The 57,671-nt window shown below is 68.2% G+C and carries 43 protein-coding genes (2 of these 43 only partly in view); 10 read left to right on the top strand and 33 right to left on the bottom strand.

What is annotated here, in order from left to right; translation table 11 throughout:
• The 19 genes from ACLJQ7_RS37640 to ACLJQ7_RS37550 all read right to left on the bottom strand — a co-directional run.
• Nucleotides 1–197 carry the beginning of a sigma-70 family RNA polymerase sigma factor gene (locus ACLJQ7_RS37640; protein WP_410652952.1) on the bottom strand. It extends 667 nt beyond the left edge of the window, so the window shows 197 of its 864 coding nt (coding positions 1–197); its start codon is at nucleotides 195–197; its stop codon lies beyond the left edge, outside the window.
• A gap of 74 nt (nucleotides 198–271) precedes the next feature.
• Nucleotides 272–2,155, bottom strand: a complete 1,884-nt coding sequence (locus ACLJQ7_RS37635; protein ID WP_410652950.1) for an OmpL47-type beta-barrel domain-containing protein — start codon at nucleotides 2,153–2,155, stop codon at nucleotides 272–274.
• A 70-nt stretch (nucleotides 2,156–2,225) separates the two neighbouring features.
• Complete coding sequence (locus ACLJQ7_RS37630; protein ID WP_410652949.1) at nucleotides 2,226–6,191, bottom strand: ThuA domain-containing protein; 3,966 nt, start codon at nucleotides 6,189–6,191, stop codon at nucleotides 2,226–2,228.
• A 20-nt stretch (nucleotides 6,192–6,211) separates the two neighbouring features.
• Nucleotides 6,212–7,225 (bottom strand): multicopper oxidase domain-containing protein, encoded by a 1,014-nt coding sequence (locus tag ACLJQ7_RS37625; RefSeq protein WP_410652948.1) that lies wholly within the window; start codon nucleotides 7,223–7,225, stop codon nucleotides 6,212–6,214.
• Between the two features lie 14 nt (nucleotides 7,226–7,239).
• Nucleotides 7,240–8,127, bottom strand: a complete 888-nt coding sequence (locus ACLJQ7_RS37620; RefSeq protein WP_410652947.1) for a sugar phosphate isomerase/epimerase family protein — start codon at nucleotides 8,125–8,127, stop codon at nucleotides 7,240–7,242.
• Nucleotides 8,128–8,137: 10 nt separating this feature from the next.
• Nucleotides 8,138–9,142 (bottom strand): sugar phosphate isomerase/epimerase family protein, encoded by a 1,005-nt coding sequence (locus tag ACLJQ7_RS37615; protein WP_410652946.1) that lies wholly within the window; start codon nucleotides 9,140–9,142, stop codon nucleotides 8,138–8,140.
• Nucleotides 9,143–9,287: 145 nt separating this feature from the next.
• A complete protein-coding gene (locus ACLJQ7_RS37610; RefSeq protein WP_410653029.1) occupies nucleotides 9,288–12,407 on the bottom strand; it encodes a ThuA domain-containing protein in 3,120 nt (1,039 codons plus the stop codon).
• Nucleotides 12,408–12,755: 348 nt separating this feature from the next.
• A complete protein-coding gene (locus ACLJQ7_RS37605; RefSeq protein ID WP_410652945.1) occupies nucleotides 12,756–14,129 on the bottom strand; it encodes an alkaline phosphatase family protein in 1,374 nt (457 codons plus the stop codon).
• Nucleotides 14,126–15,196, bottom strand: a complete 1,071-nt coding sequence (gene eboE, locus ACLJQ7_RS37600; RefSeq protein WP_410652944.1) for a metabolite traffic protein EboE — start codon at nucleotides 15,194–15,196, stop codon at nucleotides 14,126–14,128. The genes ACLJQ7_RS37605 and eboE overlap by 4 nt, the downstream gene beginning before the upstream one ends.
• Nucleotides 15,193–16,056 (bottom strand): TatD family hydrolase, encoded by an 864-nt coding sequence (locus tag ACLJQ7_RS37595; protein ID WP_410652943.1) that lies wholly within the window; start codon nucleotides 16,054–16,056, stop codon nucleotides 15,193–15,195. Before ACLJQ7_RS37595 ends, eboE begins: the two co-directional genes overlap by 4 nt.
• Nucleotides 16,057–16,058: 2 nt before the next feature.
• The gene (locus ACLJQ7_RS37590) at nucleotides 16,059–17,486 is read right to left on the bottom strand and encodes an EboA domain-containing protein (protein WP_410652942.1); all 1,428 of its coding nucleotides are present in this window, start codon (nucleotides 17,484–17,486) and stop codon (nucleotides 16,059–16,061) included.
• Complete coding sequence (locus ACLJQ7_RS37585; protein WP_410652941.1) at nucleotides 17,483–18,331, bottom strand: SCO3242 family prenyltransferase; 849 nt, start codon at nucleotides 18,329–18,331, stop codon at nucleotides 17,483–17,485. The genes ACLJQ7_RS37590 and ACLJQ7_RS37585 overlap by 4 nt, the downstream gene beginning before the upstream one ends.
• Nucleotides 18,328–19,485 (bottom strand): inositol-3-phosphate synthase, encoded by a 1,158-nt coding sequence (locus ACLJQ7_RS37580; protein ID WP_410652940.1) that lies wholly within the window; start codon nucleotides 19,483–19,485, stop codon nucleotides 18,328–18,330. The genes ACLJQ7_RS37585 and ACLJQ7_RS37580 overlap by 4 nt, the downstream gene beginning before the upstream one ends.
• Before the next feature lie 109 nt (nucleotides 19,486–19,594).
• The gene (locus tag ACLJQ7_RS37575) at nucleotides 19,595–20,764 is read right to left on the bottom strand and encodes a Gfo/Idh/MocA family protein (protein ID WP_410652939.1); all 1,170 of its coding nucleotides are present in this window, start codon (nucleotides 20,762–20,764) and stop codon (nucleotides 19,595–19,597) included.
• Nucleotides 20,765–20,807: 43 nt separating this feature from the next.
• The gene (locus ACLJQ7_RS37570; protein ID WP_410652938.1) at nucleotides 20,808–21,875 is read right to left on the bottom strand and encodes a substrate-binding domain-containing protein; all 1,068 of its coding nucleotides are present in this window, start codon (nucleotides 21,873–21,875) and stop codon (nucleotides 20,808–20,810) included.
• A 93-nt stretch (nucleotides 21,876–21,968) separates the two neighbouring features.
• Nucleotides 21,969–22,946 (bottom strand): ABC transporter permease, encoded by a 978-nt coding sequence (locus tag ACLJQ7_RS37565; RefSeq protein WP_410653028.1) that lies wholly within the window; start codon nucleotides 22,944–22,946, stop codon nucleotides 21,969–21,971.
• A 35-nt stretch (nucleotides 22,947–22,981) separates the two neighbouring features.
• The gene (locus ACLJQ7_RS37560) at nucleotides 22,982–24,484 is read right to left on the bottom strand and encodes a sugar ABC transporter ATP-binding protein (RefSeq protein WP_410652937.1); all 1,503 of its coding nucleotides are present in this window, start codon (nucleotides 24,482–24,484) and stop codon (nucleotides 22,982–22,984) included.
• Nucleotides 24,481–25,704: an ROK family protein gene (locus ACLJQ7_RS37555; RefSeq protein WP_410652936.1), complete on the bottom strand. Its 1,224-nt coding sequence runs from the start codon at nucleotides 25,702–25,704 to the stop codon at nucleotides 24,481–24,483. The genes ACLJQ7_RS37560 and ACLJQ7_RS37555 overlap by 4 nt, the downstream gene beginning before the upstream one ends.
• 372 nt (nucleotides 25,705–26,076) lie before the next feature.
• Entirely contained in the window at nucleotides 26,077–27,279 is a 1,203-nt protein-coding gene (locus ACLJQ7_RS37550) for an ROK family protein (RefSeq protein ID WP_410652934.1), read from the bottom strand.
• Between the two features lie 255 nt (nucleotides 27,280–27,534).
• Here ACLJQ7_RS37550 and ACLJQ7_RS37545 point away from each other — a divergent pair, with 255 nt between their 5' ends.
• Together ACLJQ7_RS37545 and ACLJQ7_RS37540 are read left to right on the top strand one after the other, a co-directional pair.
• Nucleotides 27,535–28,101 (top strand): TetR/AcrR family transcriptional regulator C-terminal domain-containing protein, encoded by a 567-nt coding sequence (locus ACLJQ7_RS37545; protein WP_410652933.1) that lies wholly within the window; start codon nucleotides 27,535–27,537, stop codon nucleotides 28,099–28,101.
• A gap of 16 nt (nucleotides 28,102–28,117) precedes the next feature.
• The gene (locus ACLJQ7_RS37540) at nucleotides 28,118–28,903 is read left to right on the top strand and encodes an isocitrate lyase/phosphoenolpyruvate mutase family protein (RefSeq protein ID WP_410652932.1); all 786 of its coding nucleotides are present in this window, start codon (nucleotides 28,118–28,120) and stop codon (nucleotides 28,901–28,903) included.
• A gap of 186 nt (nucleotides 28,904–29,089) precedes the next feature.
• On the opposite strand, the gene ACLJQ7_RS37535 is transcribed toward ACLJQ7_RS37540, so the two are convergent.
• Nucleotides 29,090–29,752: a response regulator gene (locus ACLJQ7_RS37535; protein ID WP_410652931.1), complete on the bottom strand. Its 663-nt coding sequence runs from the start codon at nucleotides 29,750–29,752 to the stop codon at nucleotides 29,090–29,092.
• Nucleotides 29,749–31,281, bottom strand: coding sequence for an ATP-binding protein (locus ACLJQ7_RS37530; protein ID WP_410652929.1), 1,533 nt, complete (start codon nucleotides 31,279–31,281; stop codon nucleotides 29,749–29,751). The genes ACLJQ7_RS37535 and ACLJQ7_RS37530 overlap by 4 nt, the downstream gene beginning before the upstream one ends.
• Nucleotides 31,282–31,413: 132 nt before the next feature.
• Here ACLJQ7_RS37530 and ACLJQ7_RS37525 point away from each other — a divergent pair, with 132 nt between their 5' ends.
• From ACLJQ7_RS37525 to ACLJQ7_RS37510, 4 genes are all read left to right on the top strand, one after another.
• A complete protein-coding gene (locus tag ACLJQ7_RS37525; RefSeq protein ID WP_410653027.1) occupies nucleotides 31,414–32,382 on the top strand; it encodes a Bug family tripartite tricarboxylate transporter substrate binding protein in 969 nt (322 codons plus the stop codon).
• Nucleotides 32,379–32,876, top strand: a complete 498-nt coding sequence (locus ACLJQ7_RS37520) for a tripartite tricarboxylate transporter TctB family protein (protein WP_410652928.1) — start codon at nucleotides 32,379–32,381, stop codon at nucleotides 32,874–32,876. The genes ACLJQ7_RS37525 and ACLJQ7_RS37520 overlap by 4 nt, the downstream gene beginning before the upstream one ends.
• The gene (locus tag ACLJQ7_RS37515; RefSeq protein ID WP_410652927.1) at nucleotides 32,876–34,393 is read left to right on the top strand and encodes a tripartite tricarboxylate transporter permease; all 1,518 of its coding nucleotides are present in this window, start codon (nucleotides 32,876–32,878) and stop codon (nucleotides 34,391–34,393) included. Before ACLJQ7_RS37520 ends, ACLJQ7_RS37515 begins: the two co-directional genes overlap by 1 nt.
• A gap of 206 nt (nucleotides 34,394–34,599) precedes the next feature.
• The gene (locus ACLJQ7_RS37510; RefSeq protein WP_410652926.1) at nucleotides 34,600–36,081 is read left to right on the top strand and encodes a DUF1996 domain-containing protein; all 1,482 of its coding nucleotides are present in this window, start codon (nucleotides 34,600–34,602) and stop codon (nucleotides 36,079–36,081) included.
• Nucleotides 36,082–36,300: 219 nt separating this feature from the next.
• Here ACLJQ7_RS37510 and ACLJQ7_RS37505 read toward each other — a convergent pair whose 3' ends face one another.
• The 6 genes from ACLJQ7_RS37505 to ACLJQ7_RS37480 all read right to left on the bottom strand — a co-directional run bounded on the left by ACLJQ7_RS37505 (nucleotide 36,301) and on the right by ACLJQ7_RS37480 (nucleotide 43,185).
• Complete coding sequence (locus tag ACLJQ7_RS37505; RefSeq protein WP_410652925.1) at nucleotides 36,301–36,990, bottom strand: hypothetical protein; 690 nt, start codon at nucleotides 36,988–36,990, stop codon at nucleotides 36,301–36,303.
• Nucleotides 36,991–37,111: 121 nt separating this feature from the next.
• Nucleotides 37,112–37,813: a Crp/Fnr family transcriptional regulator gene (locus ACLJQ7_RS37500; protein WP_125680634.1), complete on the bottom strand. Its 702-nt coding sequence runs from the start codon at nucleotides 37,811–37,813 to the stop codon at nucleotides 37,112–37,114.
• A 29-nt stretch (nucleotides 37,814–37,842) separates the two neighbouring features.
• Nucleotides 37,843–38,208: a hypothetical protein gene (locus ACLJQ7_RS37495; RefSeq protein WP_410652923.1), complete on the bottom strand. Its 366-nt coding sequence runs from the start codon at nucleotides 38,206–38,208 to the stop codon at nucleotides 37,843–37,845.
• A gap of 50 nt (nucleotides 38,209–38,258) precedes the next feature.
• Nucleotides 38,259–38,768, bottom strand: a complete 510-nt coding sequence (locus ACLJQ7_RS37490; RefSeq protein WP_410652922.1) for a hypothetical protein — start codon at nucleotides 38,766–38,768, stop codon at nucleotides 38,259–38,261.
• Between the two features lies 1 nt (nucleotide 38,769).
• A complete protein-coding gene (locus tag ACLJQ7_RS37485) occupies nucleotides 38,770–40,524 on the bottom strand; it encodes a substrate-binding domain-containing protein (protein WP_410652920.1) in 1,755 nt (584 codons plus the stop codon).
• A gap of 54 nt (nucleotides 40,525–40,578) precedes the next feature.
• Nucleotides 40,579–43,185, bottom strand: coding sequence for a P-loop NTPase fold protein (locus ACLJQ7_RS37480; protein ID WP_410652919.1), 2,607 nt, complete (start codon nucleotides 43,183–43,185; stop codon nucleotides 40,579–40,581).
• Nucleotides 43,186–43,322: 137 nt separating this feature from the next.
• On the opposite strand from ACLJQ7_RS37480, the gene ACLJQ7_RS37475 reads away from it, so the two are divergent.
• Nucleotides 43,323–43,874, top strand: coding sequence for a snapalysin family zinc-dependent metalloprotease (locus ACLJQ7_RS37475; protein ID WP_410652918.1), 552 nt, complete (start codon nucleotides 43,323–43,325; stop codon nucleotides 43,872–43,874).
• A gap of 49 nt (nucleotides 43,875–43,923) precedes the next feature.
• Here the strand turns inward: ACLJQ7_RS37475 and ACLJQ7_RS37470 are convergent, their stop codons facing one another.
• Both ACLJQ7_RS37470 and ACLJQ7_RS37465 read right to left on the bottom strand, forming a co-directional pair.
• Nucleotides 43,924–44,103 (bottom strand): ferredoxin, encoded by a 180-nt coding sequence (locus ACLJQ7_RS37470; RefSeq protein ID WP_410652917.1) that lies wholly within the window; start codon nucleotides 44,101–44,103, stop codon nucleotides 43,924–43,926.
• 5 nt (nucleotides 44,104–44,108) lie between these two features.
• Nucleotides 44,109–45,311 (bottom strand): cytochrome P450, encoded by a 1,203-nt coding sequence (locus ACLJQ7_RS37465; protein WP_410652916.1) that lies wholly within the window; start codon nucleotides 45,309–45,311, stop codon nucleotides 44,109–44,111.
• A 182-nt stretch (nucleotides 45,312–45,493) separates the two neighbouring features.
• Between ACLJQ7_RS37465 and ACLJQ7_RS37460 the strand changes: the two genes are divergently transcribed.
• Nucleotides 45,494–46,414, top strand: coding sequence for a helix-turn-helix domain-containing protein (locus ACLJQ7_RS37460; RefSeq protein WP_410652915.1), 921 nt, complete (start codon nucleotides 45,494–45,496; stop codon nucleotides 46,412–46,414).
• Nucleotides 46,415–47,084: 670 nt separating this feature from the next.
• Here the strand turns inward: ACLJQ7_RS37460 and ACLJQ7_RS37455 are convergent.
• From ACLJQ7_RS37455 to ACLJQ7_RS37440, 4 genes are all read right to left on the bottom strand, one after another.
• Nucleotides 47,085–48,317, bottom strand: a complete 1,233-nt coding sequence (locus ACLJQ7_RS37455) for a DUF222 domain-containing protein (RefSeq protein WP_410653026.1) — start codon at nucleotides 48,315–48,317, stop codon at nucleotides 47,085–47,087.
• Between the two features lie 474 nt (nucleotides 48,318–48,791).
• Nucleotides 48,792–53,666, bottom strand: coding sequence for a DNA repair ATPase (locus ACLJQ7_RS37450; RefSeq protein WP_410652913.1), 4,875 nt, complete (start codon nucleotides 53,664–53,666; stop codon nucleotides 48,792–48,794).
• Between the two features lie 14 nt (nucleotides 53,667–53,680).
• On the bottom strand, nucleotides 53,681–55,690 hold the full coding sequence (locus ACLJQ7_RS37445; protein ID WP_410652912.1) for a flotillin family protein: 2,010 nt from the start codon (nucleotides 55,688–55,690) through the stop codon (nucleotides 53,681–53,683).
• A 17-nt stretch (nucleotides 55,691–55,707) separates the two neighbouring features.
• On the bottom strand, nucleotides 55,708–56,313 hold the full coding sequence (locus ACLJQ7_RS37440; protein ID WP_410652911.1) for a hypothetical protein: 606 nt from the start codon (nucleotides 56,311–56,313) through the stop codon (nucleotides 55,708–55,710).
• Nucleotides 56,314–56,691: 378 nt separating this feature from the next.
• Between ACLJQ7_RS37440 and ACLJQ7_RS37435 the strand changes: the two genes are divergently transcribed.
• Together ACLJQ7_RS37435 and ACLJQ7_RS37430 are read left to right on the top strand one after the other, a co-directional pair.
• Nucleotides 56,692–57,129 (top strand): hypothetical protein, encoded by a 438-nt coding sequence (locus ACLJQ7_RS37435; RefSeq protein WP_410652910.1) that lies wholly within the window; start codon nucleotides 56,692–56,694, stop codon nucleotides 57,127–57,129.
• Between the two features lie 23 nt (nucleotides 57,130–57,152).
• Nucleotides 57,153–57,671 carry the 5' portion of a (Fe-S)-binding protein gene (locus ACLJQ7_RS37430; protein WP_410652909.1) on the top strand. 1,581 nt of this gene lie beyond the right edge of the window, so only the first 519 of its 2,100 coding nucleotides appear in the window; the start codon lies at nucleotides 57,153–57,155; its stop codon lies off the right edge, out of view.

Raw genomic sequence — 57,671 nt, 5'->3', positions numbered from 1 at the left:
ATGCAGACGCGGCCGACGACCGTGGTCAGCCAGCCGGAGAGGTTGTCGATCGCGTCGGCGTCCTGGCGGGCCAGCCGCAGCCAGGCCTCCTGGACGGCGTCCTCGGCGTCCGCGCGCGAGCCGAGCATCCGCTGGGCCACGGCCACCAGACGCCCGCGCTGCTCCTCGAACGCGCTGGCCAGGGCTTCGCCGGTCATGTCGATACCTTTCTCGCGCCGAACCCGTCATGGACATGACGAGCGCGACGCGAGAAAGGTAACCGACAGCCGGCTCAGACGTCCCGGATCGGCGTCTTCACGGTCTTCTTCATGCCGGGGTTCTTCGTCTCCGGCTTCTTCTGCGGTTCCGGCTCCGCGGTCGAGCCGCCGATACCGGAGTCGATCGCCGCCGTGACGATCAGGTTCCGCTCGTCGGACGAGATGACCTCGCCGTCGAGAAGCTCCTGCGTCACCGCCCGCACGTAGGTCACGAACTGCTCGTTCGACGCGTAGTCCGACTCGTCGTCGATCACGTCGTTGATCGTGCAGCCGTTGCCAGTGTCGCGGTTCTCGACCTGGCTGTCCGCCGTGCCGAGGATCACGGTGTCCCGGACGTCGGAGTCCGGGCACGCGTCCGGGCCCGGCGGCGCGGCGACGATGGTGAACGCGCCGCCCTGTTCCGCCGAGACGTTGCCCGCCTTGTCCGACGCGCGGTAGGTCAGCGTGTGCGTGCCGAGCTCGGTCACCTTCACCGGCGCGGTGTAGACCGTCCAGGCCCCACCGTCCAGTTTGTACTCGATCTTGTCCACACCGGACCCGGTGTCCGTCGCGGTCAGGTTGATCGTGGCGTCCTCGATGTAGGACCAGCTTCCGTCCAGATCACCGCTGACCACCACCGAAACGGCGGGGGCGGTGCTGTCGTCGCCTTCGACGATGGTGAACGCCGCCGTGCCTTCCGCCGAGACGTTGCCCGCCTTGTCGGTGGCGCGGTACTTCACCGTGTGCGCGCCGACGACGGTGAGCGCGAGCGGCGCCGAGTACGTCAGCCACGGGCCACCGTTCAGCTGGTACTCGACCTTGCCGACACCTGAACCGGCGTCGGTCGCCGTGAGGGTCACCGTCGCCTTGCCGACGTAGTTCCCGGCCGTGTCCTTGGTCCCGGTCACCTCGGAAGTCACCGTCGGCGCGGTGGTGTCACTGCTGACGATGGTGAAGTGCGCCATGCCCTCCGGCGAGACGTTGCCCGCCTTGTCCGAAGCGCGGTACGAGACCATGTGCATCCCCGGCGCGGAGACCGCGACCGGAGCGGTGTACGCCGTCCACGCGCCTTCGTCCACTTTGTACTCGACCTTGTCGACGCCGGTGCCCGCGTCGGTCGCGGTGAGCTTCACGGTGGCGGTGTCGAGGTAGTTGCCCGCGGTGTCCTTGGTCCCCGTCACCTCGGCCGTCACCGTCGGCGGTGTTTTGTCTCCTGGGTCGCCCGTGACGACGGTGAACGACGACATCCCTTCCGGCGAAACGTTCCCGGCCTTGTCGGAAGCGCGGTAGTGGACCATGTGCGACCCGGCCGTCGAGACCGCCACGGGTGCCGTGTACGCGGTCCACGCGCCGCCGTCGAGCTGGTACTCGACCTTGTCCACACCGGACTGGCTGTCCGACGCGGACAGGTTCACCGTCGCGGAACCGACGTAGTTCCCGGCGGTGTCCTTGGTGCCGGTCACGTTCGCGGTCACGGTCGGCGGCGTGGTGTCGGGGGTCGGCTCGCCGGTGACGACGAACTCGCCCATCATCTTGGTGTGGCCCTGGATCGTGCAGTAGTACCGGTACTTGCCCGGGGTCAGCGTGACCGTGGCCTCGTGCACGCCGTTCTTGTCGTCGTAGGGGTTGGCGACGATGTTCAGGGTGACGTCGTGGTTGTAGCCCGGCGTCGACGTGTCGAACGTCAGCGTGTGCGACATCGTCGAACCGAGCTCTTCGGTGTTCTTGAAGACGATCGTGGTCTCACCCGCCACCGCGGTGGACGGTGCGCTGAGGTAGTGGTCGGTGCTGTCGCCCGCGGTCCATTCCAGGGTCTGGACGGGGGCGGCGGAGGCGGGAGCGGACGAGCCCGGAAGCACCAGGCCCGCCAGTGCGAGCGTCGCGGCCACCAGGGCCACGACGAGGGTTCTTGGGGACATCGCAGGGAAACCTTCCGTACAAGGGAGACCGGCCGGGCACGCGAAGCCGCGCGCCCGGCCGGCTTTCGCGCTACAGCTGCCGCACCCGGATGTTGCGGAACTCCATCAGGTCGTTGTCACCGTGGTTCTGCAGACCGATGAACCCGCTGACGAACTGCCGGAAGTCGGTCGACGGGTCGCCCGCCCGCGACGAGTTGATCCCCGGCGCGTTCTCGAACTCGTTGATCACGACACCGTTGCGGATGATCGTGTACTTCTGCCCGACGACCTTGACCTCGTACTCGTTCCAGGTCCCCTTCGGCTTCACACCCGCCTGGTCCAGCGGCCGCGGGTCGAAGTTGTAGATCGACCCGGTCTTCTGCGGCTCACCGGTGGCCCCGTCGTACAACTGGACCTCGTGACCGCAGTAGATCGCGACCCAGGCCTGCGACGTCCTCGCCGAGCCGACGGTGCCGCAGCTGCCCGGCGGACGCTGCTCCAGCGGGGTGCGCGGATCCGGGAACCGGACGAACACACCGCTGTTGGCACTGCCGGTCGGGGCGATGTCCTTGAACTGCAGCTTCACCGAGAAGTTGCCGAACTGCCGTGCCGAGTACCACAGCATCCCCAGCCCGCCCGACGGTCGCAGTGACCCGTCCGGCTGGATGGCGAACTGCCCGGACGGCGCCTGCGACCAGTTGCGGAACGATTCGGGCGTGCCGTCGTAGATCGCGTCGTAGCCGGTGACGCCCTTGTTGCCGATGGGCGACGCGGCGGCCGCGGCGTTGATCTTGTCCGACTCGGCCGCGTTCAGCACGCCGAGGTCGCCAAGCCGGTCCACGGCCTGGGTGACGTGGTTGACGAAACCGGCGTGGGAGGTCCACGTGCTGTCGTCGTCGATCATGTCGTCGACCGTGCAGCCGCCACCGGCGTTGCGGTTGGTCACCCCGGTGTCGGTGTCGCCGATCGTCACCGTGGCGCTGGAATCCGCCACGAGACAGCCGACGCTCACCGAGTTCCGCGTGGTCACCGTCTCACCGTTCGCGTAGGTCACGGTCAGCTTGGCGGTGTACAGACCCGTGCGCGGGTAGGTGTGGCGCGGGTCGGGCTGCGTCGAGATCGTGCCGTCGCCGAACTCCCACTTGTAGGAGACGCCGCCGGACTTCGACCCGGTGAAGGCCGCGGTGAGCGGCTTGTTCTGCACCATGGTCGACGACGCCGCCGCGGACGGGGTGGCCTCACCGCCGGTGTAGCTGATCTTCAGCAGCTTCTGGTTGTTGGTCAGGGTGAAGAAGCCGCCGCCGTAGTCGAGCGCGTACAGCGCGCCGTCCGGCCCGAACTTGGCGTCCATCCACTGGTTCAGCTTGGTGTCGCCACCGCCGGTCGGGATGATCTGCCGCACGGTCTCGGCGAACACCGGCGGATCCTGCTTCGCGACACCGCTCGGGTCGAGGGTGACCGCGATCCGGTTCTGCCCGTTGCTCTGGTCACCGATGAACCACTTGTCGTTCCAGTACGACGGCCACGCCACCCCGCTGTTGGTGTTGACCAGCTCGCGGTGATACGTCGGCCCGGTCATGACCGCCTGGCCGCCGCCCTTGAGGTAGGGCTGCGTGTAGGTGGCCTCGGCCGCGTTGTACGTCGGGACGGAGCTGTTGGGCCGGTTGGGGAACACCGGGCCACCGCCGTCCGGCGCGTACCAGATCATGTTCTTCTTGATCGGCGGCAGGTTCACCAGGCCGGTGTTGCGCGGCGAGGTGTTGACCGGGTTGTCGCAGTCGTACCAGCCGGTGAGGACCGCGGCGTCGGTGCTGCTGCGGTCGCGGTACGGCTGCTTGTTGCCCATGCAGTACGGCCAGCCGTGGTTGCCCGCCTCGGTGATGACCGTGGCGGTCTCGTACTTGGCCGGGCCGAGTTCCGGGCTCGGCGAGGACGCGTCCGGGCCGACCCACGCGGCGGTCAGCCAGTTGGTCTTCTTGTCGACTTGCAGACGCGAGATGTTCCGCACGCCCATCACGTAGATCTCGGGCCTGGTCTTGTTCCCTGGGTCGTTGGCTTCGGGGAACAGGTTGCCCGCCGGGTTGGTGTACGTACCGTCGGCCTCGGGGTGGATCCGCAGGATCTTGCCGTTGAGGTCGTTGGTGTTACCGGCGGTGCGGCGCGCGTCCTGGAACGAGACGCCCTTGTAGTCCTGGGTCCAGTTGTTGCCGGAGTACCCGTTGGAGCCCTGCGACGAGTTGCTGTCACCGGAACCGATGTAGAGGTTCCCGTCCTTGTCGAAGTCCATCCCACCGCCGGCGTGGCAGCAGCTGTGGACCTGGACGTCCCACGACAGCAAGTCCTTGCGGGTCGCCTGGTCCAGCGTCTGGTTCTTCAGGTCGTAGGTGAACCGCGAGACCGTGCGCTTGCCGATCCGCTTGTCGATATCGACCGACGCGTGCGGCATCCAGTAGGCGTACATGAAGCCGTTCTCGCTGAACTTCGGGTCCAGCACGAGACCGAGGAGGCCTTCCTCGTTCTTGACCAGTTCGTCACCGCTGCCGCGGTTGCCCATCACCTTCAGCGTGGTGAGCAGCTTCGGCTTCTTGGTGACCGGATCCCACTGGTGGATCGTGCCGCAACCGGCGCCGATCTCGGGGTTGGTCCAGTCGTTCGGCGCGGGCACGACGTTGCCGGCACAGGCCGCGCGGCCGATGTAGAAGACCCGGCCGTTCGGCGCGATGGTGAGCCCGTGCGGCTCGCCCATCTGGTCCAGCTGGCCGGGCTGGTTGATCCCGGTCAGGCGTTCGACCTTGTAGTTGGCCGCGATGCCCGCCTTGCAGTCACCGCGCACCATGCCGGTGGTCCACTTCAGCGCGCCGAGGATGTGGCTGCGGAACTGGGCTTCACCGTAGCTCGCCTCGGTCCGGCCCATGCCGCTGTAGAAGGAGCGGCCGCCGTCGTAGTCACGGCACCACGAGATCGGGTGGAAGGCGCCGTTCGCGCCGACCCCCGGCTTGTAGGTCGATTCCTCGACCTGCGCGACCGTGTGCACGGTGCCGACCGGGTTGACCTCCCAGTTGAGCCACCGGTCGGTGCGGACCCACTTCTGCGGCAGTCCCGCGGTGGCGGGGTTCGCCTTGTCGAGGACGTCGACCGTGGCCTCGGCCGGCGGGCTCTCCGGCGGCGGCGGGGTGGTCGAGTTGTCCTTGTACAGCTTGAAATCGGCCAGCTGGATGAGCGGGTCACCCGCGTTGGCGGTGATGTTCAGCCGGTAGTTCGCGTACGCCGTGGTGTTGGCGAAGGTGAACTTGCGGCTCACGAACCGGTCGGCGAACGTCTCGTTGGTACGGGTGTCCAGATCCGTCCACGTGGTCCCGTCGTTGGAACCCTGCAGGGTCCAGCTCTTGGGGTCACGCCCGGGGAAGTCGTTCGCCGACACGAGGTCGTAGCTGCTGACCGCGACCGGGGCGGCCATCTTGTAGGCGACCCAGCCGGTCGGGGAGAAGGCCAGCCACTTGGTGTTCTCGTTGTTGTCGGCGAGCTTTTCCTTGCTCTCGTTGGGCGCGTTCTCCGCGCTCGCGGTGACCGAGGCGACCGCCTCCGGCGTGGGACGTGCCCCCACCGGACGGGCGCCGATCAGCCCGGAGAACCACTGCGAGCCGTCCTGCGCCCGTGCGGCGTCGGACAGGCCGAGGAAGCCGCCGCCCGCCTTCATGTAGTTCTGCAGCGAGGTTTCCTGGTCGCGGTTGAGCGTGATGCCCTGTGCGGAAAGGAAGACGACGCCGCGGTACTTGGCGAGGTTGGCCTGCGTGAACACCGCGGGGTCCGAAGAGGACGAAACGGAGATGCCGTTCGCCTGGCCGAGGCTCGCGATCGCGTCCGTGGCGCGCAGGACGGGGTCCTTCTGGTCCGCGGCGGTGCCGTGGAAGACCAGGACGTTGATCGGGACGTTCGTCGCGGCTTCGGCGGTCACCGGTGCGATGGCCAGCGGAAGCCCGGAGGTGACGACGGCGCCGACCGCGAGTGCGGCCAAGGACCGTCTGCGGAGCCGACGTTGCGAAAAGATTCGTCTCAAGTTCTCGCTCCTTTCGAAGACTAGTGGTGGTGGGCCGAAGCGCCGGTGGCGTCCGGAGTGGACGTCGGGTGGTGGTGGCCCTTGAAGCGGTCGATCGCCTCCTGGGCGCCCGCGGGCATCCCGCCGTCGGCGTTGCGGACCAGGAACACCCCGGACATGCCGTCGTCCGAGTGCTGCTGGACGTGGCAGTGGTACATCCACGCGCCCGGCCCGACGCCGTCACCGGCGATCACCTGGAACCCGAAGGAGTTGCCGGGGTCCAGGGTCTTGTTGTCGAGGATCGGGGCGTTGTCGGTCGCGCTGGTGAGCATGCCGGTGCGGGTGTCCGCCCAGCGGTGCGCGTGCAGGTGGAAGGTGTGCATCAGGTTGCCGTGCCCGATGCAGATGAACTCGACGCGTTCGCCGAGGTTCGCCTCGAAGATCGGCGTGTTCGGAGCGACCTGGTGGTTGACCCACATTTCGGTGAACACCACGGTGAACTGCTTGCTGGGCAGCAGATCCCCGCGTTTACGCACGATCAGGCCGCCGTAGAGGCCCTTCATCAGGCCCACGGTGCCGTGGTCGCCGCCGAACGCGTGGTCGTGGTAGTGCCAGTACCCCGCGCTGCCGGGCATCCAGAAACCGTTGGCCGCCTGGTACGCCGTCCGGGTCCGCCAGGTGTAGGTCTTGGTCTCGTACGGTTTGTTGAAGGAATCGTTGAACGGCGAACCGTCCGACTTGGTGTCGTAGTTGACGCCGTGCGGGTGGATCGAGAGCCGCTGGTCGGTGTTGTTGACCAGCTCGATCACCAGCGTGTCACCCTCGTAGCACTCCAGGAGCGGCCCGGGGATCGTCGGTTTCCCGGGCTCCAGCCCGTAACCGACCCGGGTCGAACCGGGAACGTAGTCGGCGTAGATGGTGATGTGGCGGGTCATCCCGGCCGCGGCGGCCGGTGCCGAACCCGCGCTCGCCGACACCACGACCGGGGCGATGACCCCGGCCGCGGTGCCCGCGAGCATCGATCTGCGGGACAGCCCGCGTTTCTGCTTGTCCATTGTGGATTCCCCAGCTAGAAGCGGACGTTGCGGAGATAGGTGAATCCGGTCTGGGCGGTGCTCAGGGGATCCGTGGGGTTGTCGTGCTCGACGATGTACTCGGCGAGGTGGGGACGGGTGTGGGAGAAGATGCGGGCGAAGTCGATGACGCCCTTGCCGGGGTCGACCATCTCGCCCGCCGCGGTCCGGTCCTTGACGTGGTACTGCACCACCCGCGGGCAGTGCCGCCGGTACAGCGAAACCGGGTCCATCCCGCCTTCCACCGCCCAGAACAGGTCGATCTCCAGGTGCACGTAACGCGGGTTCGTGTTCCTGGTGAGCACGTCGTACGGGCGCACGCCGCCGATGGGCGCGAACTCGTGCGCGTGGTTGTGGTAGCCCAGCGGGATACCGGCCTGGCGGAACTTGCGTGCCGCCGTGTCCATCCGGCCGGCGAACTGCTTCCAGCCGTCGATGGTGTCGAAGTTCGCCCACGGCACGTTGGCGCGGGTGTTCCCGAGGATCTTCGCGTCCGCGATGGTCTTGTCGAGGTCACCGTCGATGCCGACGTGCGTGGACGTCGCCTTGATGTGGTTCTTGTCCAGCAGCCCGCGGAACTCCTGCGCCGTACGGCCGTAGGTGCCCGCCAGTTCGACCTTCCGGTAGCCGATGTCCGCCAGCGCGGACAGGGTTCCCGGGAGATCGGCCTGCAGCGCGGTGCGCAGGGAGTAGAGCTGGATGCTGATCTTCTCCACCGGGACCCGGCCTCGACCGTGATGGCCGTGTCCCTGGGTCTCCGCCTCGGTTGCCGCACTGGCCACGCTCGGCAGGGCTACCGCCGCGCCCACCGCGGCCGCCGCCGTCGCCGCGCCGCGCAGCAGCGTCCGTCGAGAGTGGAACCGCTCAGCTTCTTCACCGCACATGAAACCGCCCTCACTTCTGGTTGCTGAAAGCCGCGTCGAAGGCCGCCGACGGCTTGTCGAACAGGAGCCCCCGCAGAAAGGTCACGGCCTCCGCCGCGCCCCGGAGCCGGTCCATGCCGGCGTCCTCCCACTCCACCGAGATCGGACCGGCGTAGCCGATCGAATTCAGTGCGCGGAAGCAGTCCTCCCAGGGCACGTCGCCGTGCCCGGTCGAAACGAAGTCCCAGCCGCGTCGGGGATCTCCCCAGGGGAGATGCGAGCCGAGCCGTCCGTTCCGTCCGTCGAACCGCTTCCTGGTGTCCTTGCAGTCCACGTGGTAGATCCGGTCGGCGAAGTCGAGGATGAAGCCGACCGGGTCGAGGTCCTGCCAGATGAAATGCGAAGGATCCCAATTCAGCCCGAATGCCGGACGGTCGCCGACAGCTTCGAGCGCTCGTTTCGTCGTCCAGTAGTCGTAAGCGATCTCCGATGGGTGGACCTCGTGGGCGAACCGCACGCCCACCTCGTCGAAGACGTCGAGGATCGGGTTCCACCGGTCGGCGAAGTCCTGGTAGCCCTCGTCGATGACCGCCTGCGAAACCGGCGGGAACATCGCGACGTACTTCCAGGTCTTCGAACCGGTGAACCCGACTACCGTGTCCACGCCGAGTTTCGCCGCCGCGCGGGCGGTGTCGGCCATCTCGTTCGCCGCCCGCTGACGGACGCCTTCAGGCTCACCGTCGCCCCACACCCTGGACGGGATGATGGCCTGGTGACGTTCGTCGATGGGGTCGTCACAGATGGCCTGCCCGACGAGGTGGTTGGAGATGGCCCACACCTTGAGGCCGTGCTCGGCGAGCAGCTTGAGACGGCCGGGGATGTAGTCCTCTTCGGACAGTGCGCGATCGACCTCGAAGTGGTCGCCGGAACACGCGATCTCGAGGCCGTCGTAGCCCCATTCGCTCGCGAGCCTGCACACCTCGGTGAACGGGAGATCCGCCCACTGGCCGGTGAACAAAGTGATCGGACGGCTCATCAAGACTCCTTTTTTGCCTTGTGTGAACCCGCGGCCGCGATAGACGTCGGCAGGGCGCAACTGGGAAATCACGTCGCCACAGGTGAACAGGGCGCCCTGCCACCGCGATCGCGGAGCCTTCGGCAGGGCGGGTTCACGCCTCTGGTCACTTCTTCGTGTTCATCTCAACTCCGCTCCCGGGTTGCTCGAAGGTGATCGCGTCTACGTCGAACAAGCCGCCGGAACCGCCCTTGAACACGAGGAACAACGGGCCGGTGCCGCCGGGGTCGGTGATGGCGGAGGCCGGGATGTCGGCATAGGTGTCCCAGCCGCCGGTGTTGGCGACGGTGACCGTCTGGACCAGCGGGCCGTCCACCGCGCCCGAACGGACCTCGATCGTGCCGCCCGCGCCGCCGGAGGAGACCCGGTAGCCGATGCCGCTGACCCCGACGAGGTTCACCGGGTCGAATTTGATCCAGTCGCCGGATTCGATGTGGCCGACGCGTTTGCCGCCGCTGGCGCCGGCGTGCACGACGACCTCGATCCCGCTGGACTGGGTGTAGAACTCGGCCTGCTTCAGCTTCGGCTGCAGGATCGACTCCGCCTCGCCGGTGAGCGCGGGCACGCCGTTGCCGCCGTTGTCGGTGTAGCTGGCGTTGATGACGCCGAAGACGTTGGCGTCCGCGCCGTGTCCTTCGTCGGCGGGGGTGGCGATGGTGCCCTCACAGCCGGTCGCGCGGCTGAGCGGATGCCCGTGGCCCTCGTGGCCGAGGATGTATTCGACGGTCACCTTCGAGCAGTCGATCGGGTTGTCCTCGGCGTCGGTCACCTCGACTTTGAACGGGACCATGTCCCCGAAACTGAACACACTGCCGTTGACCGGGGTCTTCAGCGTGACCACCGGCGCGGTGTTGCCGACGGTGACCACCACGCTCGCCGAGCCGGTCAGCCCGGTGGCGTCGGTGACCGAGAGCTTCGCCGTGTACTGGCCGTTCGCGGCGTAGGTGTGGGAAACCGGGGCGGCTTCGGTGGAGTCGGTCGTGCCGTTGCCGTCGAAGTCCCAGGCGTAGGTCAGCGCCTGGCCGTCGGGGTCATTCGTCCCGGCGGGGTCGAACCTGACGGTCAGCGGCGCCTGCCCGGACGTCTTGTCCGCAGCCACCTGGGCGACCGGCGTCCGGCGTCCCTTGGTGTAGTCGATGCGGTAGACGGCGGATTCCTTGGAGCCGCCGAAATAGCCGGTGCCGTAGTCGAGAACGTACATCGCGCCGTCCGGGCCGAACTCGATGTTCATCGGGCGCACGAGGTCCATCGAGTCGAAGAACGGCTTGATGGCGCCGCGTTCCCCGTTCGGTCCGACGGTGATCTCCTTGATCCAGCCGCGTTCCCATTCATAGGCGAAGGTCTTGCCGTTGAAGTATTCCGGGAACTTCGTCTGCGACGGGTTCTTCGCGTCGTACTGGTAGACCGGTCCGCCCATCGGCGACTCGGGTCCGGTGCCGAATTCGGGCAGCGAACCGCCGTCGTAGGGGATCCACGCCTTCTCCACCGGCGGCAGATCGGTCAGCCCGGTGTTGCGCGGACTGGTGTTCTTCGGCTTGGCGCAGTCGAACGCGGCGCCGGACTGCTTGGTGGCGAAGTCGTAGTCGATGAACGGCTGGTTGTCCCCGACGCAGTACGGCCAGCCGAAGTTACCGGGCTTCTTGATCAGGTTGAACTCGACCGTGCCGCCGGGCCCGCGCTTCGGGTCGGCCGCGCCGGCGTCGGGACCGTAGTCGGCGAGGTGGATCCAGCCGGTCTTGCGGTCGACGGCGAACCGGAACGGATTGCGGAAGCCCATCGCGTAGATCTCGGGTTTGGTCTTGGCCTTGCCGCGCGGGAAGAGGTTGCCCCTGGGGATGGTGTACTTCCCGCCCGCGCCGACCTTGATCCGCAGCACCTTGCCGCGCAGGTCGTTGGTGTTGGCCGAGGTGCGCTGCGCGTCGTAGACCGGGTTACGGTCGGCGCGTTCGTCGATCGGGGTGTAGCCGTCGGAAGAGAACGGGTTGGAATCGTCCCCTGTGGACAGATACAGGTTTCCCTGGGCGTCGAAGTCGATCTCGCCGCCGGCGTGGCAGCAGATCCCTCGTTCGGCGGGGACCTGGAGGATCTTCTGCTCGCTCGCGAGCTCGATTTTGTTGTCGGTGCTCAGCTTGAACCGCGAGAGCTGGTTGTAGCCCTTGAACGGGGCGAAGTCGGCCGGGGTGCCGTTCTCCGGCGCGTCACCGGCCGGGGTGTTCAGCTTGGGCGCGTAGTACAGGTAGACCCAGCGGTTCTTGGCGAAGTCCGGGTCGATGGCGACGCCCTGGAGGCCGTCCTCGTCGTGGTTGTAGACGGGGATCTGCCCGGCCAGCGACGTCGTCGCCGACGAGCTGGTGTACCAGACCCGGCCGTCGCGCGAGGTGTGCAGGACGTCGCGGTTGGGCAGCACGGAAAGCGCGATCGGCTCGCCGGTCTTCTCCTCGCCCTTGGCCAGGGTGATCTGGTCGAAGTCCGCGTCGACCGGAGCTTCCTGTGGCTTGGCGCAGCCTGCCTCGCTCAGCTTGGTGGCGTACTTGATGCCGCCCGCCAGATGCTTGCGGAAGGCCGGTTCGGCGTAGGAGGCCTTGGTGTGCCCGCCGCCGGTGTACCAGGAACGGCCGACGGAGTTCTCGTGACACCAGGCGATCGGGTGATCGCCCATCGCGCCGTCACCGGGCTGGTAGCTCTTCTCGTCCAGGCTCGCGAGGACGTGGACGTCGCCGCGCGGGTTCTCGCGGAAGTTGTACCACTCGTCGGTACGCGGCCACGTCTCGGGAAGGTCCACAGTGGACACGTGCGTGTGGTCCTCGACCTTGACGTTCGCCTGCTGGATCTGCGGGTGCGATGCGAAGTACGCCCCGACCAGCTCGCCGTACCAAGGCCAGTCGTACTCGGTGTCGGAGGCGGCGTGCACGCCCACGTACCCGCCGCCTCCCTTCACGTACCGCTCGAACGCGGCCTGCTGGGCCGCGTTCAGCACGTCACCGGTGGTGGAAAGCCAGACCACCGCGTCGAACCGCTTGAGGTTCGCGTCGGTGAAGGCGGCCGCGTCCTCGGTCGCCTCCACCCCGAAGTGGTTCTGCGCCCCCAGTTCCTTGATCGCCTTGATCCCGTCGGGGATCGAATCGTGCCGGAAGCCCGCGGTCTTGGAGAACACGAGCACCGTCGCTGCTTCGTGCGCCGATGCGGTTTGCACCGGTAGCGCGACGCCTGTCAGAGCCGTGACCATGGCTGTGACGAGCACACCCAGTCGTCGTTTCAAAGACATAGCAGTAGCGATCCTTTCGATGAGCGGCGGCGATCAAGGAAGGGGATGCGGGTGGAAAAGCCTTTCTCTGCGGTGGGGATGGGGTGTCGTGAGTGATTCGGGTCGTTCTGACGACCCGAATCACTCACGACCTACTGGACCGAGGGCCTTGCCGGCCCGAGCCGGCTCGAGGTGGTGCGAAAGTGGCTTTCGCAACCTCGGTACCGGCGAGAACAGACGTCCTTGCCCCGAAAGCCACTCTCGGGACATCAGACGTCGCGAAGGTGGCCTTCGCGCCACGCACCGACCACACCACCTCCGCCACCTCCTCTACTTCAGCCCTTGCAGCGACAACAGCAGGGGATGTACGTCGGTCGCCCCCACCCGACCGGACGGCTGGAAGGCCGGGTCGGAGCACAGCAGCACCGGACCGTCCTCCGCGGAATCCGGCAGCCGTCCGTGCGAGCCGCGCACCCAGCGCGGGTCGGTCGGGACGACGTCCATCGCGTACCGGAGCCCGGCGAACTTCTTCGCCAGGTTCAGCCCGGCCCGCGCCTTGGCGAGCTTGTCCTCCGGGTCGAAGAACAGCTCGGCGGGGTCGTAACCCGGTTTGCGGTGGATCTCGACGCCGCGCGCGAAGTCGGGCTTCCGCTCGTCGTCGAGCCAGTAGTAGTAGGTGAACCACGCGTCCGGCTCGGCGACCGCGACGAGTTCGCCCGCGCGTTCGTGGTCGATCCCATACCGAGCCTGCGCCTCGCGGTCGAGCACCTCGTCGACACCGGTCAGTTCGCCGACGATGGAGCGAACCCGTTCGACGTCGGCCGAGTCGCGGACGTAGACATGCGCGACCTGGTGGTCGGCGACGGCGAACGCACGCGACGCCCACGGGTCGAGGTACTCCATCCCCGCCTGCGTGTAGACCTCCAACAGGCCCTCACGCCGCAACGCCCGGTTGATGTCGACCGGCCTGCTCACGTTCGTGATCCCGTACTCGCTGAGCGCGACCACGGTCGCCCCGGCGTTGCGGGCGTCGTCGAGCAGCGGCGCGAGCGCGTTGTCCAATTCCCGCGCCGCCAACGCGGCTTGCGGCGCGTCGGGGCCGAAACGCTGCAGGTCGTAGTCCAGATGCGGGACGTAGGTCAGCAGCAGATCGGGACGCTGTTCCCGCAGGATCTGCCGGGACGCGCCGATGACCCACTTGCTCGATTTGATCGACGCCGTCGGACCCCAGTACTGGAAGAGCGGGAACTCCCCCAGCGCGCCCGTCAGCTGGTCGTGCAACTCGGGCGGACGGATATAGGCGTCCGGCGATTTGCGGCCGTCGGCGTGGTAGATCGGCCGTGGGGTCACCGTGACGTCGGTGCTCATCCCCATCGCGTACCACCAGCAGACGTTCGCCGACGTGTACCCGGGATGCGCCACCCGTGCGGTCTCCCACAGCTTTTCGCCGCCGACGAGCCGGTTGTGCTGGCGCCACAGGAAGATCTCGCCCAGCTCGCGGAAGTACCACCCGTTGCCGACGATCCCGTGCTGCGCGGGCATGAGCCCGGTGAGGAACGTCGACTGCGCGCTGCAGGTGACCGCGGGCAGCACCGTGCCGAGTTCGGCCTGCCAGCCGTCGCGGGCGACGGCGGACAGTTTCGGCATGTCCCGCAACGCCTTCGGGGTCAGCCCGACGACGTCGATGACGACCAAGGGTTTCACGCGGACACCTCTTCCTTGACGAGGTTCGCCTGTGCCCACTCGAGTTCCGCGGCGATCCCGCCGACGAGGTCGCCCGCGTCCGGGAGCACGCTCCAGGTGTAGGTCTCGACCTCGATATGCGGTTCGCCGGGCAGACCGGCGGCGACGGTGCGCAGGACATCCGTGGTGGTGGACAGCGGCGCGGCCGGGGCCCGGTGCAGCGGCATGTGGAAATGCACGCGCCACGGCCCCTCCCCCGGCAGGTCGGTCCACGCCTCGGGCAGGTCGTCGGCCTTGCGCACGACACCGCCCGAAAACTCCCGGACCTGGTGCAGGTAGCGCGGTTCCGCGAACGCGGCCAACGCCTCACGAGCCTCGGCGGGATCTTCGACGTGCAGTGCGGCGGAAGCCTGCACCTTGACGATGTCCACATCGGACTTAGCGATCGCCTTGAGGGTCTCCGCCGGGTCGGCGAACGAGACCGCGAGGTGACAGGTGTCCAGGCACAGCCCGACGTACTCCGGGTCGACGCGGCCCGAAAGCCAGGCCAGCGCGTCGGCCACGGTGTCGAGCACGCAGCCGGGCTCGGGTTCGACGGCCAGTTTGATCGGCCGATCACCGATCGCCCGGACGACCTGACCGAAGGCTTCGGCCGCGCGGCGGTCGTCGTGCTCGGTCCACGGTTCACGCCAAGCCAACGGCAGCGTCGATATGCTGCCGTAAGCAGCGTCCTCGGCGAGCAGTTCGGACAGGACGTTCACGCAGTCGATCGTGTATGCGACCCGGTCGGGGTTCGTCCACTCAGGACGGTAGACCGCGTGCTTGACGACGTCGTCGTGGAAACCGCCGTAGGGGAACGCGTTCAGCGTGTACACCGAAAGTCCGCGAGCGTCGAGTTCGGCGCGGAAACGCTTGCGTGCTCCGGCATCTTCGGCCAGCCCGCGCGCGACCGGCGCGGAAAGCCACAGTCCGACGCCGAGCCGATCGGCGCCCAGCCGCTCCCGCACCGGAAGCGCGTACCGATCCAGTTGCGCGACGATACCGTCGACATCCTCGGCGGGATGGACGTTCGTACAGTAGGAGATCATTTGCGGGCACCTCGCAGCACCGAGTTGCCCTCGAAGGTCACGGCCTCGCCGGTGAAACCGGGCAGCGGGTCCAGCGTGAGCCTGCCGCTCAGGCCGTAGAAGTCGACCGGGTTCTGCCACAGCACCTTGTCGACGTCGGCCTCGGTGAACCCGCCGTCGAGCATCGCCTGCCCGGTCTTGGCGGTCTTCAGCGGATCGGACCGGCCCCAGTCGGCGGCCGAGTTGACGATCATGTTGTCCAGCCCGTACTGGCGCAGGATCTCGACCATCCGGTGCTCGTCCATCTTGGTGTCCGGGTAGATGGAGAAACCCATCCAGGCGCCGGAATCCTTGACCAGCTTGACGGTGACCTCGTTGAGGTGGTCGACGACCACGCGCTCCGGCGCGACGCCGGCCTCACGCACGACGTCGAGGGTGCGCTTGGTGCCTTCCAGTTTGTCGCGGTGCGGGGTGTGCACCAGGACCGGGAGATCGTGCTCCAGCGCCATCGCCAGTTGCCGCGAGAAGACCTCGTCCTCTTCCTTGGTCATCGAGTCGTAGCCGACCTCGCCGACCGCGACCACGCCGTCCTTGGCCAGGTACCTCGGAAGCACGTCGAGCACCTCGCGGCAGCGGGGGTCGTTGGCCTCCTTGGGGTTCAGCGCGATCGTGCAGTGGTGCCGGATGCCGAACTGAGCGGCACGGAACCGTTCCCAGCCGATGAGCGCGTCGAAGTAGTCGGTGTACGAGCCGACGCTGGTGCGCGGCTGCCCCAACCAGAACGCGGGCTCGACCAGCGCGCGGACACCGGCCGCGTACATGGCTTCGTAGTCGTCGGTGGTCCGGGAGGACATGTGGATGTGGGGATCGAAGATACGCACGGTCAGTGGCCTTCCTTGAGCAAGGAGAGGGCGTCGGCGGGTACGTCACGTCCGGCCGCCCTGCGTTCGTCGGCGAAGTCGGCGAGCATGCGCCTCAGCTCGTCGTCCGCGCGGGAAGTGAGGTCCGCGACGGCGGCCAGCGGCACCCCGACGAAGACGCATTTGAGGACACCGTGGCGCCACGTGTGGTCGTCCAGGAACCGCGCGAAGACACCCATGGCGGCCGCGACCAGCCTGATGTCGTTGGCGCGCAAGGCGTCTTCGACCAGTTTGATCCCGGCATCGGTGACTTCGGCACCCGGGGACTCCAGCGAGTTGAGCGCCCGCAGGATCCCGCGCCGCTCGGCGTCGTCGCCGTAGCGGTAGAGATCGCGCAGTTCCGCTGCCAGCGCGGCGTCGCCGAGGATGTCCGCCAGTACCGTCACGAGCCGGACCCTGGCCCGGTCGTCGACGGTGCCGTGGACCAGCCCCTGCGGATCGGTGTCCGGGCGCAGCGCCTGCCGGCCGACTTCGCGGCCGACGGCCGGGAAGATCGAGCCGATCACCGACGGCTTCTCCCGGATCCGGCGTTCCGCCTTGGCCGACCACGTCTGCGGCATCGCCGCGGTGAGGGCCTCGAAAGCCCGGCGCGCGGTGTCCGGCGCGGCATGGCTGTGCCGGGGCAGCTCGACCGCGGCCAGCCCGGTGTAGCCGATCTCCGCCAGCGCGGCGAGCGTCCCCGGCAGGTCCAGGTGCCCGTCGCCGAACTCGAGGTGTTCGTGGACCCGCGGCAGCATGTCGTCCAGCTGCACGTTCCACAGCAGCGGACCGGCGAGGCGGACGCATTCGGCCGCGTTGACCGGCTCGACGGCGACGCAGTGCCCGACGTCGAGCGTGACCCCGAACAGCTCCGGCTCGCCGAGTTCCTTGCGCAGGTCCAGGACCTGGCTCAGATGCTGCACGAGGTGGCCGGGTTCGGGTTCCATCGCCAGCCGGACGTTCAGCCGCGCGGCGTGCTCCAAGACGGCCGCGACTCCCTCGCGCAACCGGGACCAGGCGACGTCTGTGTCCACTGTGCTGTCCAAAATCGACACACCGGACCAGAACGAGACGCAATCGGCGCCCAGCTCCGCGCCGATTTGCAAAGCCCTTGCCAGGAAGTCGATCCGGAGCGCGGGGTCGTCCGACAGCAGTGTCGGCGAGTGCTTGCGCCACGGGTCGAGCAGATAGCGCGCGCCGGTTTCGACGACGACGCGGTTCAGGCCGAGCGCCGAAAGCCGGGCGGCCACGTGATCGACCTGCCGCGCCAGATCGTCGGCGAACGGGTCGAGATGGTCGTGGTCCAGCGTGAGCGCCACCCCGGTGTACCCGAGGTCGGCGATGATGGCGAGCGCGTCGTCGAGGCGGTGGTTGGAGAAGCCGTTGGTGCCGTATCCGAGGTGAAAACTCATGTGGGGCTCACCTTCCTCGACAGCTTGCGGGCGATCGGCAGCGCGGCCGCGACCAGCACGGCCCCCACTACCGAGTCCTTGGCCGTGACCGCCGCCTGCAGCGGGACCATGCCGTGGATGCCGGATTTCGTCGCCGAGCGCACGGACTTCGCCGACGGGTCACGGACGGCGTCCGCCTGTGCCCTTCCGACCAGGCCCGCGTAACCGGAACCGGCCGCCATCGAGGCCGCGCGATGCCAGCCGCCCCGCGCCGGTCCGGTCAATGCCAACGTTGTCGCCGCGCAGCTGGTGGCCAGTGCGGCGCGGGCCGCCCCCGGGTTCGCGCCGTGCACTTCCCCGGTGGACAACGCCGTGACGCCGAGCGTGTGGACACCGACAGCCGCCGCGGCGGTGGCCGCCTTCTTCGGAGAGTCACCAGCGCCCAGCAGGACGTCGAGCGTGCGGCAGGCCGCCATCGCCACCGGCCCGGCCGGGGTCGGTTTGAGCACGGTGTCGTAGGCCCACACCGCCGCCGCGAGCGGGACCGCGACCCGCATCGACCGGCGGCCGCCGCCGAGCGCTGCCAGGCCGAGTCCGGCAACGGTCAACGCCGCCCCGGTGGTGAGCGCCGCGCCCGCGCTCACCCGCCCGGACGGGATCGGCCGCTCGGGACGCTCCACGGCGTCGAGCTTCCGGTCCGCCCAGTCGTTGAGGGCCATCCCGGCCCAGTAGAAAGCGACCGACGACAACGGCAGCAGCAGCCGTCGCCCGGTCATCCTGAGCCCCGCCGCGGCGGATCCGGCGACCGTGTCGCCGAGCACCGTCAGCGCGGCGGGCGCCCGCACCAATTCGATGTAGGCCCTCACAGCGCGGCCGCCCAGGCGATCAGGCGGGCGGTCTGCTCGGCGAACCGGTGTTCGTCGCTGCCCAGCGGATCCTTGAAGAAGAAGCCGAGTTCGGTCAGCGCGCCGCTCTGGCCGGCGGCGTGTGCCGTGGTCACCAGCCTCGCGAGGTCGAGGATCAGCGGCGCCGCGAGCGCGGAGTCGTAACCGGTCCAGGTGAACTGCAGGCTCATGCGCGCGCCGAGGAAGCCCTCGAAGGACACGTGGTCCCACGCGGTCTTGATCTCGCCGAGGTCGGGCACATTGTCGATGTGCAGCGGTGCGGTGACGTCCTCGCCGAGCAGCGCCGCGAGCCCGCGCGCCTTGGACTCCAGCTTGCTGTTCGCGGTCACCGGGTCGGCCAGGGTCTCGCCGTCGCCGCCGCCGAGCAGGTTGGTGCCCGCCCAGGAGCGGACCTTCAGCGCCCGCGCGCTGAACATCGGCGCGAGGACCGTGCGCAGCAGCGTCTCACCGGTCTTCCCGTCACACCCCGCGTACGGCAGGCCTTCCCGCGCGGCCAGCTCCCGCAGCGCGGGCAGGGTGACCCCGGCGGACGGCGTGAACTCGACGTACGGGCTGCCTGCTTTCAGCGCCGCGTAAGCCGACAGGGAACTCGACGGCAGCACCGCCCGTGCCGGGTCGGCGAGCGCCGCTTCCAGCGCGTCGAGGTCGTCGTGTTCGGGCAGGTGGGGACAGGGAGCTTCGGTGGAGGACACGTTGACCACGACGACCCGCGCGAGGGCGTGCCGGTCGGCGAAAGCTCGGATGTCCGCCGTGAGCCGGGCGGCCGCGTCGGCTTGGGCACCGGTATGGGACGCCGGGTGGTAGCCATCGCGGATCTCGGCGTCCACCTCGGCCAGCCCGGACCGGACCGCGGCGAACACCGCGTGCCCGAACACGCCGGCGTGCGCCAGCTGCTCGGCCCGCTTCTCCAGCGGCGTATGCGCGATGTCGTGCCCGCCGAGGACCAGATCGTCCCAGCCCGGCAACGGAACCCCGGCGAACGCGGGCAGCTCGGTGACGCAGCCGCCACCGCCCGTCACCCCCGCGCGCAGCGCGAGGAGTCCCACCGCGGCCGTGGTGGCCACCGACCCCCTCGCCCCGATCAACCAGATGCCCGTACGCTCGTGAGCAGGCATTTCCTCCACCTTTCCCAGCCCGAGAACACCAACCTCCGATGGTCGGATGTTTCGGATCGAACCAAGTCGCAGTGATAGTCGTCATGCGACTTTCGGCTGGATCTCTCGCTCAGTTGCTCCCCTTCGTGGTGACGCAGGGGACAGCGGTCCATCGCGCCTCGTCGGCCGCGCTGCGCTCGACGGCGGCCAAGACCTGCTGAACCCTCAACCCGTCCTCGAAGGACGGTTCGGGATCCGTGCCGTCGCCGATCGCGGTGAGCAGATCGGCGACCTCGTTGGTGAAGGTGTGCTCGTAGCCGAGGAGATGCCCCGGCGGCCACCACACCCCGACGTACGGGTGCTCGGGTTCGGTGACCAGGATCCGGCGGAACCCGGCCTCGGTGGCGGGCTGGCCGCCGTCGAAGAAGGACAGTTCGTTCATCGACTCGAAGTCGAACGCGAGGCTCGCCTTCGACCCGTTGATCTCCAGCCGCATCGCGTTCTTGCGCCCCAGCGCGAACCGGGTCGCCTCGAAACTCGCCACCGCGCCGCCGGTGAACCGGCCGAGGAACAGCGCGGTGTCGTCGACCGTGACCTGCCCGGTGCCGCCGTCGCCATCCGGCCGCTCCTTGACGAAGGTGTTGGTCAGCGCCGAAACCCCGGTGATCGTGTCGCCGGTGACGAACTGGGCGGCGTCGACGATGTGCGCGCCGAGGTCGCCCAGCGCGCCCGAGCCCGCCTTGTCCTTGTGCAGCCGCCAGGTCATCGGTGCCTGCGCGTCGGACAGCCAGTCCTGCAGGTACACCGACCGCACGTGGCGGATCTCGCCGAGCGCCCCGCTCGCGACCAGTTTCCTGGCGTGCGCCAGCGCGGGCACCCGGCGGTAGTTGAAGGCCACCATCGACCGGACGCCGTTGGCCCGCGCCTTCTCCGCCGCCTCGGCCATCGCTTCGGCCTCGGCGAGGGTGTTGGCCAACGGCTTCTCGCACAGCACGTGCTTGCCCGCTTCGAGCGCGGCGATCGCGATCTCGGCGTGGCTGTCGCCCGGCGTGCAGATGTCGACCAGGTCGACGTCGTCGCGGGCGATCAGCGCGCGCCAGTCCGTCTCGACGTCTTCCCAGCCGAACCGTTCCGCCGCGGCCTTCGTCCGCACCTCGTCACGGCCGCCGAGCACGGCGAGTCTCGGGATCAGTGGTGGTGCGAAGAACCGGTGCACACTGCGCCACGCGTGCGAATGCACCGCACCCATGAACGCGTGGCCCACCATGCCGATCCCGATCGTTTCCTTTGCCGTGCTCATGCCCCTCCTATGTCTCCGCTTGCGTGTGTCGGGTACGCGGGGTTTACGAGTCGAAGCCGACGTCCATGTACTTGTCGACGTTCTCCTTGGTGACCACCGCGGAGTACGTGGTGATCTCGGCGGGGATCTCGTGCTCGGCGAAGTCGCCGGCCCCCTTGCCCTGGCCGAGAAGCCGCGCGAGCGAGATCGCCGAAGACGCCATCGACGGGCTGTAGAGCACCGTCGCCTTCAGCGGCTCGGCGTCGGTCTTGATCAGGTTCATCGCGTTCTTCGAACCCGCGCCACCGACCATCAGGAAGTCCTTGCGGTTGGCGTTGTTGATCGCCGCGATGACGCCGACCCCCTGGTCGTCGTCGTGGTTCCAGAGAGCGTCCAACTTGGCCGCCGACTGGAGCAGGTTCGAGGTCTGCTGCTCGCCGGATTCCGGGGTGAACTGCGCCGAGACGCGCGGTCCTACCTGGAAACCCTGACGCGCCAAGGCATCCTTGAAACCCTTGCTGCGTTCCTGGGTCAGCGGAAGGGAGTCGATACCCGCGACCTCGCCGATGACGGGACTGGCGATGTTCTTCGCCTTCATCTGCTGGGCGATGTAGTTCCCGGCGTTGACGCCCATGCGGTAGTTGTCGCCACCGATCCAGGTGCGGTACGCGAGCGGGGTGTCGAAGACGCGGTCCAGGTTGATCACCTGGATACCGGCGTCCATCGCCTGCTGGCCGACCGCGGTCAGCGCCTTGCCGTCGAACGGCAGGATCACCAGGACGTTGACCTTGGCGTTGATCAAGGTCTCCACCTGGGAGATCTGCTGGTTGACGTCGTTGGTGCCCTCGGTCGCGTTGAGCGTGACCTCACTGAACTTCTGCGCCTGCGCGCGGGCGTTCTTGGTGATGGCCGCCATCCAGCCGTGGTCCGCGGCCGGTGCCGAGAACCCGATGGTGACCGGGGTGCCGGGCTGCGAGTTCGCCCCGGCGTTGGCCACGTTGGCCGCGTTGTTCTGCGCCGGCGCCTCGTTCGAGGTGCACGCGGTCAGCAGCGCACCCGCTCCGACGGCCGCGCCTCCCCGCAGGAAGGCGCGGCGGCGCACGAAAGAATTGCGCAGGGATTGTTCGGTCATGACGACTCTCCATCCACGGTGATGAGTGGTTGCCAACCGGCGGTCTCGTGAGTGGTTAGAACGGTTAGAACCGTCCTAACCACTCACGAGCCCTCAGCCAGTACTCGTCTTGGATTTCTTCACGGAGCGGAACTGCAGCAGCGCGGCCAGGACGATGATCACGCCCTTGGCGATGTTCTGGATGTCGGTGTCCAGGTTGTTGAGCGTGAAGATGTTGGACAGCACGGTGAAGATCAGCACGCCGATCAGGGTGCCGATGAGCGAACCGCGGCCACCGGTGAGCAGCGTGCCACCGATGACGACCGCCGCGATGGCGTCGAGTTCGTAGAGCATGCCGTTGGTCGAGGCGCCCGCGGTGGTGCGGGCGACGACCATCAGCGCCGCGATACCGCAGCACAGGCCCGCGACGCCGTAGACGAGCGCGGTGTGCCGCTTGACGTTGATGCCCGCGAGCCGCGACGCCTCGGCGTTGCCGCCGACGGCGTAGGTGCGGCGGCCGAACGTGGTGCGGTTGAGCACCACCCAGCCGATCGCGAACACCAGCGCGAACATCCAGATGAGCACCGGGATACCGAGCAGGTCACCGCGGAAGAAGTCGAGGAAGGACGCCTCCGCCACCACCTGGGTGCGGCGGCCGCTGATCCGTTCCGCGAGCCCTCGGGCCGCGACGTACATCGCCAGGGTCGCGATGAACGGCACGATCTTCCCGTAGGAGACCAGGATCCCGTTGACCAGCCCGCAGCCGAGGCCGACCAGGAGTCCACAAAGGATCATCACCCATGGCCCGTAGGACTGGGTGGCCAAGGTGGTCAGCCAGACACTGGAGAGCGCCACGATCGAGCCGACCGAAAGGTCGATGCCGCCGGCGATGATCACGAAGGTCATCCCGACGCTGACCACGCCGATGGCCGCGGCCAACCGGAGGATCGTCGAGAGGTTGCCTTCGGTGAAGAACTGGTCGGGCCTCGTGACCTGGCCGACGATGCACAGGATCACCAGCACCCCGGCCAGCCCGAGCAGCCGGGTGTCGAGCGAGAAGTTTCGCTTTTCCTTTGGGCGTACAGGTTCCACGGCGGGTCCCGTACGCACCGATTCGGCTTGGTCGGTCACGCCGCACTCCCCTCGAGAATCACGTCGAGCACATCCGCCTCTGTCAGCTCCGCAGACGGCTTTTCAGCCAGGACACGTCCTTCACGCAGCACCAGCACCCGGTCGGACAAGCCGAGTACTTCGGGGATCTCGCTGCTGACCAGCACGATCGCGACGCCGGTCGCGGCCAGTTCCTCGATCAGCCGGTACAGCTCCGCCCGCGCGCCGACGTCGACCCCGCGCGTCGGTTCGTCCAGCAGCAGGACCCGGCAGCCGCGGACCAGCCAGCGGGCGAGCACCGCCTTCTGCTGGTTGCCGCCGGACAGCGTGCGGATGATCCGGTGCGGGTCGGCGGGCCGGAGATCGAGGCGCCGCAGGCTTTCGCCTGCGTCTTCCAGTTCCCGCGACCGGTCGGAGAACCCGAAGGTCGCGTATTTGCCCAGGCTCGCCAGGGTCACGTTGTGCACGACGGGCAGGTCCAGCAGCAGCCCTTGGCTCTTGCGTTCCTCCGGCGCCAGCCCGATCCCGGCCTTGACCGCCGCGGACACACTGCCCGGCCGGACCGGTTCGCCGTCGACCGACACCGAGCCCGTGTCCTGCTTCCGCGCGCCGAAGATCGTCTCCAGCAGCTCACTGCGTCCCGAGCCGACCAGGCCCGCGATGCCGACGACCTCACCGGCGTGCACGGTGAAGTTCACGTTCTCGAACTCGCCGACGGTGGTGAGGTTCTCCACCTTGAGAACCTCTTTGTCCGGGTTCACGTGTTCCTGGTGCCGCGGGCCGAACACGGTCTCGACCTTGCGGCCCGCCATGAGCGCGACGAGATCCGCCGTCGGCGTCTCCTTGGCGTCGAGGCCGGTGGAAACGGTCTTGCCGTCCTTGAGCACGGTGACGCGGTGCCCGATCCGGCGCAGTTCTTCGAGCCGGTGGGAGATGTAGATGATCGCGACGCCCTCGGCGGTCAGCTCGCCGACGATGCGGAACAGGTTGTCGACCTCTTCGCCCGCCAGTGCCGCGGTGGGCTCGTCCATCACCAGCAGTTTCGCGTCGTACGCGAGTGCCCGCGCCATCGAGACCAGCTGCTGACCGGCGGCGGACAGCTTGCCGACCTCGGTCGACGGCGCGATCTCCGGATGACCGAGCCGCGCCATCAGTTTCGCGGCCTTGTTCCGGGACTCGCTGATCCGCGTGAACCCGAACGACGCGCGCTCGCGGCCGAGGAAGATGTTGTCCGCCACGGAAAGCCCGGGCACCAGGTCGAGTTCCTGGTACATGGTCGCGATGCCGATCTTCAGCGCGGCGACCGGCGAGGGCAGCGTGACCGGCTCACCCTGCCAGAAGATCTCGCCGCCGTCGGGGCGATGCGCTCCGGCGAGCGTTTTGATCAGCGTGGACTTGCCCGCGCCGTTCTGGCCGAGGAGACAGTGCACCTCACCGGGTTCGACGTCGAAGTCGACCCCGTCGAGCGCACGGACCCCGGGGAAGGTCTTCACGATCCCCCGGACGGATAGCAGCGTCATGCCGGAGCCTCCTCGGTCTCGAAGGGAACTAGCGTCGGGTCGGCGAAAAGCCGTTCGGTGGCGAGGTGTGCGGCGCCGCGCAGCGGGGCGGTGGTGCCCAGCGGCGACGGCTCGACGCGACAGGTGGGTTCGTGCCCGAGCGGACGCGCGGACAGTTCGCGGCGCACCGGCTCGACCAGCCACTCGCCCAGTTCGGCGAAGTAACCGCCGAGCACGACGACGTCCGGGTCGAGCACGTCGACCACAGTGGACACCGCGATGCCGAGCGCGACCCCGAGTTCCGAGACGGCGGCGACCGCCCGCTGGTCTCCGCGCTGCACGCGGTGCCTGAGCAGCCCGGCCCGGCCGTCGACGCCCAAAGCGGGATCGTGCAGCGGGTCACCGGGTGAGGCCGCGCCGCGCAGGACCGCGTTGAGCCCGGCCTTGGTCTCCAGGCAGCCGACCCGGCCGCACTGGCACTGTTCGCCGGACGGGTCGACGGTGATGTGCCCGACCTCGCCCGCGAAACCCCTGGCACCGCGCAGGATCGCGCCGCCGGACACGAGTCCGCCGCCGACACCCGTGCCGCCGCTGAGGTAGAAGAGCTCCCGCACACCTCGGCCGACTCCGGCGACGGCCTCGCCGATCGCGCCGAGGTTGGCCTCGTTGTCGACCGCGATGGCGTCCGCGGGCAGACCGAGCCGGGCGGCGAGGAGGTCGGCGATCTCGGCGTCGCGCCAGCGCAGGGTCGGCGCGAACCGCAACACGGCGGCGGCCGAATCGACCAGGCCCGGCACCGAGACGGTGACCCCGACCGGCTGGTCGTCGAGCAGCACGGTCCGGGCGAGGAAGGCGAGCTCGTCCATGCTCCGGTGCAGCCCGAGCGCGGCGACGTCGGCGGTCTCGGTGCGTTCGGCGACGACGCGGCCGTCGAGGTTCGTGACGACGGCGGCGAACCGATCGGCCTCGACGCTGAGCGCCAGCCCGCAGGCGCTGGCGCCGTTCAGCTCCAACAGCTGGCTGGGCCTGCCGTTGCCGCCGCCCTGGAGTCCGGCGGAGCGGACGAGACCGCGGTCGGACAGCTCGGTGATCAACCCGGAGACGGCCGCCTTGGTGAGCCCGCAGCGCGCGGCGAGCTGGGTGCGCGAGAGCGCCCCCGAACGCAACGCCCGCAGGAGCGCGGCGAGGTTCGAGGTACGTGGGCTGACCGGGTCGAGCTGCCCGGAATCAGTCGCGGCCACACTGCCCTCACTTACGAATCGGCCGTAACAAACTTTGTTACTTAGCCAGCGAAAGTAGGGTGGTCCGTGTCACTCGTCAAGGTGACAACAGGACAGAAATAGGCGCCGTCACCCGAATAGCCGTCCAGAACTACGCAGACTTTCATATTTTACGAGCGAAAGTCTGTACGATCTTGACGTTACTAATCGGATTCGCGTGGATGCTCACCGTGCCGCCGGTCGGTCACTCAGCGCCTTCATTGCGCCCCTCCCCCACGCCCCTCCCCCACGCCCGCGTCCCCCTCCCGCGCGCAATGAAGGGGCCTTTCATAGCAAATTTTGCTATGAAAGGTCCCTTCATTGCACGGGGCGGGGGGACCGGGGCGAGAGACCTCAGCTACTCAGCGTGAAGGCCCGATCGGTAGCGGACCACGCGGCCCCGATGACGCCCGCGGTGTCCCCCAGCTCGGACAGCACGATCGGCAGGTTCCCGGTCGCGAGCGGTAGCGACCGCCGGTAGACCGAGCTGCGGATCTCGGCGAGCAGCTGATGCCCGAGCTGCGCCACGCCGCCGCCGATCACGACCATGCCCGGGTTCACGAAACTCACCAGCGAGGCGACCACCTGCCCGAGCCGCCGCCCGCCGTCGCGGATGAGGTTGACCGCGCCGAAATCGCCCGACGCCGCCGCGCGGCCGACGTCCTGCGCGGTGATCGCGCCGCGGTCCGCGACGACGTCGGCGAGGTACACCGACCGGCCGCTGCGGGCCAGGGTCAGCCCGTCGCGGGCCAGCGCGGCGCCGCCGAAGTACGCCTCGAGACAGCCTGTCTCACCGCAGGCGCACGTCGGCCCGTAGTCGTCGAGGCGGATGTGCCCGATGTCGCCCGCGGTGCCGGCGACACCGCGGTACACCTTGCCGCCGAGCACGATCCCGCAGCCGATACCGGTACCGATCTTGACGAACACCAGGTCGTCGATGGAGCGCGCGACCCCGGCGTGCCGTTCCCCGAGCGCCATCGAGTTCACGTCGTTGTCGACGGTGACCGGGCAGCGCAGCAACCCGCCGAGATGGTCGCGCACGGAGAACCGGTCCCAGCCGGGCATTATCGGCGGCGCGACCGCCATGCCCTCGGCGAAGCTCACCGGCCCGGGGAGGCCGATCCCGGCGGCGATCAGCTTGCCCGGCGCCTCTTCGCGGATCTTCTCCGCCAGCGCGACGACGCGTTTGAGCACGGCGTGCGGCCCCTGCCGGACGTCGCAGTCCTCGACGGTGTGCACCAGCACCTCGCACGAAGCGTCGGTGAGGGCGACCCCGACCGACGTCGCGCCGACGTCCACCGACAGCACTCGCAGGTCTCCCGCCAGCCGCACCAGCGTGGACCGCCTGCCACCGCGGCTCGCCGAAGGACCCGCGGTCTCGACGAGACCGACCTCGGCCAGCCGCGCGACCTCGGCCCCCACCCGGGCACGCGGCAGCTCCAGCCGCTCCCCCAGTTCGACCCGGGACATCGGTCCCTCATCCCGCAACAGGGTGAGCAGCTGGGTCTGGTGCCGGGTTTCGACCATCGGATGCTCCGAGGTGGGTGCCGTGCTCATTCACCTGAGCCTACGGCGTTGTCCACTTGCTGTCCCGAATGCCACTCGGAACCTTCAGGGCCCATCGGGCGGGAACAAACCCACCGTCACACCTCAGTCCACTGTGGACGATTCGGTGCGAGCGGGTGGCCGGGCGCGGCTCATTCCTGGAACTCCCGATCATCCTACCTGCTCAACTTATCATCGTTAAGATCTTAACGGTGATAAGATACGGTCGAGTTGTCAACTCCGATACGGACCGGCGAAGGTGTGCGCATGGTCGTGAGACGGGACGGGTACGTCCGAGCCGCGCTGGAACTCCTCGACGAGGTCGGGCTGGACGGATTGAGCCTGCGCAAGCTCGGGGAGAAGCTCGGCGTGCGCGGTCCCGCGCTCTACACGCATTTCGAGAGCAAGCAGGCGTTGCTCGACCAGATGGCCGAAACCATGCTGGACGACCGGCTCGCCCCGCTGGACGATCCCTCGGCGATGGACGACTGGGCGGAGTGGCTGGCGCGGCGCGCTCGCACCATCCGCCGCACGCTGCTGTCCTACCGGGACGGCGCACGCCTGCACGCCGGCTCCCGCCCGACCGGCCGCTCGGCGATGACGCCGCTGATCAAACCGTTGCTGCGGGCCGGTTTCACCGAAGAAGACGCGACACACGCGATCCTCGCGATCAACCGGTACACGCTCGGCTGCGCGATCGACGAACAACAGCACGCCGAGGGCGACCACGACGAGGATCCGGGCGCCTCCTTCGAATACGGTCTCGCGCGCCTGATCGCCGGGCTCCGCGCCGACGTCGATGTCGCGAATCCGCCAGACCAGGATGTCGCATAGCTGCTGGACTGACGCCATGACAAGCGAAACCGCCCGGCTGTTCCGTTCCCTGCACGTCCCGTCGAACCCGCTGGTGCTCGCCAACGCCTGGGACGTCGCGAGCGCCCGGCTCGTCGAGGACGCGGGCGCCGCGGCGATCGCCACCACCAGCGCCGGCGTGGCGTGGAGCCTCGGCGCCCCCGACGGTGACCGCCTCGGCCGCGAACTCGCGGTGGACCTGATCGCCAGGATCGCCCGCGTGACAACGGTTCCGGTGACCGCGGACATCGAAGGCGGCTACGCGGACACACCCGGCGGCGTCACCGAGATCGTCGCCGCGGTGGTCGCGGCGGGCGCGGTCGGCATCAACATCGAGGACGGCCCGCGACCGCCCGAAGAGGTGGTCCCCCGGATCGCGGCGGCCCGCGCGGCGAGTGACGAGGTCTTCGTCAACGCCCGGATCGACACGTTCCTCCGCGGGCTCGGCGGAGTTCCGGAGACGCTGGAGCGCGCGGCCGCGTACCTCGCGGCGGGCGCGGACGGGATCTTCGTTCCCGGCGCCACCGATCCCGCCGTGATCGCCGCGCTCGTCGAGGGCATCGACGCGCCGGTGAACGTCATGGCTCACCCGGGCGCGCCCAGCGTCAAGGAACTGGCCGGGCTCGGGGTCGCGCGGGTGAGCGTCGGCTCCAGTATCAGCCAGGCCGCGTACGCCGTCGTGCGGGAAAGCGCCCGGGAACTCTTCTCGGCGGGCACCTACTCGCGTCTCGAGGACTCCGTGGACTACGTCACCCTCAACGACCTCCTCACCTCCCGCATTTAGCGGACGAAATGCGGGAGGGTGCGTTCGGTCCGGTGAGTCGTGACCGGCGCACACGCGAGCCCGCCGCCCCGGGGGGAGCGTTGCGAAAGCCACTTTCGCAACCTTGAGCGTTGCGAAAGTGGCTTTCGCAACGCGCTCACCGGGGGCGGGTGCCCAACTACCCGCATTCAGAGGACGAAATGCGGGTCAAGACCAGAGGTAGCGGCGTTCGGGTCGTCCCGTCCCGCCGTACTTGAGGGTCACCTCGGCCTTTCCGGTCGCCACGAAATGCTCCAGATACCGGCGCGCGCTCACCCGCGCCACACCGGTCGCCTCGGCGCATTCGCTCGCGGACATCCCGCCGGACGCGCCCCGCAGCGCGGTCTCCACCAATCGCGCGGTCTCCGCCGTGAGTCCCTTGGGCAGTACGGGTTTCGCGCTCGGCCGCGCGCCGAAGACCTGGTCGACGTCGGCCTGGCCTGCCTCGTCCAGCCGGTCCAGCCGACGGTGCAGCGACGCGAAATGGGTGAGCTGATCGCGCAGGGACGCGTACTCGAACGGCTTGATCAGATAGTGCAGGACCCCGCCCCGCATCGCCTGCCGCACGGTCTCCACGTCGGTGGCGGCGGTGATGAGGATGACGTCGACGTCCTCGGTCGCGCGCAGTTCCCGCAGCACCGAAAGCCCGTCGAGATCGGGAAGGTAGACGTCGAGCAGCACCAGGTCCGGTTTCAGTTCCCGCGCCAGGCGGAGCGCGTCGGCGCCGGTGTGCGCGACCCCGGCCACGGCGAACCCCTCCGTGCGCGTGACGTATCCACTGTGGACTTTCGCGACCATGAAATCGTCGTCGACGACGAGCACCCGGATCATCGCGGCAACCTCGCCGTGAACACCGCGCCGCCGGAGTTGTGCACCTCGACGGAACCGCCTCGCCGCACACACGCCTGCCGGATCAGCGCGAGCCCGAGCCCGCGCTGGCCGTGCGCCGCGGCCTTCGTGGTGAAGCCGTGCTCGAACACCTCTTCCGCGATCTCCGGGGCGACTCCCGGCCCGGAATCACGGACCACCACCCGCACTTCGTCCTCCTCCTGCCACACCCCGACCTCGATCCAGCCGTGCTCCCCGCCCAGCGCGTCCAGTGCGTTGTCGACGAGATTTCCCAGCACTGTCACCAAATCGGTGGATAGGGCGTCCTCGACGCGGTCGAGTTCGCTGTCCGGCGCCATGCGCAGCCCGACCCCGCGTTCCGCGGCGAGCGACGCCTTCGCGATCAGCAACGCCGCCACCGCCGGATCGCCGACCCGCGAACCGACCTCCGCGCGCCACTCCCCCTGCGCCGAACTGATCCGGCTGACGTAGCCGCGGACCTCTTCGTATTCCCCGAGTTCCAGCAATCCGGAGATGGTGTGCAGCCGGTTGCTGAACTCGTGCGCCTGCGCCCGCAACGTGTCGGTCGCGTGCCTGCTGGCGTCGAGTTCGTCCCGCAACGTCATCAGATCGGTGCGGTCCCGCAGGGTGACCACGGCTCCCCGCACGTCGATCGGCATCCGGTTCAGCGTCAGCACCTTCCCTTGCCGCAACACGATCTGGTCGGCGCCGGTCGCGCGGCCGGTGAGCAGGTCGCGGATCCGCTCGTTGAGGTCGAGGTCCTCGACCGAGCGGCCGACGGCGTCCTCCGGCAGCGCCAGCAGTTCGCGGGCCTGGTCATTCACCAGGGTGATGCGGTGGTGCGGGTCCAGGCCGACGACGCCCTCCTTGATGCCGTGAAGGAGCGCCTCCCGGTTCTCGACCAGCGCGGTGATCTCGTGCGGCTCCAGGCCGAGCGTCTGGTTCTTCACGCGCCGCGCCAGCAGCAGCGAACCACTCACCCCGATCACCAGCGCGACGCCCAGCACCCGCAGCGCGTTGTCCGGCGAGTCGAGCACGCCGGCGAAGAACCCGGGCGACTTCGAACCCGCCGCGACCATGCGGATCACCTTGCCGCCCTTTTCGTCGAGCACCGGGACGTGTGCCACGGTCGACCCGTCGAGTTCGCCGACCCACGACCGTCCAGAGAGGACGGTGCTGTCGCCGATGTCGAGCAGCGTGCGGAGCTGATCCGGATACGGCGAGGCGAGCACGTAGCGATCGGCGCCCGCGATCACCACGAAATCCACCCCGGAAAGGCTCCGCGCGGTCTCCGCGGGCGCGTTCAGCTCGAACGGGCCGTTCTCGAGGTCGCCCACGATGCCCTGCGCGGCGACACTCTCCGCGACCGAAAGCGCCCGGCGTCCCTCGGTCGTGCGGAAATTGCTCCCCGCCTGGACGATGGCCAGCACGCCCACCGCGCACAGTAGGCAGGTGACGACTACGAGTTGCCACACGAGGAGCTGGCGGGCCAAGGAACCCCGAGCACCCATCGCCACCTCCGCGTGACCACAAAGAACAAAAGAACCCTTAGGCGTCTAAGCGAGACATCTCTGTTTACACGAGTGCAACATGTCCAACCACGCGGCAGAGAGGCGGGGATCACAGTGAAGCCCAGTAGCTGGTTGGCCATCGCGGCGGCGCTCGTCGCCGTCTTGCTGGTGCCACCGTTGCTCACCCCGGGCGGCGAGGCCGACGAGGGCTCGCAGATCCGGTCGTTGCGGGTCCTCGTGCCCAACGCGCCCGGCGGCGGTTACGACATCACGGCGCGGACCGCGACCAAGGCGATGGAAGACGCCGACCTGCTCGGCAACGCGGAGGTCTTCAACCTCCCCGGGGCCGGCGGCACGGTCGGCCTCGGCCGCACGGTGGCCGAACGCGGCAACGGCAAACTCGTCATGTCGATGGGCCTGGGTGTCGTCGGCAGCGTGTTCACGAACAAGTCGCCGTCTTCGCTGCTCGACACCACGCCGGTGGCGAAGCTGATCGAAGAGTCGGACATCGTCGTGGTCGGCAAGGACTCGCCGTACCAGAACATCGGTCAGCTGATCGAGGCCTGGCGGAAGGACCCCGGCGCGGTGCAGGTCGGCGGCGGCTCGTCGCCCGGCGGACCGGACCACCTGGCGCCGATGCTGATGGCGAAGGCCGTCGGGCTCGCGCCCAAGGCGGTCAACTACGTCCAGTTCGACGGCGGCGGTGAACTACTCGCGTCGGTCCTCGGCGGCAAGGTCGCGTTCGGTGTCTCGGGGGTCGGCGAGTACCGCGACCAGATCGCGGCGGGCACGCTCCGGGTGCTGGCGGTGACCAGCGCGAACCGGATCCCCGGAATCGACGCGCCGACGCTGGCGGAGTCCGGTGTGGACGTCAAGTTCACCAACTGGCGCGGCATCGTCGCGCCGCCCGGCATCACCGAAGCGGACCGCGCGAAGCTGGTGAGCCTGTTCGAGCGGTTGCAGAAGACGCCGCAATGGCAGGAAGCCTTGCAGCGCAACGGATGGACCGGCGCGTTCGCGCCAGGCGAGCAGTTCGGTTCGTTTCTCGAAGAGGAGAACACGCGAGTGGCAACGGTGCTGAAAGAGCTGGGTCTGGCATGACGACCGCATGGCTGAAGGAGCGCTCCGAACTCGGGGTGAGCGTCGGGCTCGTGGTGCTCGGTGTCCTGGTGCTCACCGACGCGCTGAGCATTCCCACCGACTTCGCCCAGCGCGGTCCGGTGGGACCGAAGGCGGTGCCGATCCTGGTCGGTTCGCTGCTGCTGCTGGTCGCCGTCCTGCTGGCGCGCGACGTGCTGCGCGGTGGCAAAGGGGAGGCCGAGGGCGGCGAGGACATCGACCTCAGCGAGCCCGCCGACCTGCGCACGGTGCTGTTGCTGTGCGGCGCCTTCCTCGCCAACGCGGCGCTGATCGGCCTGGTCGGCTTCCCGATCTCGGGCGCGATCCTGTTCTGGGGCGCGGCGTACGCGCTCGGCAGCCGCAACCTGGTGCGTGACCCGCTGATCGCGGCCGGCATGTCCGTCGTGACCTTCCTGGTCTTCAACAACCTGCTCGGAGTCCCGCTGCCCGGTGGCCCGTTGATGGAGGTGTTCTGATGTTCCAGCAACTCATCGACGGCTTCGGCACCGCGCTGACCCCGACCCATATCGCGATGGCGGCGATCGGGGTACTGCTGGGCACCGCGATCGGTGTCCTGCCGGGGATCGGCCCGGCCATGGCGGTGGCGCTGCTGCTCCCGGTGACCTACGGGCTGGAGCCCACCGGCGCGTTCATCATGTTCGCCGGCATCTACTACGGCGGGATGTTCGGCGGTTCGACGACGTCGATCCTGCTGAACACGCCGGGGGAGAGCGCGGCGGTGGTCGCGGCCATCGACGGCAACCCGATGGCCCGCAAGGGCCGCGGTGCGCAAGCGCTTGCGGCGGCCGCGATCGGGCATTTCATCGGCGGCATCCTCGGCACCATCGCGCTGGTCGTGCTGGCTCCGATCATCGCGAAGCACGCCGTCGACATCGGCGCGCCGGATCTGTTCGCGATCATGGTCCTGGCGTTCATCGCGGTCACCTCGGTACTCGGCAGTTCCCGGATCCGCGGTGTGGCGTCGCTGCTGATCGGGCTCACCATCGGCCTGGTCGGCCTGGACGAGATGACCGGACAGCAGCGGCTGACCTTCGGTTCACTGCATCTCGCCGACGGGATCGACGTCGTGATCGTGGCGGTCGCGCTGTTCGCCGTCGGCGAGTCGCTCTGGGTCGCCGCGCACCTGCGGCGCAACGCGTTCAAACCGATCCCGGTCGGCAGGCCCTGGCTTTCGCGTGCCGATCTGAAGCGGACCTGGAAGCCGTGGCTGCGCGGTCCGGTCATCGGGTTCCCGTTCGGCGCGGTGCCGGCCGGTGGCGCCGAAATCCCGACTTTCCTCTCCTACGTCACGGAAAAGCGGCTCTCGAAGCACAAGGACGAGTTCGGCAAGGGCGCCATCGAAGGCGTCGCGGGCCCGGAAGCGACGGCGTCGGCCTCCGCCGCCGGGACGCTGGTCTCGATGCTGACGCTCGGCCTGCCGACCACCGCGGTCGCGGCCGTGATGCTGGCGGCGTTCCAGCAGTACGGCATCCAGCCGGGACCGTTGCTGTTCGAGCGGGAGTCTTCGCTGGTGTGGGGCCTGATCGCCTCGCTGTTCGTCGGGCTGACGCTGCTGCTGGTGCTGAACCTGCCGCTGGCGCCGCTGTGGGCGAAGCTGCTGCGGATCCCGCGGCCGTACCTCTACGCGGGCATTCTGTTCTTCGCCAGTGTCGGCGCGTACGCGGTCAACGCGGACATCTTCGACCTGCTGGTGATGTTCGTGATCGGCCTGATCGGCTTCGCGATGCGCCGGTACGGGTTGCCGGTGCTGCCGGCGATCATCGGCGTCATCCTCGGCCCGGCCGCCGAACAGCAGATGCGGCGCGCGCTGCAACTCAGTGACGGCAGCCTGACCGGGCTGTTCAACACCCCGTTCGCGATCGTCGTCTACGTGATCATCCTGGTGATCCTGTTCTTCCCGGTGATCAAGCGTTTCCTGCCTGCCCGCCCCAGCGCTCCCGAGGCGGAGTCCAAGGACAAGGTCGACGCCTGACCAGTGGGAATCCGGCCCGGCCTCGACTGCCCCGAGGCCGGGCCTTCTCCCTCCCTGGAGGTAACGAAAAGATAACAGCGAGATCGCTTTTTGAACCGCTCTTCGTTCGGGGCCGTTTCAGCCAACACGGAGTCAGTTACGCCGGCACTGCCGGCGCCACCTCCCCCGGGCTCCGTGCAACGACACCGAACGAGGTGAACAAGTTCATGCCCCGTAACCAAAGAACCGCCGGCCGCCACCGCATGGCGCGCCGTACCAAGGTCGCCACGGGCGCCACCGCCCTCGCCCTCGCCGTCGGCGGGATCGTCGTACTCAACACGACCGGAACCCCCGACGCCGCCAGGGCCGACGGAGCGGACAAGTCTTTCTTCATCGACATCACGAAGGTCCCCCGCGGCAACAACGTCAACCTCGACCTCGCGAAACGAGGCGCACGGGGAACGTTCACCGTGGACTGCGGCCGCAACGAGAACGGCCATTTCAACGGCGACAACTTCATCGCGCAGCCCGGTGTCCGCAATGGAGCCGAGCATCTCCACGACTACGTCGGGAACCTGTCGACCAACGCCGATTCGAACAACAAGAGCCTGCTGCGCGCGGGCACCACGTGTAAGAACGGGGACAAGTCGGCCTACTTCTGGCCGGTCATCCGGATCAACACCGAAGAAGAGGAAGAGAACGAGGCGGCGAACGAGGAGAAGCTCGCCGCAGACCGCGCGAACGCGGCCAAGGACGAGGCGGTCGCCCAGGTCGACTGCCCCGACGTCGCCAGCGAACTCAGTGAACTCAGCGAGGTCCCCGACCAGGCCACGCCCGCGGTCGACGAGAACCTCGACAACCTCGACCAGGAGTCCGAGAACGCGAACAACCAGCTGGCGCAAGGAAAACAAGCGGGCCAGGTGCTCGACGAACTGAAGAACAAACGGAAGCCGTCGATCGAGAAGATCGCCGACACCCTGCGGCAGGCGGGCAAACCGGTCGAGAAGAACGAAGACCAGCTGGCAGGCTGCGCCGTGAAGCAGAACGGCGAGGGCGGCCTCGACAACGGCGGCGACAACAGCAACGTCAACGCCGCGGGCGACGCCGAGAAGAAGAAGGCCGACGGCAAGGCCGCCGATCTGCCCGGGGTGAACGACAACAACGAGATCGGCGACAACGAAGGCGAAATCCAGCGCGCCGAAAAGGTCGATCTGACCTTCACCAGCGGCGGCGCCCGCCGGGTCGTCGCGATGCCGAAATTCCTGCGCGTGCTCTACGGCGACGCCAAGCAGAGCACCAACGGCCCGGCCAACGCGCGGCCCAGCTGGACCTGCACCGGCTTCGAAGACCGGCTCACCGAGCTGTACCCGATCTGCCCGCGGGGCAGCAAGGTCACGCGGATCCACTCGTTCCCGAACTGCTGGGACGGGAAGAACACCGACAGCGCCAACCACCGCACGCATATCGTGTTCTCCGACCGCAACGGGAAATGCCCGCGCGGCTTCAAGAACGTGCCGCAGCTGCGGATCACGCTGGTGTACAACATCCCGCCCGAGGTCCAAGCCGCCGGGCAGTACGCGGTCGACGCGTTCGCGCAGGAGAAGCACGACCCGCGTTCCGACCACGACGATTTCGCGAACGTCATGTCGCAGCGGCTGATGAACCAGCTGGTGAAGTGCGTCAACAGCGGTAAGAGGTGCAGGCAGTAGCGGTGCCCGCCTCAAGTCCGTGAAGGCCTCCTTGAGGGACTCTGGGTCCCTCAAGGAGGCCTTCACGGACCGGGCAAGCAGAGAGGGCGCGGCGGGGATGACCCGCGCCCCCACCCCCGCGCCGGGGGTCCGGTTCCCGGCCCGGCGTAGGGGTTCCGGGCCGGGAACCGGCGAGCGATACGGCTTTCCCTCCCTGGAAACCGGACCGCCCGGTCTGGGTCAGGCCGTCGTGGACAACCGGCTCACCCGGTCGAACACGAGCGGCACCGCGACAGCGGGGTTCAGTTCGGCGAGGACCGCTTCGGCGTCCAAGCCCGGCAGGTGGATCCACGCGCTGTCCGCGAAATCCGGTGTCGTGACACTGATCCGGGCGCAGCGGGCAGGCGGGACCAGCGCGACGCCGAACGGCTCGACCACGTTGCGCCACACGGATTGCGAGACGATCATCCCGGCGCCGAACTTGTCGCCTGTCGGGTCCGAACGGCACCAGTAGCCCACTGCGTCGTTGAAGGTGGTGGCGCACAGCAACCGCGTCAGCGTGATGTACGTGCGGTGGTAGCGGTGGTTGTCCGCCATCGGCCCCATGTGGACCGCCACCCGCGCCCGCATCGGGACGCGGGCGTAGCGGTTGCGGGTCCGGAGGAGATGGTCCAGGTGGAACACGACCTCGCAGAGCTGGCCGACGGCGTGGTCCGGATACGCGACCATCAGCCCGTCCCCGGTCTCCCGGAAGTGACGCGCTTCCCCCGGCGCGAGCCCGACCGCGGTGAACGAGCGGGAAACCAGCGTCTCCATCTCGGTCTTCATCGGGTCCAGCAGGTCGTCACTGGCCTTGGACGAACCGACGATGTCGACGGACAGGACGGCGTGGGTGTGCGCGTTGTAATGGCCTGAGGTCAGCACCTGCATCTCTGCGACCCCTCCCCTGATCGGTGAAAACTGGCGGCAGGAAGCAGTGTTCCCACTCCTCACCGGAAGTTCTGTTCGGAACCGAACAAAACATGACCTCGCGCAGGTCAGCGCCAGTGAGCTAAGTCACACCTTTTTCCGTGACCACCCGCAATGCCTCGCGGTCGATGACGGTGATCGCACGGCGCGAACTGGCCACCACTCCCGCCTTCCGCAGTTTGTCCAGTGCCTGCGCGACCATGGTCCGGCCCATCGGGATGAACTGCGCGAGTTCGTCCTGGCTCAACGGGATCCCGATCCGCCAGCCGGCGGGTGTCCGGATGCCACAGACGTCGACGAGATAGTCCAATCTGGTCGCGACCCTGGCCACCGCCTGCGGTTTCCAGGACTGCGTCCGCTGCCGCTGCGCGAGCACGAACCGGCGGGCGACGCTGACGAGCACCTCCCGCATCGCCGCCGGATGCTCCAGCAGGAACCGGTTGAACTCGCTCGCCGCGATCCGCCGGACGTGCACTTCCTCGATGGCGACCACGTCGGCCATCCGGATACCGCCCGCGATCACCGCGATCTCGCCGTGCAGATCGCCGGGGACCCCGACGTCGAGGATGACCGTCGCGCCCATCCGATCGGCACTGGTCACCTTCACGTAGCCGTGCCGAAGCAGCATGACGAAGTCGCCGGGTTCGCCCGCCCGCATGAGCGCCTGCCTGCCCTCGTAGGTCTGCGGCGTACCCATCTCCAGCAACCGGGCACGGACGGGTTCGTCCAGTCGCTCCAGGAACGGACGTTCTCTTTCTTCGGCGGCCTCCTGGCCCAAACCCACGAAACACCCTCCCAGGCAGTCGTGAACACCTATCGCGGAGAGTAACCGAATCGGCCACCCGATCCGGCGGTGGAACCGTCGTGGGTGGTGAAGATGCCGAGCCGGACCAGTTCCGATCTGATCCACTCGGCCAGCCGGTGCAACGGCCCGTCTTCGGCCTCGACGAAATAACTGTCCACGATCTGGTGTCGTCTGTCGGCGTGTTTCGCCGCATAGAGCAGCGCTGACCGTACCTCCGACACCTTCAGCGGAGCGACCTTGATCCCCGGAGCGGGTCGCACGGTGCTCTTGGCGGCCATCACCGCCAGCACGGCCTCCTCCAGGCTGAACCGGTGCTCCACCGGTACGACCACATGTTCCACGCCCTCGACAACCCGGCGCCCGATCAACGGCATGCCCTCAGATCAGCATGACGCACGGCCGTAGTCTGTTCGGCACCGAACACTCAACGCGGTTCGACCGCCGCGAGGGCGTCTTCGAGTACCTCCTGGAACACGTGCATCCGCTGGACGAGCATCAGCTGGTCCGGGTTCCCGTCCTGCACCGAGCGCTCCAGCTTCATGGTCAATTGCCGGACGGTCATCTGCAATTGAAGGACACCCGGGGATTTGTCACCCTTCCGCTGTTCGAGCGTCGCCACCGCCCTCCGGAAGACTCCGGCCAGCTCCGTCTCGCCCGGCCGCAGCGTGTCGATGGCCGTCAACGCCCGCCCGAGCAGGCTGTAGTGGTCGTAGGCGTCGGGTTCCGGCGCACGCTTCTCCCGCACCGGCCTCGGCCGCCTTCCGTTCAGCACGAAGAACGCGGTCTCGGCCGGAATCAGCACGGCCAGGACGGCGACGCCGCCGAACAGCCAGGCCTGCGGATGCGGATAGGTCACCGCGCGGCCGATCAACCCGGCGATCAGGCTGAGCACCACCGCGACGACGTGGAACGGACGGTTGTCGTGATCGGCCATGTCAGAAGTTACTGAAGACGTTGACGAACATCTTGTCGATGCCGTACGGGTCGACGGCCTGATAGCTGCGGGCCTTGGACTTCTGCGCGATCTCGTCGAGGACCCGGCTGTCGGCCTGCGCGCCGTAGGCCATGGTGAAGATGCGGACGGAGTTGTCCAGCCGCTCGGCGTCGACGTTCTGCAGCACCTGCTCCTTCGTCCCGGCCTCGGTGTTCTCGCCGTCGGTCAGGAAGACGACGGCGTTGATCAGGTTCGGGTCGAACTCCCGCCGCATCTTCTCGTTGGCGGCGATCACGGTCTGGTACAGCGCCGTATCGCCGGCCGGGGTCAGGTTCTCGACCAGGTCGAGCATCGGACCGCGGACGTTCTTCACCTTGCCGATCGGCATTTTCTCCTGATACCCGTCGGAGAACGTCCACAGCCCGACCTCGTCTTCGGGATGCAGGTACTCGAGCTGTTTCCGGATCGCGGGTTTCAGCAGGGCGATCCGGCTCTCGGAGTACGGCTTGTCCTTGCGGTTCTTGTCGAACGGTTCGTTCATCGAGCCGGACAGGTCCAGTACCAGCAGGATCCGGCCGCGCCGCTGCGTGTACTCCCAGCCGTCGAGCATCTTCTGGATCTGCTCGCCGGTCGGGACGCCGATCTTCGGGGGCTCCTGGGTCTCCTGGGTGCCCACGACCTTGGCCAGCTCCGGATTCCCGCTACCGCCGGGGTCGCGGAACCCGAGCTCACGGAACCGGTCCTGCTGGGCGGATTCGAGGAGGAAGTCGTAGAAGTCCTTGGCCGCCGCCTGCTGCTCCGGTGTCGCGTTCGCGGTGGTCAGGAAGGGATGGTCGATCAGCATCGTCCCTTCCCTGGGGTGGACGGCGACCAGCGGGCGCAGCGGCGCGACGGGGTTTCCCTTCAGCTGCGCCGGATCGCCGGTCGGCACGCCGCGGTTGTAGAGGTAGACCATCTGCTCCTGCATCGCCATCGCGCTGATGTAGGGCGTCGGCTTCTTGCGGTCCTCGTCGTACAGCGTCTTCAGGAAGGCCACCGAATCGTCGCTGTAGTAGGCGACCGACGCCTCGATCCCGCGGACGAACTGCACGGCCTCGGCCGTGTCGATCTTGCCGTAGTCGCCGCCCGTCGCCGCGAAGTAGGTCGCGATGGTCGCGGCGAGCCCGGACGTCGACCGCCGCGGGTTGTCCTTGCCGAGCGTGAAGTTCCCCCACTGGGCGTACGCCGCGCCTTTCGAGGCCCAGCCGCCGTCGCGGTTCACTTCCAGTACGTCGCCCCAGCCGAGCGTCCTGCCCGGCCAGCCCATCGCCTTGGCCATCGGTTCCGGCATCGCGATCACCATCGGGCTGGTCGCCAGCGAGGTCTTCGGCCCGGCCTTGATCCGGTCACCCTTTCCGCGCTGGCGCAGCAGATCGAGCCAGAGCGACGAACTGGGCAGCCAGACCTGGGGCTCGGGCTGGCGCTGGTCGATGTCGTTCCAGCCGTCGGCGATGAGGTCGAGCGTGGCACCGGAGGTCTTCTTGTGCGCCTCGATCTTCGCGCACCGGCCGCCGTCGAACGTCCGGCCGGTGTCGTTGTACCGCTCGGCCAGTTCGGCGATCAGATCGCCCTTCTCCGTGGAGGAACTGGTGATCAGGCGGACGCAGTCGGTCCTGGCCGCGTTCGAGGGCGGGGTGACCGTGGTGGCGAGCAGGACGATCACGAGCGTCCCGACGAGCGCGCCGAAGACGAGCGAAAGCCAGCCTGATCTCCGCATGCGCCGCCCCCTAGCCGTCGTAGCGGGCAAGTGTAGCTACAACGTGGTTCCCGGTTACGTCTCCTCGGTCACGAGATCGTAGGTTTCGAAACTGAACCGGGCGAGGGTGCCCACCCAATTCCGATAGACCTGTAGATCATCGAACGATTCGGCGTCTAGCCGCCATTCAGGTGGAAAGGCCTCCCGTAGCGATTCCCCGGCGGAAAGGGCGATGAACGTCTCGCGTGCGGCATCCGGATCGGCGACCAGCAAGGTCAGCAGGACGAGCACCGCACGGTACGGGCCGCCGACGAACCGCGCCAGTTCCGCGTCCGGGATGCCGATGCGCACGAGCCGGTAGAGGTTGACCAGCTTCCGGATCTCGCGTGGCGTGTTCAGCCTTTTCCGCAGCACGTGGACGAAAGCGCGTTCGACCTCGGTGAGCCGCAACCGGTCCGGCCGCATGTTGTAGAACGTCGGCGGGGCCGTCTCCTGGACGACCACCTCGGTCGTTTCGCCGCGTTCGATGGCGCTCTCGTCCTCCGGCCATTCTTCGGGCTCGGACGGCTCCGGTTCCCGTTCCTCGATCGGCATCAGCGCGTCGATCAGCTCGTCCGCCGCGTTTCCCATCGGGCGCAGGGCGAACACGATCTGGAAGATCTTGTCGAGGTACTCCGCCCGTCGCGTCTCCTCCCCCGCGCCGAACAGTTCTTCGTGGTGCTGGTCGAGGCAGCGCCGCAGCCACCGCGGGTCGACCGCGACCACCACGACGAACGCGGGCAGCGCCAGCAGCAGATGCACCGCGGCCAGCACTTCGATCACCTTCGGCGGCGGACAGCGGTCGAGATCGTCGATGTAGAGCACGATCCGTTCCAGCGGCGGTTTGCCCTTGCCGCCCGCCCTCAGCCATTCCTGCCTGGCGTCCACCAGATCGGCGCTCAGATTCGCGAGGTCTTCCCGGACCCGGGCGAAAACCCCTTGGTAGTCCCCGTATCGTCCGGTTTTCGCCACTTCGATCAGCTCGCCGAGCCTGCTGGCCGCGTCCAGCCGCCGGAGCCGTTCCTCGGTCTCCCGGACCTCGGTCTCGAACCGTTCCGCGCGTTTGTCGACGTCGTGCCGCAGTTTGTCCAATGTGGACTTCACCGGCGCGAGCGCGGATCTGGCGGTGGTGAGGGCCGGCGTCAGCACGGCGCCGAGCGCGACGATGGCGCCCGCCGTGGCGAGGATCGCGTTGTGCCACAAGGCCCAGCCGGTGATCGCCGCGGCGGCGCCGAGCACACCCAGCACCGCGTACCCCGCGACGGCGAGCCTCCGCCGGCGGCGTTCGGCCCGGTCCACCCCGGACACCAGCAGCCGCCAGCGCCAGGTGTGCGGGGAATCCGCCTTGACCGCCTTCAGCCCCGCGAGCCGATTGCGCAGTTCCTCGCGTTCGGCGTGGACCTCACCGGCGTCCGCGTGCGTCTCGGGCGCGCCGAGGTTGCGGAACAGGTGGTCCACCAGCCCGACCCACAGATGGTCGTCGTGGTACTGCCAGGCGTTGAACCGGATCTGCCGGATCTCACCGGCGAACACGCTGTTGGCGGCGTCACCGCGGGACCGGCGCGCCAGTTCGGCCACCCGGTCGGTCACCTGCCGGACGAAACTCGACTTGCCGGAACCCCACGGCCCCAGCAGCGCGACGCACAGCGGCGGGCTGGTCTCGCGGTCGGCGATGACCGCGGCGAGCGTCCGCACGTCGTCGTGGAAGCCGATCAGGTCGACCGGGCTTTCGACGTCGGGCGTGATCCGCGGCCGCGCCCGGCCCGGTTTGGGCTCGACGAAGCCGGTGCCGTCGATCTGGTTGCCGAAGCGGTCCCACACCCGGATCGTGCGGTCGTCCCCGACCGTGACGATCTTCTCGTTGCCCGCGGTGCACACGATCGCCCGGACGTTCCCCTGATGTCCCTTGAGGAGCGTGTAGTCCCGCGGGTCGTCGATCTCGCGGACGCGGACCTCGCCGTCGGAACCGCCGGAGAGCACCAGCTTGCCGTCCGCGCCGAAGGCCAGCGAGCGCACCACGCCGGTGTGCCCGGGGAAGACGAGGGCCGGATCGCCCTTGCGCCCCCACAACCGGACCATCTCGCCTTCGGCGCACAGCACCTGCTCGCCGTCGGCCGAGATCGCCACCACATGGACCGCGCCCGCGCCACCGAACCGGTAGTGGGAAACGATTTCCCTGTCCCACAGCCGCACGCCACCGGTGTCGTCCCCGGCGACGACGACCCGGCCGTCCGGGGTCACCGCGACCGATTCGACCTCCGGGCCGCCGGTGCGCAGAGCCCGTACCGTCGCACCGTCCAGCCGCCGGACCTCGACGGTGCTTCCCGCGCCGGACACGGCGAAGTCCTTCGCCACCGCGACCGCCACGGTCCGCTTCGTGGTCTGGACCTCCGGTGAATGCGCGCCGGTACCGGTGATCCGCCAGCGCCGCACCGTCGCCCCATCGCAACCGACCACGTACTGACCCGAGATACCCACCGCCAGCACCGGCCGATCGTGGCCGCTCAGCGCGAAACGCTGCTCCCCGGTTTCCAGGTCCCAGACCCGCACGGTCCGGTCCGCGCCGCCGGTGACCAGGCGGTTTCCCTTCACCGCGACCGCGAGGATCGGTTCTTCGTGTCCGGTGAAACGCGCCGTCGTCATAACGGCACAGTCTTCCGGTCGCGTCAAGATCATGGTTAACGACAGGCGACTATCGGCGGGTACCCCGAGCGCGCCGAAAGGTTCAGGGTCGACATTGCTCCGAAATTCCAGCACGCCTTAAACGCGAGGAGTTCAACGTGCTTCGACGTACCTTCGCCGCGGTGCTCACCGGCGCCGCGCTCTCCGTCTCGGTGCTCTCGGCACCCTCCGCCGGTGCCGCCGAGATCATGGCGACCACCCTGACCTACGACGACAGCCAGGCCGCGGAGTTCAAGGACGCGGTGGCCGCCGGCGTCAACGTCTGGAACACCAACGTCACCAACGTCCGTATCGTGAAGGCGACGCCGGGGCAGCGGGTCAACATCCGGGTCATCGCCGACAACGGCTGGCCGCGCGCCACGCTCGGCCCGGTCCGCCCCGGCGGCACGGTCACCGTGTGGATGGGCAGGCAGGCCGTGCAGCAGGGCTATCACACGCCGCGGATCGCTTCCCACGAACTCGGGCACAGCCTCGGCCTCCCCGACGTGAAGCCCGGCCCGTGCTCGTCGCTGATGTCCGGCTCGACCGGTGGCGTCAGCTGCAAGATCGTGAACCCCAACGCCCAGGAGAAGGCCAGGGTCCAGCAGCTCTACGCCGGCACCGCCGTGCCGAGCGCCGACGCGGGCAAGGTCCTCGCGGAAATCGGCTGATCCCGCGCCAGGGGGTGCCCGCCCGGCACCCCCTGGCCTGGTCGGCGTGCTAAGCGTTCGCCGTGATCGCCCCCGCCGGGCACAACTGCACGGCGTCGCCGATCTCCGCCGGGTCCCGGTCCAGCAACCGGACCCGGCCGTCCTCATCGTCCTGTGCGAACACCTCGGGCGCGGTCAGCACGCACATCCCGGCGCCCACACAGCGTTCCCGGTCCACTTCGAGTTTCATCGCGATCAGTCCCACGCCACCGGGAGCGCGTACACCCCGTAGATGTCGGAATCCGTCCGCATCGGGATCTCCCCGGCCGGAACGGCCAGGCGAAGCTTCGGGAACCTGGCGAGCAGCCCGGTGAAGGCGACCTTCATCTGCACCCGCGCCAGCTGCTGGCCGAGGCACTGGTGGACCCCGTGCCCGAAGGAGCCGTGCCCGGCGGCGTTCCGGCGGACGTCGAGCCGGTCGGGATCCGGGAACTTCAGCGGATCGCGATTGGCCGCCATCCCCGACAACGCGACCGCCTCCCCCGCCTTGACGAGCTGACCGCCGATCTCGACGTCTTCGAGTGCGGTACGCGCACCGGTGTGCAAGATGGCCAGATAGCGCAGCAGTTCCTCGATCGCGCCCTCGACGCGCTCCGGATCCTCGCGGACCGCCGCGAGCTGGTCCGGGTGTTGCAGCAAGGCGAAAGTGCCCAGCGCGAGCATGTTGGCCGTCGTGTCCAGACCGGCGCCCAGCAACAGGAACGCGATACCGGTGAGCTCCTCGTCGGTGAGATCCGTTGTCGTCAGTTCACCGAGGATGTCGTCGGTCGGCTCGGCCCGCTTGGCCAGGATGAGCTTGTAGAGGTAATCCCCCAGCGCCTTGACGGCGGCGTCCTGCTCCTCGGCCGGAGCGTCCGGCATGTTCAGCGGCAGGACGTTGCGACGGAAGAACTCGTGGTCTTCGTAGGGAACGCCGAGCAGCTCGCAGATCATCATCGCCGGAATGGGCTGCGCGAAGGCCGTCACCAGATCGGCCGACGTTCCTTGCCGTTCCATCGCGTCGAGATACTCGGTGGCCACCTGCTCCACCCGTTCGGTGAGCAACCGCATCCGCCGGACGGTGAACTTGCCGGTGAGCAGCTTGCGGTACCGCGCGTGCTCCGCACCGTCCATCCTGATGAACATCCCCGGCACCGCCGGCGGCATCTCCTTCATCGCGGCCGCGCCCGGCAGCGGCGAGTGCATCAGCTCCTGCCGGGCGCTGAACCGCGAATCCGCGAGGATGGCCCGGACGATCGCGTGCCCCGTCGCGAGCCAGCCTTCGTGGCCGTCGGGGAACGTCAGCCGGACGAGCGGGTGCTCGTCGCGGAGCGTGCCGAGCTCGGCGGGCGGGTCGAACGGGCAGCCCTTCGGTCGTTCGAGGGGTAGTGCCGAGAGATGGGGTACCGATGTGGTCATCGTTGTTCCTCCCAGTTTTTACCGATGACAAAAGGCTACGTTGCATTTACAGATCACTCAAAGCCGCGGACTGGCTTTTCGCCGGTATTAGCTGGTAGATTTCCGGAAATCGTTGCAACGATCGTGACGATGAATGCAACGTCTCGTTGCAATGATCTGCGCCTGAACGCACAGGAGGTGCCATGCCCGGTGGCAGGCTGACCCAGGAGGACCGCCGGCTGATCGCGTCCTGGCTCAAGGACGGTCTCGGTTACGCCGAGATCGCCCGCCGGCTCGGGCGGCCGACGTCGACGATCAGCCGCGAGGTCGCGCGCAACAGCGTCCGCTCCGGCTACCGCGCCGACGAAGCGAACCGCGTCACCGGCGAACGCGCGCGGCGCCGCAAACCGCGACCGCGCGCCGTCCCCGTCGTCGAAAACGGCTACGGCCGGGACCCGGAAGCCGTCCGCGCCTTCGAAACCGACTTCGCCGAGATGATCGTGGCGACCGGACTGCCCCGGATGACCGCGCGGGTCCTCGCCTGTCTGGCCGTCAGCGACGACGGCGTGCTCACCGCCGCCGAACTCGCCCGGCGGCTCCAGGTCAGCCCGGCCTCGATCTCGAACGCCGTCGCCTACCTCGAAGCGCAGGCGATGCTCAAACGGGAACGGGACGGCCGCCGGGAGCAGTACGTCCTCGACGAGGAAATGCCGCAACGAGTCTGGGCCGAAAGCGTCCGCTCGAACCAGGAATGGGTCAGGCTCTCCCGTCAGGGCGCCGAAGTCCTCGGCGTCGCGACACCCGCGGGCGCCCGCTTGGACGACCTCTCCCGATTCCACGCGCGCATCGACGAAGTCATGCACGACGACCGCGTCGCGATCTTCGCCGGTGACGCGCTGACCGTGCTCACCGCACTCCTGCACGCCGGACGGGAGTTTTCCCTGCCGGCTCTCGCTTCGGCACTGGATTGGTCGGCCGAGCGGACCGCGGGCGCCTTGCGGGTGGCGGAAGCGCATCCGCACATCGCCGGCCCGGTCCGGGTGGATTCTCGCGATGGGGAGTATCGGGCGGTTCCGTTGGTGGAACGGCTCACGGCTGGGCAGTTGGCTGCCTTGGGGTCTTGAGTGGTCGGGTGGTGACGGCTGCGTCGGGGTTTCGTGGGCACGCTGTCTGTGCCAACGTGAACCCCTGCGCACAGGGTGCCCGTCGCCACTTTCCGGCGACGCGTCAAACAGCAAGACTTGACCGTGAACTCGAAGGACCAAAGCAGCGTCTCCGCACACGCCGCCCGTGGCCGCTTTCCGGCGACAGGGCTCCAATGACGACGCTTGGCAGCGGCAGGATTCGAAGGGGGTAAAGCAGAACCCTGCGCACAGGGGGTGCTCCTCGCCGCGTTTCGGCTACGCGACTCTAACGGCGAGACCTAGCCGCCCGTCGCCGGCTTCCGGCAACGCGACTCTAACGGCGAGACCTAGCCGCCTGTCGCCGGCTTCCGGCAACGCGACTCTGACAGCGAGACCTGACCGCCCGTCGACGGTTTTCGGCAACGCGACTCTGGCGGCGGGACCTAACCGCCCATCGCCGCTTTCCGGCAACGCGACTCTGACAGTGAGACCTAGCCGCCTGTCGCCGCGTTTCGGCTACGCGACTCTGACGGGCGAGACCTAACCGCCCATCGCCGCGTTTCGGCTACGCGACTCTGACGGCGAGACCTAACCACCCGTCGCCACTTCCCGACAACGCAACTCCGACAGCGAGACCTAACCACCCGTCGCCACTTCCCGGCAACGCGACTCAGAACGGTGGCGGTTCGTCGGCGAGCGGTGTCCTTGGGCGGGGTAGGTGAAGTGGCGGGGGTGAGCTGTCGTAGCTCTGTCCGGTGGGGGTGGTGATCGTGAGGGTGCCGTCCGAGGCGAGCCGGTATGTCCAGCCGGGTTCGTCTTTGAGACGGTGGTCGCGGCGGCAGAGGTCGATCAGCTCGTCGACGTTGGTATGGCCGCCGTGCTGCCAGGGCACTGAATGATCGATGTCGCATGCTTGCGCGGGACGGTGGCAGCCGGGTCTTCGGCATTCGCGGTCCCGGACCCGCACGAACTCGGCGAGGCCCGCGCTGGGTCGGTACCGGTCCCGCCCGAGGTCGAGGACCTGACCGGAGAGTGGGTCCGTGATGATGCGGCGCAGCACGGTGTTCGGACCGGTGGCGATGTGCCGGGCCAGTGCGGCGGGGACAGTGCCGTGTCCGGCGAGATCTGCGGGAGCGTCGTTGAGGCCAAGATAGGTGAACAGGTCCATGTACAGGAACACTTCGGTGCGCTCACCGGTGCCGCCTTGGCCGCCGAGCAGGAGGTCGAGCGCGACGTCGGCGCGTAATTGCTCCAGGGTGCGAGTCTCCTCCCCGGTCTTGAGCACCCGTGCTTCCCGATCGATGCGCCGGTAGGCGGCGGCGACTTTCTCGACCGGCCCGTCTTCGACCTCGATCGACGCCACTCCCGTTTCGCCTTGACGCAAGGTCAGGCGACGGCCTTCGCGATGCCGTTCGGCCCGTGCCTCGGCGCCCTCACGGTCGACGGTGGTCGCTGCGTGGTTCGCTGCTTTCCGGATCTGATCAGGGTTTCTGCCCGGTAGCCGCTCCTCCAGCAGCGCATCGACGGTGCGGGCGTCCTCGTCCGACAGCCACGCGGTGGCCGCGGCGACCTTCATCGCGCCGAAGCCGCTCACTTCTCCTCGGTCCATCAGGGACAGAGTGCGAGGCAGGCGGGTGGTCAACGCGTCGGCCGCGGCGACCATCGCACCGGCATGATTGTCCACACGGGACAGAGCGAAGGCGACCTCCTGCGTGACGCTCGGCGCCCCGTCGCGATGCCGGTTCAACTGCGCCAGCGCCCGGAACCGGACAGCTTCCAGCCGCGCGATCCCGGCTGACGCCGCTTGCGCGACAGCGACGGAATCCTTGTCGTCCAACGAAATGACGGAAGCGTTCACCGCTTCCAGCGCCTCGGGGTCGGTGAGTCTTTCCAGTAGCGCCACAGGCGCGGAATGTGTGTCCACCCCACGACCATACGACCGGCCACCGACAGTTTCCGGGCTCGCGCCCCGGCAGGGAGTTGCCGATTTTCGGCAATGATGAATCGGCGGAGGACTGCCGGTTATAACCGCCGGGTCGCGTTGCCGATATCCGACAACGACAACTCCACACAAGCTACCCGCGCGACCGCGGCACGGTCCGGCAACGAAGCCTCACCCAAACCCCGCCACCAACCACCACCAAGCCCCGTCGCCGATATCCGACAACGACATCTCCACACAAGCTACCCGCGCGACCACAGCACAGTCCGGCAACAAAGCTCACCCAAGCCCCGCCACCAAAACCCCGTCGCCAATTCCCGAAAACGAAAGCAGTCCCCAGCGTCAACCACTAACCACCAGCCACCATCGCCGATTCCCGCCGACGGAACCCACCCGAACGCCCCGGCAAACAACTTCCCGACAACCGAACCCGAGCTACATCACGTCCCGCACGACCATCCGCTCCGAAGCGCGCTCGATGGCCGCCTCGACCGCGCCGACCCGGTCGGCCAGCAAGCCCATGGCGCCGACCGCGCGGCTCATCGGGTCCTCGTCGTCCCCGCCCAGCGCTTGCGCGCGCAGGTAAGCCGCTTTCACGTCCGCCCATCGCTTCGCCTCCGAGGAGCTCAGCCGTCCGCGTAGTTCCGCCAGTTTCAGCAGGTTCGCTTCGGCTCCGGAGGTGAGTGTCTGCGCTTCGCCGGCGTAGTGGTCGTCGATCAGCGCTTCCAGTTCGGCGTCGTTCATCGCGGGCACGATCCGGCCGGCGAGTTTGTTCATGTTGCGGTACGAGCCTTGCAGCTGGAACGGCGGTTCGACGCGGGATGAGTCCGCCTGCGCGGCCGAGGCGATGTACGCCTGGTTGTTCGTCAGGACGATCCGCTGCACCTTGATCAGTTTCCGCAGTACGGCGAGGATATGCTCCAGTTCGGTCGCCGAGTACGCGTGCTTCAGCTGATCCGCCCGCACCGAACCGTCGCCGCGGGCCAGCCGCACGAGAACGTCCACATCGGACTGTTCGCGCGAGACCAGTGGGGCGAGGACAGTGTTCGCGGTGAGCGAGTTCTCGATGTAGCTCAGCGCGAAGAGTTCTTCCTTGCCCGACAGCACATCGCCGAGGTTCCACACGTCCGCGCGGTTGGCGAGCATGTCCGGGATCCGGAAACGCTTGCCCTGCTCGGTGTACGGGTTGCCTGCCATGCAGACCGCGAACCGCTTTCCCCGCAGGTCATAGGTCCGCGTCCGGCCGTCCCACACACCTTCCATCCGACGTTGCGCGTCGCACAGCGAGATGAACTTCTGCAGCAGTTCCGGCGACGTGTGCTGGATGTCGTCCAGATACAGCAGCACGTTGTTGCCCTGCTCCAGCGCGAACGAGATCTTCTCGACCTCTTGCCGCGCCGTCGCGTTGGGCGCGTCCGCCGGATCCACCGACGTGACCTCGTGCCCGAGCGCCGGTCCGTTCACCTTGACGAACACCAGCCCGAGGCGGCTCGCGACGTACTCCATGAGCGTCGTCTTGCCGTAACCGGGCGGCGAGATGAGCAGCAGCAGACCGGACTGGTCGGTCCGCCGCGCGTCGCCGGTCGCGCCGAGCTGCTTGGCGAGGTTGTCGCCGATCAACGGCAGATAGACCTCGTCGAGCAACCTGTTGCGCACGAAGGCGCTCATCACCTTCGGCTTGTACTCGGTCAGCCGCAGCCGGTCGCGTTCGGCCGCCACCAGATCGTTGCGCAGCCGTTGGTACGCCCGGAAACCCGGCACCCGGTCACGGCGGAACCGGAGCGTCCTGGCCAGCGTCTCGTCGAGCCGCAGGGTCAGGGACCGATTGACGATCCGTGGATGTGAGCCGAGCAGACCGTCCACAGTGGCCGAAAGTTCCGCCGAGGAGTCGTAGCGGGGCAAGTCGGCCAGTTCGATGGCGACGGCCTCCGCCAGCTCGTCATCAGGCAGATCGGCCGAATCCACAAAGGACCGAAGCCAGGCCTCGGCGAGCTGGTGACGGTCGGCGAGGTCTTCGAGAGCGCGCAGGTCTTCGGCGAAGCTCCGGCGGTCGAGCCGGAACTTGTCGAGCAGTGTCCGCGCGCCACCACTGGTGACGAAACCCGGCGACGCGTCGGCCAGTTCCTCGAAGAGGTACTCGCCGGCGAGTTCGAGCTCCAGCGTCAGGCCGGACGACGCGGCGAACGCGCTCATCGACTCGGTGAGTTCCCGCGCCAGCGCGTCGATCGCCGTAGTGTGCCCGAACGCCTCCCGTACCCGCGCGAGCGACGCGGCGCGCGTCGTCCACGCGGACTTCGCCGCCTCGTCGGCACCGAAAGCCCAGAACAACTGAGCGGCGGCACGAGCGGCGGGCGGATACCGCAGCAGCCCGGCCCCGGATCGCAGGCGCACCAGCACCGACAGGATCGCGGCGGCGTCGTGGTCGTGCACGCCCCGCGCGTAACCCTCGTCGTAGCGGTCCCCCGCCACCCGACGGACGACGTCCAGCAGGTCGGCTTCCGGCAGCTCCGGTTGATCGGCCAGGATCGACGTCGCCAGGTATTCGGCGCGGTAGACCTCGGGCGATTCCGAGACCAGCAACTGGTCCCAATACGGCCGCGTCGCCTCGAACGAGGAATCCCGCACGGGCGAGCGGTAGTCGGTCCCGGTGATCGCGAACTTCATCCCGCCGTCGTGCGGTACCAGGGTGAGGTCGATGTCCTGGGTGTTGACCGCGAAGGTGTTGCGGCCTAAGCGGATCGTCTCGCCGCCCTCGCCGTAGAGGTCGAGCCGGTCACGCAGGGCGCGGCCTGCCTCCTGGCGGGCGGCCTTGACCCGGCCCTCCAGTTCCTCGGCGCGCACCTGGTCGCCGAGGTCCCGCAGTTCGGCGACGACGCTGCGCAGCTTGGCGACCATCGGGTCGGAGGCGAAGTAGGTGTTGATCTCGTCGACCGAACCGAGGGTGCCGACCCTGCGGGTCACACTGGCGAGGATCCGCTCGGCCGAATCGACCAGCCGGTCCGCGCGACGCGCCCGCTCGTCGAGCAGCGCCTGCTTGCGCGAGGAGAACGCCTCGTAGACGTCGGTGCGTTTCTCCCCGAGCGACGCCAGGAAGTCGTCGAACTCGCCGAAACGTGACTCGAGGTTTTCCAGCTGCAGCAACAATCTGCCGAGCTGCTCGTCGCACCGGTCGGGCGTGTCCGCGACCGCGAGCCCGCCGGTGATCGCCTGCGCGAGCAGCGCGAACTCGGCGGCGAACTCCGCCCGGCCCTCGGTCTCCAGCAGTTCCTTGCGGCGTGCTTCGAGGGTGGCCCGTGCCCGGTTGACCGCGCCGATGACCTCGCCGACGCGTTCGAGGATCTTCGTCCGCACCACGGCGTCCGCGATGTCCAGTCCGCCGACGACGTCGGTGAGGACTTCGAGGCCGCCGGACTGCTCGTCCAGCTGTTCGGCGACCGGGACGGCTTCGGCGACCGTGGAGATCGCGCCCGCGGCCTCGATCAGCCCGTCGACCTCGGCGTGATAGCTCGTGAACGCGTCTTCGCCCTGTAGGAAGCGGACGGCGCGCTGAGCGGCTTCGCTGAAATTTGCGTCGAGATCGGCGATCAGCTTGTCGACGCGGTCGGTGTCGACATAGCGCAGCTCCCGCACGGTGACGAGATGGCCTCGCGCGCGGTGCATTTCGGCGAGCCTGCGCACCCACGCGTCGGCCGCGTTCAGCGCCTCGCCCCGCACCTTCCGCACGAGAGAGGCGGTTTCCGCGGCGGCTTCCTCGACGGCGTCGGCCGCCTGCGAGGTGAGCGCGGTGACCGTCTCGAACTCGTCGAGCACCTGTTCCGCTGTGACCCGGACGTCCGACAGCGGCGACCGCAGATCGCCGAGTTCCGCCTCGCCGAGCCAGTGGTAGTGGTCGAAAACCCGCGCGCACGCGGCGATCAGGGCCTCGAACACCGCCGCCGACGGCGCCATTTCACCGACCATCCGGCCGATCGAAAGACAGTCGGAGATCCCGCGGACCAGATCGGCGTTGCCGACCCGCTCCAGCGGCCCGGTCCCGGCCGGCTGCGACGCGGCGTAGGTGTCGGACTGGAACGGCGTCCGCCACACCTGCATCGGGTGCACCCGGCTCGGCTCGTCCGAAAGCGCGCGGAACAGCACCATCGTGCCGTCGTCGAACAGCGAATACCCGTGGCACGGGATCGGGTTCGAGACCTCTTTGCGGATCACGTTGTACGGCAGGAGAAGCGAGCGTCCGTCGGCGCGGGCGTGGAAGACGTAGAGCACGTCCTCGCCGTTGGGCGAGCGGATCACGCGCTCGAATTCGAGACCGTCCACAGTGGTGTCGAACGTCTTGCTGACACCCGTGTCGAGGTAGTAGCCACCGGGGAAGATGATCCCGTGGTCCTCGGGCAGCCGCTGGCACGCCTGCCCGATCCCGTCGAGGCGCACGACGTCACGCGTGCGGGTGTTGAAGACCAGGTACCGGTGCACGGTCTCCTTGTACGGCAACACCCGCAGCAGGATCAGCGGGCCGATCCTGGCGTAGGAGACCTCGGCGTCGGCGAGGCTCTGCAGCGGCTCGTCGACCGCCTCGGCGTAGACGCCCTCACCGGTTTCGGTGTTGTTCTCGACCTTGATCGTCAGGTTGCCGCCGACGGTCTCGACGAACACCTCGTCCTCGATCGAGATATGCGGATGCCGCCCGAGAACATGCTGTTCGCGGCTCGTCTCGATCCATTCGAAGTCGTGCGACGGCGGGAAGACGTGATCGCGTTCGCCCCGGCTGTCCACATAGGACACCTTGCCGTCGGCGGCGATCCCCCAGCGCAGCACCCGGATGTCCTCGGTCCGCGGACCGATCTGGAACACCGCGAGCAGTTTGCCCTCGACTCGCCGCAGCTGGAGCAGCTTCGCCTGCCGGTAGTACCGGTACAGCTCGGCGAAGTCGCGGACGAACTGCTCGTCGCGCAACAGCTCCGGCAGCTCTTCAGCCGGCACGTCGTCGAAGCGGAACGCCACAGTGTCTTCGATGTCATGGCTGAAACCGTGCAGCGAGAAGACGTCGTCGACCGTCGTCTCCGGCTTGAGGCCGATGAAGACGTTGTAGCCGAACAGCATCCGCCCACCGACCGACACGACATCCCGCGGCACGCAGTTGTTCGCGGTGCGGATCCGCTCCGTGCCGATCAGCGCGAGCTGCGCGCTGCCGAAGACCCCGAGCCGCGCGGTGTTGAGCTCGTCCGCGCGTTTCGCCAGTTCGGCGGCCTGTGCGGCGAGCCGGGCGCGGAGCACCTCATAGGTGCCCGCGTCCAGCTGCTCCGTTCCTGCCACCGGTTCGGTCGTCGTCACTGCTTCGCGGGGGCGAGGGCGGCGACGGACTTGTCAGCCAGGCCGAGCCGCTGCGCCATGGCCAGCAGCTCCTGCACCTTGCCGCTGTCCGGGCCGCCCGCCTGCAACTGCTTGGCCAGGAAGGCCGACAGCGTCAGGTTCTTCACGTCCTCCGTGCTCACCGAGCCGACCAGTTTCGTCAGGTCGTCGGTGAAGCTGCCCGAACCGTCGAGCCACGACTTCCCGAGGGTCTGGACGACGTCCGAGTGCTCGACGAAACCGTCCACGCTCTTGCCGAGCCCGATCGAGCCGATGACCTTCTCGAAGAACATCGTCTCGCCGCCGACGATGTCGATGTCGGCCTTCTCCAGCCCGATGCCCAGCACCGTGGCCTGCGCCTCGGCGACCTCGCGCTGCACGTTGAGCGCGGCGAGCCGGATCTCCTTCTCGGCCTCCAAGCGCAAGCGGTACTCCTCGTGCTGGCGGCTGGCGGTGTCGAGCGCGGCCATCGCGGCGGCCTTCTCGGTGAGACCTTCGGCCTCGCCCTTGAGCTTGTCGCGCATCCCGTCGGCGAGCACGATCGCCTTCTCGCGTTCGACGATCGCCTCGGCCCGGCCGACCTTCTCCAGCGCGTCGGCGTCGCGTTCCTTGACCTGCGCCGCGGCCAGCCCGATGGCGGCCTCCTCGGCCTGGATGCCTTCGGCCAGACGGATCTTGGCGCGGGTGTCGAGTTCGGCGGCCTGCTGGCGCGCCTCGGCCAGCGTCAGCTCCTCGCGGGCCTTGTGCTTCGACGCGGCCTCGGCGGCTTCCGCGGCCTTGATGTCCTTGACGAGGTTTTCCTGCGCCTCCGCCTCGGCCCGGATGATGATCGCCGAACGTTGCCGCTCCGCCTCTTCGACCACGCGGAGCTTCTTGATGTTCTCTTCCTGCTCGGCCACGGTCTTCTCGACCGCGATCCGCTCGCGGATCACCTCGGCGATGGACCGCTTCTCGGTCTCGACTTCTTTGTCCTTGGCGATCCGGGACAGCTCGGTCTCGCGTTCGCGGCCGATGACCTCGAGCAGCCGGTCCTTCTCGATGCGCTCGGTCTCGATGGCGATCACGCGTTCGCGGTTCTTGCCCGCGACCTCGATCTCACGCTGCTGGTTCTGGTGCTGGATGCCGAGTTGCTCGTCCGTGCGCAGGCCCGCGGCCTGCGACTTGAGCCGCTCCTCCGCCTGCACCTTCGCGATCTCGGCCTCTTCACGCGCCCGCATGGTCTCGACCTCGCGGTTCTGCTTGATCTCCGCGTCGGCCTGCCGCCGCTCCAGCTCCAGGATCGCCTCGCGGGCGTCCACGTTCTGGCGGGTGATCTCTTTTTCCTCGCTGCGGCGGAACTCGTTGGTGCGCACGTGCTCGATCGCGGTCAGCTCGGTGATCTTGCGGATGCCCTGCGCGTCGAGGATGTTCGCCGAGTCGAGCTGCGCCATCGGCGTCTGCTCGAGGTAGTCGATGGCCGCGTCCTCCAGGCTGTACCCGTTGAGGTCGGTGCCGATGACGCGGATGATCTGGTCGCGGAATTCGTGGCGTTTGGTGTAGAGATCCACGAAGTCCAGCTGTTTGCCGACGGTTTTCAACGCCTCGGAGAACTTGGCGTTGAACAGCTCCTGCAGCGTCGCTTCATGGCTGGCGCGTTCGGTGCCGATGGCCTGCGCGACCTTGATGACGTCCTCGACGGTCTTGTTGACCCGCACGAAGAACGAGATCCGGATGTCGGCGCGGATGTTGTCCCGGCAGATCAGGCCCTCACGGCCGGTCCGGGTGATCTCCATGGCCTTGACCGAGGTGTCCATGATCTCGGCCTTGTGCAGCACGGGCAGGACGATCGCGCCGGTGAACGTCACGTCGACGCGGCGGACCTTCGAGATGATCAGCGCCTTACCCTGCGGCACCTTCTTGAACAACCTGGTGATCGTGAAGAGCAAGACCAGGAGGATGACAACTATCACGGCGATCAGTACGCCGGCCCCCACGCTGATGGCACCCATAGTGTTCCTTTTCTGCTTCAGATGTCCAAGGACTCGACCCAGAAGAACTCGCGTTCGGAGTCGTAGTCATAGAGAACTACGCGGCTGCCCGCCGTGAGGTTGCCTTCGCCTGCCTGACGAACGTCCACAATGGCCGTGGACCCGTCGGCGGCGGCGACTTCGGCCTGGCCGAAGTCATGGGTGACCGACGAGGTGCGGATGACCGCGACCCTGCCGACGAAGTCTCTCCTGCTCGGTTCCCTCGCGGGACCGAAGACGCGACGTAGCGGCACCACGATCACCCTCGTCCCGAGTGTGCCGAGCACGAGCGCGACGGCGAGCACGCCGGTCCCGAGCCCGATCCTCGATGGTGTCGAAAGCTCAAGGTCATCGAGTAGAACCGTCCCTGCCAGGCTGGCGAACCAGGTGAATGCGATCAGTAAGGAGAGCGAAATGGACAGCGGGACCCCGCCGAAGCCCGCCAAGAGCCCGTCCCCACCGTCGAACTCATCGAGATCGACGGCACCGAGGAGGGTCAGCAGCCAATAGCCGATCACCACGATCAGCAGGAAGCTGAAGAGCACGGCCGGAAACCCCAGAGCCGCGGTGACGAACCCGCCCATCGCCGTCGTTCCCTCCCCCATCACCCCGGGTCAGGACTATAACCAGCGAGTGAGCATGGGCGGACGGTTTTCGGCTACGAGTGGGTCACAGTGCTCCTCGCAAGCGGGCGGGGCCACTCACCGCATTTAGTCCTCTGAATGCGTTTGGCCGCGGCCTGGGAGGCGTGCCGCGGCCGGCCCGAAGGCGCGACTCGCGTGATCGGACACCGAACTCGCGTGATTGAAGGCGTAACTCGCGTGATCGGACGAGGCGGCGACGGGGGAGGGCGGCCGGGTGCGGAGCGTTACGCCGACCGGCCGCGCGGAAGCCATCCGGTTGGACCTGTCGCGTCGCCGGAGCGGGCCCTACTCTCCAGTATTGAGAGTGACACAGGACACACCACGGTCTTGGGAGGCTCCATGGGGTGGCACGTTCGCGAAACGATCGACGAGGATCGGCGCGAACGGCGAATCCGCCACGTCACCCGATGTCTGAGTTGCACGCTCACCTGCGTCCATTGTGGACTTCCGGCGAGGTTCTCCGTTCGCCCGGGGCATCCCGGCCTCGGCGTCGTCGAGCACCTGCCGGGCATGACCACGCCCGGCCTCCCCGATCTCGCCCTGCTGCACCGATTCTGCCGGGACAACCTCGCCGCGGAACCGGGCATAGCACTCAGACGCGCCTATCTCGGACTGGCGACCGAACTCTTCGAAACGGGACGGCGGATCCGCCGTCACCACAGGCTCGGCGTGCATCCGCCACGGCCGGGACATCTCGAGGCCTACCGAAAACGGTGGCGAGTGGCCAAAATGCGGTACGCCTGCAAGGCGTGCCGGTACTACACCGGCTCTCACTGAGCCGATTCTCCCCCGGAGGACTCGTGCTCGTTCGTCTCATCCTCGGCCTGCTCATCACCGTCGCCGGTCTCGCCTTCGCCGTCCGCCGCGCATTGTGGCTCGCCAAACTGATCCGCTCCGGCCAGCCGGACGAAAAACGCTCGGACGTCATGGCCGTCCGCGCGAAAACGCATCTGACCGAGGTCTTCGGGCAGCGCAAGCTGCTCAAGTGGTCCGTCCCCGGGCTCGCGCATCTCTTCACGTTCTGGGGTTTCGTGATTCTCGGCTCGGTCTACGTCGAGGCGTACGGCGCCCTGTTCGACCACGACTTCCACATCCCGCTCATCGGGCACTGGGCGGCGCTGGGCTTCCTTCAGGACTTCATCGCGGTCGCGGTGCTCGTCTCGCTCGCGGTCTTCGCGGTCATCCGGATCCGCCAGGCACCCGAACGGAAAGACCGCGCGTCGCGGTTCTTCGGGTCGCACACCGGCGGCGCCTGGCTGATCCTGTTCATGATCTTCAACGTGATCTGGACGATGTTCCTCTTCCGGGGCGCCTCAGTC

It is taken from the genome of Amycolatopsis sp. cmx-4-54 (genome assembly GCF_046548895.1).
Taxonomy (GTDB): Bacteria; Actinomycetota; Actinomycetes; order Mycobacteriales; family Pseudonocardiaceae; genus Amycolatopsis.
This window is presented reverse-complemented; position numbering and strand designations above follow the sequence as displayed.

Coding starts and splice junctions, on each gene's coding strand:
- ACLJQ7_RS37635 (WP_410652950.1), bottom strand. CDS start 2,155: ATGTCCCCAAGAACCCTCGTCGTGGCCCTGGTGGCCGCGACGCTCGCA.
- ACLJQ7_RS37625 (WP_410652948.1), bottom strand. CDS start 7,225: ATGGACAAGCAGAAACGCGGGCTGTCCCGCAGATCGATGCTCGCGGGC.
- ACLJQ7_RS37620 (WP_410652947.1), bottom strand. CDS start 8,127: ATGTGCGGTGAAGAAGCTGAGCGGTTCCACTCTCGACGGACGCTGCTG.
- ACLJQ7_RS37615 (WP_410652946.1), bottom strand. CDS start 9,142: ATGAGCCGTCCGATCACTTTGTTCACCGGCCAGTGGGCGGATCTCCCG.
- ACLJQ7_RS37610 (WP_410653029.1), bottom strand. CDS start 12,407: ATGGTCACGGCTCTGACAGGCGTCGCGCTACCGGTGCAAACCGCATCG.
- eboE (WP_410652944.1), bottom strand. CDS start 15,196: ATGATCTCCTACTGTACGAACGTCCATCCCGCCGAGGATGTCGACGGT.
- ACLJQ7_RS37590 (WP_410652942.1), bottom strand. CDS start 17,486: ATGAGTTTTCACCTCGGATACGGCACCAACGGCTTCTCCAACCACCGC.
- ACLJQ7_RS37580 (WP_410652940.1), bottom strand. CDS start 19,485: ATGCCTGCTCACGAGCGTACGGGCATCTGGTTGATCGGGGCGAGGGGG.
- ACLJQ7_RS37575 (WP_410652939.1), bottom strand. CDS start 20,764: ATGAGCACGGCAAAGGAAACGATCGGGATCGGCATGGTGGGCCACGCG.
- ACLJQ7_RS37570 (WP_410652938.1), bottom strand. CDS start 21,875: ATGACCGAACAATCCCTGCGCAATTCTTTCGTGCGCCGCCGCGCCTTC.
- ACLJQ7_RS37560 (WP_410652937.1), bottom strand. CDS start 24,484: ATGACGCTGCTATCCGTCCGGGGGATCGTGAAGACCTTCCCCGGGGTC.
- ACLJQ7_RS37550 (WP_410652934.1), bottom strand. CDS start 27,279: ATGAGCACGGCACCCACCTCGGAGCATCCGATGGTCGAAACCCGGCAC.
- ACLJQ7_RS37545 (WP_410652933.1), top strand. CDS start 27,535: ATGGTCGTGAGACGGGACGGGTACGTCCGAGCCGCGCTGGAACTCCTC.
- ACLJQ7_RS37540 (WP_410652932.1), top strand. CDS start 28,118: ATGACAAGCGAAACCGCCCGGCTGTTCCGTTCCCTGCACGTCCCGTCG.
- ACLJQ7_RS37535 (WP_410652931.1), bottom strand. CDS start 29,752: ATGATCCGGGTGCTCGTCGTCGACGACGATTTCATGGTCGCGAAAGTC.
- ACLJQ7_RS37530 (WP_410652929.1), bottom strand. CDS start 31,281: ATGGGTGCTCGGGGTTCCTTGGCCCGCCAGCTCCTCGTGTGGCAACTC.
- ACLJQ7_RS37520 (WP_410652928.1), top strand. CDS start 32,379: ATGACGACCGCATGGCTGAAGGAGCGCTCCGAACTCGGGGTGAGCGTC.
- ACLJQ7_RS37515 (WP_410652927.1), top strand. CDS start 32,876: ATGTTCCAGCAACTCATCGACGGCTTCGGCACCGCGCTGACCCCGACC.
- ACLJQ7_RS37510 (WP_410652926.1), top strand. CDS start 34,600: ATGCCCCGTAACCAAAGAACCGCCGGCCGCCACCGCATGGCGCGCCGT.
- ACLJQ7_RS37505 (WP_410652925.1), bottom strand. CDS start 36,990: ATGCAGGTGCTGACCTCAGGCCATTACAACGCGCACACCCACGCCGTC.
- ACLJQ7_RS37495 (WP_410652923.1), bottom strand. CDS start 38,208: ATGCCGTTGATCGGGCGCCGGGTTGTCGAGGGCGTGGAACATGTGGTC.
- ACLJQ7_RS37490 (WP_410652922.1), bottom strand. CDS start 38,768: ATGGCCGATCACGACAACCGTCCGTTCCACGTCGTCGCGGTGGTGCTC.
- ACLJQ7_RS37485 (WP_410652920.1), bottom strand. CDS start 40,524: ATGCGGAGATCAGGCTGGCTTTCGCTCGTCTTCGGCGCGCTCGTCGGG.
- ACLJQ7_RS37480 (WP_410652919.1), bottom strand. CDS start 43,185: ATGACGACGGCGCGTTTCACCGGACACGAAGAACCGATCCTCGCGGTC.
- ACLJQ7_RS37470 (WP_410652917.1), bottom strand. CDS start 44,103: ATGAAACTCGAAGTGGACCGGGAACGCTGTGTGGGCGCCGGGATGTGC.
- ACLJQ7_RS37465 (WP_410652916.1), bottom strand. CDS start 45,311: ATGACCACATCGGTACCCCATCTCTCGGCACTACCCCTCGAACGACCG.
- ACLJQ7_RS37460 (WP_410652915.1), top strand. CDS start 45,494: ATGCCCGGTGGCAGGCTGACCCAGGAGGACCGCCGGCTGATCGCGTCC.
- ACLJQ7_RS37445 (WP_410652912.1), bottom strand. CDS start 55,690: ATGGGTGCCATCAGCGTGGGGGCCGGCGTACTGATCGCCGTGATAGTT.
- ACLJQ7_RS37440 (WP_410652911.1), bottom strand. CDS start 56,313: ATGGGGGAGGGAACGACGGCGATGGGCGGGTTCGTCACCGCGGCTCTG.
- ACLJQ7_RS37435 (WP_410652910.1), top strand. CDS start 56,692: ATGGGGTGGCACGTTCGCGAAACGATCGACGAGGATCGGCGCGAACGG.